The organism is Prevotella sp. S7 MS 2, from assembly GCF_000762865.1.
Lineage (GTDB): Bacteria > Bacteroidota > Bacteroidia > Bacteroidales > Bacteroidaceae > Prevotella.
The window spans coordinates 1-57671 of record NZ_JRPT01000020.1; the positions used below are offsets into that span (position 1 = coordinate 1).

At 42.6% G+C, this 57671-nt stretch carries 39 protein-coding genes and 2 tRNA genes (1 of these 41 running past the window's edge); 23 read left to right on the forward strand and 18 right to left on the reverse strand.

Features of this window, described 5'->3' with window-relative positions:
• Positions 1 to 250 precede the first annotated feature (250 nt).
• Both HMPREF0671_RS04600 and HMPREF0671_RS04605 read left to right on the forward strand, forming a co-directional pair.
• The gene (locus HMPREF0671_RS04600; RefSeq protein WP_036897245.1) at positions 251 to 865 is read left to right on the forward strand and encodes a TetR/AcrR family transcriptional regulator; all 615 of its coding nucleotides are present in this window, start codon (positions 251 to 253) and stop codon (positions 863 to 865) included.
• Between the two features lie 165 nt (positions 866 to 1030).
• Complete coding sequence (locus HMPREF0671_RS04605; protein WP_369793922.1) at positions 1031 to 1891, forward strand: class I SAM-dependent methyltransferase; 861 nt, start codon at positions 1031 to 1033, stop codon at positions 1889 to 1891.
• Positions 1892 to 2128: 237 nt separating this feature from the next.
• Here the strand turns inward: HMPREF0671_RS04605 and HMPREF0671_RS04610 are convergent, their stop codons facing one another.
• The 7 genes from HMPREF0671_RS04610 to HMPREF0671_RS04645 all read right to left on the reverse strand — a co-directional run bounded on the left by HMPREF0671_RS04610 (position 2129) and on the right by HMPREF0671_RS04645 (position 9561).
• The gene (locus HMPREF0671_RS04610) at positions 2129 to 2371 is read right to left on the reverse strand and encodes an RNA polymerase sigma factor (RefSeq protein ID WP_052052842.1); all 243 of its coding nucleotides are present in this window, start codon (positions 2369 to 2371) and stop codon (positions 2129 to 2131) included.
• A 385-nt stretch (positions 2372 to 2756) separates the two neighbouring features.
• Entirely contained in the window at positions 2757 to 3695 is a 939-nt protein-coding gene (locus HMPREF0671_RS04620; RefSeq protein WP_036897251.1) for a cation diffusion facilitator family transporter, read from the reverse strand.
• A 38-nt stretch (positions 3696 to 3733) separates the two neighbouring features.
• Entirely contained in the window at positions 3734 to 4987 is a 1254-nt protein-coding gene (locus HMPREF0671_RS04625; RefSeq protein ID WP_036897254.1) for an ABC transporter permease, read from the reverse strand.
• Positions 4988 to 4992: 5 nt separating this feature from the next.
• The gene (locus HMPREF0671_RS04630; RefSeq protein WP_036897258.1) at positions 4993 to 6162 is read right to left on the reverse strand and encodes an ABC transporter permease; all 1170 of its coding nucleotides are present in this window, start codon (positions 6160 to 6162) and stop codon (positions 4993 to 4995) included.
• Positions 6163 to 6203: 41 nt separating this feature from the next.
• Positions 6204 to 7190, reverse strand: coding sequence for an HlyD family secretion protein (locus HMPREF0671_RS04635; RefSeq protein ID WP_036897261.1), 987 nt, complete (start codon positions 7188 to 7190; stop codon positions 6204 to 6206).
• 14 nt (positions 7191 to 7204) lie between these two features.
• On the reverse strand, positions 7205 to 8692 hold the full coding sequence (locus tag HMPREF0671_RS04640; RefSeq protein ID WP_036897264.1) for a TolC family protein: 1488 nt from the start codon (positions 8690 to 8692) through the stop codon (positions 7205 to 7207).
• On the reverse strand, positions 8692 to 9561 hold the full coding sequence (locus tag HMPREF0671_RS04645) for a hypothetical protein (protein WP_036897265.1): 870 nt from the start codon (positions 9559 to 9561) through the stop codon (positions 8692 to 8694). Before HMPREF0671_RS04645 ends, HMPREF0671_RS04640 begins: the two co-directional genes overlap by 1 nt.
• Before the next feature lie 238 nt (positions 9562 to 9799).
• Between HMPREF0671_RS04645 and HMPREF0671_RS04650 the strand changes: the two genes are divergently transcribed.
• From HMPREF0671_RS04650 to HMPREF0671_RS04675, 6 genes are all read left to right on the forward strand, one after another.
• Entirely contained in the window at positions 9800 to 10021 is a 222-nt protein-coding gene (locus HMPREF0671_RS04650) for a DUF4492 domain-containing protein (protein ID WP_036897268.1), read from the forward strand.
• Positions 10022 to 10049: 28 nt separating this feature from the next.
• Positions 10050 to 11627 carry a cytochrome ubiquinol oxidase subunit I gene (locus HMPREF0671_RS04655; RefSeq protein WP_036897272.1) on the forward strand — a complete coding sequence of 526 codons (1578 nt, stop codon included), beginning with the start codon at positions 10050 to 10052 and terminating at the stop codon, positions 11625 to 11627.
• Positions 11628 to 11638: 11 nt separating this feature from the next.
• Positions 11639 to 12781, forward strand: a complete 1143-nt coding sequence (locus HMPREF0671_RS04660) for a cytochrome d ubiquinol oxidase subunit II (RefSeq protein WP_036897274.1) — start codon at positions 11639 to 11641, stop codon at positions 12779 to 12781.
• A 141-nt stretch (positions 12782 to 12922) separates the two neighbouring features.
• Positions 12923 to 13606 (forward strand): peptidylprolyl isomerase, encoded by a 684-nt coding sequence (locus HMPREF0671_RS04665; RefSeq protein ID WP_036897376.1) that lies wholly within the window; start codon positions 12923 to 12925, stop codon positions 13604 to 13606.
• Between the two features lie 550 nt (positions 13607 to 14156).
• The gene (locus tag HMPREF0671_RS04670; protein ID WP_036897276.1) at positions 14157 to 15257 is read left to right on the forward strand and encodes a metallophosphoesterase; all 1101 of its coding nucleotides are present in this window, start codon (positions 14157 to 14159) and stop codon (positions 15255 to 15257) included.
• A 108-nt stretch (positions 15258 to 15365) separates the two neighbouring features.
• On the forward strand, positions 15366 to 15842 hold the full coding sequence (locus tag HMPREF0671_RS04675) for a MarR family winged helix-turn-helix transcriptional regulator (protein WP_036897279.1): 477 nt from the start codon (positions 15366 to 15368) through the stop codon (positions 15840 to 15842).
• 258 nt (positions 15843 to 16100) lie between these two features.
• Here HMPREF0671_RS04675 and HMPREF0671_RS04680 read toward each other — a convergent pair whose 3' ends face one another.
• From HMPREF0671_RS04680 to HMPREF0671_RS04700, 5 genes are all read right to left on the reverse strand, one after another.
• Complete coding sequence (locus tag HMPREF0671_RS04680; RefSeq protein ID WP_036897282.1) at positions 16101 to 17198, reverse strand: Mrp/NBP35 family ATP-binding protein; 1098 nt, start codon at positions 17196 to 17198, stop codon at positions 16101 to 16103.
• Positions 17199 to 17215: 17 nt separating this feature from the next.
• Positions 17216 to 17986, reverse strand: coding sequence for a tRNA (guanosine(46)-N7)-methyltransferase TrmB (gene trmB, locus HMPREF0671_RS04685; protein ID WP_036897286.1), 771 nt, complete (start codon positions 17984 to 17986; stop codon positions 17216 to 17218).
• Between the two features lie 103 nt (positions 17987 to 18089).
• On the reverse strand, positions 18090 to 18722 hold the full coding sequence (locus HMPREF0671_RS04690; protein WP_036897289.1) for a DUF975 family protein: 633 nt from the start codon (positions 18720 to 18722) through the stop codon (positions 18090 to 18092).
• A gap of 74 nt (positions 18723 to 18796) precedes the next feature.
• Entirely contained in the window at positions 18797 to 19813 is a 1017-nt protein-coding gene (locus HMPREF0671_RS04695) for a branched-chain amino acid aminotransferase (protein WP_036897293.1), read from the reverse strand.
• A 465-nt stretch (positions 19814 to 20278) separates the two neighbouring features.
• Complete coding sequence (locus HMPREF0671_RS04700) at positions 20279 to 21067, reverse strand: hypothetical protein (protein WP_156958362.1); 789 nt, start codon at positions 21065 to 21067, stop codon at positions 20279 to 20281.
• A gap of 264 nt (positions 21068 to 21331) precedes the next feature.
• On the opposite strand from HMPREF0671_RS04700, the gene HMPREF0671_RS04705 reads away from it, so the two are divergent.
• Genes HMPREF0671_RS04705 through HMPREF0671_RS04715 form a run of 3 tightly spaced genes read left to right on the forward strand, consistent with a single transcriptional unit; the run spans position 21332 to position 28791 of the window.
• On the forward strand, positions 21332 to 26830 hold the full coding sequence (locus HMPREF0671_RS04705) for an alpha-2-macroglobulin family protein (protein WP_036897297.1): 5499 nt from the start codon (positions 21332 to 21334) through the stop codon (positions 26828 to 26830).
• Between the two features lie 12 nt (positions 26831 to 26842).
• Positions 26843 to 27910: a DUF1573 domain-containing protein gene (locus HMPREF0671_RS04710; protein WP_036897299.1), complete on the forward strand. Its 1068-nt coding sequence runs from the start codon at positions 26843 to 26845 to the stop codon at positions 27908 to 27910.
• 11 nt (positions 27911 to 27921) lie between these two features.
• Positions 27922 to 28791, forward strand: coding sequence for a 4-hydroxy-3-methylbut-2-enyl diphosphate reductase (locus HMPREF0671_RS04715; protein WP_036897300.1), 870 nt, complete (start codon positions 27922 to 27924; stop codon positions 28789 to 28791).
• 121 nt (positions 28792 to 28912) lie between these two features.
• Here the strand turns inward: HMPREF0671_RS04715 and HMPREF0671_RS04720 are convergent.
• Positions 28913 to 28983 (reverse strand) — tRNA-Gln (locus HMPREF0671_RS04720).
• A 296-nt stretch (positions 28984 to 29279) separates the two neighbouring features.
• Here HMPREF0671_RS04720 and HMPREF0671_RS04725 point away from each other — a divergent pair.
• The 10 genes from HMPREF0671_RS04725 to HMPREF0671_RS04770 all read left to right on the forward strand — a co-directional run bounded on the left by HMPREF0671_RS04725 (position 29280) and on the right by HMPREF0671_RS04770 (position 46810).
• Positions 29280 to 30500 (forward strand): DUF4861 domain-containing protein, encoded by a 1221-nt coding sequence (locus HMPREF0671_RS04725; protein WP_036897303.1) that lies wholly within the window; start codon positions 29280 to 29282, stop codon positions 30498 to 30500.
• 16 nt (positions 30501 to 30516) lie between these two features.
• Positions 30517 to 34500 carry a two-component regulator propeller domain-containing protein gene (locus HMPREF0671_RS04730; protein WP_036897306.1) on the forward strand — a complete coding sequence of 1328 codons (3984 nt, stop codon included), beginning with the start codon at positions 30517 to 30519 and terminating at the stop codon, positions 34498 to 34500.
• 210 nt (positions 34501 to 34710) lie between these two features.
• Positions 34711 to 37728 (forward strand): chondroitinase family polysaccharide lyase, encoded by a 3018-nt coding sequence (locus HMPREF0671_RS04735; protein WP_036897310.1) that lies wholly within the window; start codon positions 34711 to 34713, stop codon positions 37726 to 37728.
• 14 nt (positions 37729 to 37742) lie between these two features.
• A complete protein-coding gene (locus HMPREF0671_RS04740; protein ID WP_036897313.1) occupies positions 37743 to 38954 on the forward strand; it encodes a glycoside hydrolase family 88 protein in 1212 nt (403 codons plus the stop codon).
• Positions 38955 to 38971: 17 nt separating this feature from the next.
• A complete protein-coding gene (locus HMPREF0671_RS04745) occupies positions 38972 to 40783 on the forward strand; it encodes a DUF4955 domain-containing protein (protein ID WP_036897315.1) in 1812 nt (603 codons plus the stop codon).
• Positions 40784 to 40833: 50 nt separating this feature from the next.
• Complete coding sequence (locus tag HMPREF0671_RS04750; RefSeq protein ID WP_036897317.1) at positions 40834 to 42780, forward strand: heparinase II/III family protein; 1947 nt, start codon at positions 40834 to 40836, stop codon at positions 42778 to 42780.
• 61 nt (positions 42781 to 42841) lie between these two features.
• Positions 42842 to 43636, forward strand: coding sequence for a hypothetical protein (locus HMPREF0671_RS04755; RefSeq protein ID WP_156958363.1), 795 nt, complete (start codon positions 42842 to 42844; stop codon positions 43634 to 43636).
• An 18-nt stretch (positions 43637 to 43654) separates the two neighbouring features.
• Positions 43655 to 45040: a PTS galactitol transporter subunit IIC gene (locus HMPREF0671_RS04760; RefSeq protein WP_036897322.1), complete on the forward strand. Its 1386-nt coding sequence runs from the start codon at positions 43655 to 43657 to the stop codon at positions 45038 to 45040.
• A 14-nt stretch (positions 45041 to 45054) separates the two neighbouring features.
• A complete protein-coding gene (kduI, locus tag HMPREF0671_RS04765) occupies positions 45055 to 45966 on the forward strand; it encodes a 5-dehydro-4-deoxy-D-glucuronate isomerase (RefSeq protein WP_036897324.1) in 912 nt (303 codons plus the stop codon).
• Between the two features lie 40 nt (positions 45967 to 46006).
• Positions 46007 to 46810, forward strand: a complete 804-nt coding sequence (locus tag HMPREF0671_RS04770; protein WP_036897328.1) for a gluconate 5-dehydrogenase — start codon at positions 46007 to 46009, stop codon at positions 46808 to 46810.
• Positions 46811 to 47339: 529 nt separating this feature from the next.
• Here the strand turns inward: HMPREF0671_RS04770 and HMPREF0671_RS04775 are convergent.
• The 5 genes from HMPREF0671_RS04775 to HMPREF0671_RS04795 all read right to left on the reverse strand — a co-directional run bounded on the left by HMPREF0671_RS04775 (position 47340) and on the right by HMPREF0671_RS04795 (position 56282).
• On the reverse strand, positions 47340 to 48875 hold the full coding sequence (locus HMPREF0671_RS04775) for a sulfatase (RefSeq protein ID WP_036897330.1): 1536 nt from the start codon (positions 48873 to 48875) through the stop codon (positions 47340 to 47342).
• 8 nt (positions 48876 to 48883) lie between these two features.
• Positions 48884 to 50866 carry a glycoside hydrolase family 2 TIM barrel-domain containing protein gene (locus HMPREF0671_RS04780; RefSeq protein ID WP_232223166.1) on the reverse strand — a complete coding sequence of 661 codons (1983 nt, stop codon included), beginning with the start codon at positions 50864 to 50866 and terminating at the stop codon, positions 48884 to 48886.
• A gap of 150 nt (positions 50867 to 51016) precedes the next feature.
• Entirely contained in the window at positions 51017 to 52720 is a 1704-nt protein-coding gene (locus tag HMPREF0671_RS04785) for a RagB/SusD family nutrient uptake outer membrane protein (RefSeq protein WP_036897333.1), read from the reverse strand.
• Between the two features lie 14 nt (positions 52721 to 52734).
• Entirely contained in the window at positions 52735 to 55911 is a 3177-nt protein-coding gene (locus HMPREF0671_RS04790; protein WP_036897335.1) for a TonB-dependent receptor, read from the reverse strand.
• A gap of 283 nt (positions 55912 to 56194) precedes the next feature.
• Positions 56195 to 56282, reverse strand: a tRNA-Ser gene (locus HMPREF0671_RS04795).
• Between the two features lie 403 nt (positions 56283 to 56685).
• Between HMPREF0671_RS04795 and HMPREF0671_RS04800 the strand changes: the two genes are divergently transcribed.
• Both HMPREF0671_RS04800 and HMPREF0671_RS04805 read left to right on the forward strand, forming a co-directional pair.
• Positions 56686 to 57600 carry a DUF4468 domain-containing protein gene (locus tag HMPREF0671_RS04800; protein ID WP_036897338.1) on the forward strand — a complete coding sequence of 305 codons (915 nt, stop codon included), beginning with the start codon at positions 56686 to 56688 and terminating at the stop codon, positions 57598 to 57600.
• 12 nt (positions 57601 to 57612) lie between these two features.
• Positions 57613 to 57671 carry the 5' portion of a hypothetical protein gene (locus HMPREF0671_RS04805; RefSeq protein WP_036897341.1) on the forward strand. It continues 196 nt past the right edge of the window, so 59 of the gene's 255 nt are visible here — the first part of the coding sequence; the start codon lies at positions 57613 to 57615; its stop codon lies off the right edge, out of view.

Sequence of the window (57671 nt, forward strand, 5' to 3'; positions counted from 1 at the left end):
ATCCCGAACTCGCGTATTAATCACATCTAACTCTATAGGAAATAATTTTTAGAAGTTTTAGTGTCGTTATTATGCCAGCAAAAAGACTTATAATCAACCATTTTACACTGCAACACATGAAAAAGAGAGAAAAAAGAAACTTTTTAAAGAAAAAACCTCCGAAAAATTTGGTTACAATTATAAAATTTCAGATATTTGCGAACATTAAAAGATTAGTATCACCATTATAATAATTTAGAATCTATTATTTATGGGAAGCAAAACAAAAGATAAGACAGATTATATATTGCAAGAAGCATTTAAACTCTTCTTGTCAAAAGAATATGTAAATGTAACAACTGGAGATTTAGAAGAAGCCACAGGAATAACTCGTGGCTCTATTTATTATCGAACTAAAAATAAAGAAGGATTATATAAGGCTGTTATCGATAAGTTTATATTTGATTTCATATCTGATACGTTGAATGCGGATATTCCTGCTTCAGAGAAAACTCCATTCTGGACTTATATTGACTATGAATTGAATAATACAGAGAAACGAATGAGAGTGATGAAAGAAAACAGAATTGATAAAAACATCTCTGCGCAATATGTGAATTTATTGGCATCTGCATCTTTTCATTATAATGGATTTGTGGAAAAATATAATGAAATAGAGATACTAATTCATAATCAATGGAGGCATTACTATGATTTAGGTGTCAAATGTGGAGAGTTGAGTGGTAATGTGGAGTCTGAGCTGGCAATATCATTGTTCCGTTCCTTGTATTACGGAGACTCCTTTTTACTTGCTATTACGGGTGATGGATTGAGTATCCAAGAATTAAGAAGGAAATACATGTTAATCTATAATGCTGTAAAATAATGAGAGGAGTTTATATAACAAGAGTTTCTTCATTTTTGCCTAATAGGGTTGTAGAAAATGATAATATGGAACAATATTTAGGACTTATCAGTTTATCATAGAATAATAACGACATTTTACAAACCAATTCGGTAACGAGATTACTTTCGTACCGAATAAAAACACATGAGTTACTATGACAAAATTCTTGCAAAAAAACATTATAGTAACTCGTGTGTTTTTTTAATATTAAAAAAAATGCAAAAAAGACACAAAGATAGATTTCGTTACTTTCAAGAGTTGGCTTGTACAACCAAAGACTTCTATATAGAATTACTGCGTTCCTATATAAATATAGGAGTAGGAACAAAAGTCCTTGAAATAGGATGTGGGGAGGGAGGAAACCTGCTACCTTTTGCTCAAATAGGATGTTTGGTAACAGGTATAGACATATGCGGCTCACGCATAGAACAAGCTGTAGATTTTTTTAAGAGAGAAAATCAGAAAGGTACTTTTATATGTGAAAATTTTATGTTACTTAATAATTCAAAAGAGGGAATAGGAAAATTTGATATTATAATACTTAGGGATGTGATAGAGCATATAGAACCTCCTTGTAAGAAAGAATTTTTGTCTCATATAAAAGAGTTCATGACAGAAAAAAGTTTAGTTTTTGTATGCTTTCCTGCATGGCAAAATCCTTTTGGTGGACATCAACAAATCAGTACTGGCTTTGTTTCTAAAATTCCATTCATACATCTTCTTCCTAATCCTCTTTATAAAGCTTTCCTCACACTCAATGGAACTAATAGTGATACTATTCAGGAACTGTTTAGTATAAAACGCTCACAAGTGACTGTTGAAAGTTTTGAAAAACTTATAAAAACAATTGGTTTTCGGATAGTTAAACGGCAATTATGGCTTATCAATCCTCATTATAAGCAAAAATTTAATTTGACTCCACGACTTCTCTCGCCTGTTTTTTCGAAGATAAAATATTTACGAAACTTTTACACGACTTCTTGCACTTATGTGCTGAGAAAATAATTTTGGTTCATCAGGAATTTGGAGTGATAGATATAATCAACGTTGTCGTAGAAGATAACAAACCTCCATTATAACAGCTTTATATAAAAGGATTTAACGATGTCGCACAGCAGTTCGGCAACGCCGACTTTAGAAAAGCTTGAATTATGATTTTTTGTTTTTATAAAATGGCTTTTTATAGGCTTTTAGCGGAGGCTATTACTTCGTAACTATATGAATATAAGAGCTTATGGTTCATCACTCCAAATGTCGGATGAACCACAAATAACTTTCAAAATTTGCATCACAATCAATACTTTCATGATGATTCCAAACCTGCACAAACACATCTTGGGTAATATCTTGAGCTGCAGCTGCATCTTCCAACAAGTCGAATGCGAAATTATATACCCATCTATTATAATGATGGAATACCATTTCAAAATGCTTCAATTGACCATTTCGAAGTCCTAATAAAATGCTCTTATCTAATTGTGGCATATCAGACTTATGAGGTTATTTATAATTTGTATAGTAGAATCAGCCCTAAAACTGCTACAAGAAATGTATTAATATAGGTTAAATATTTCATTTTCAGTAATAACAAAGTTATAGTATAATTCCCCTAAAAAGAGTATACTTTCTACAAAAACACGAAAAGACATAAAAAATTTGATTATCCCATTCGAATATAAAAAATTAGTAAAAGGCATTTCCAATGAGATTATCGTTTTAAAAACGAATAGGGAGGGAGCTTTTTGCATATAGCAAGGTACTCATCAACTTATCTATTCCCGATCTGCAAGGTTGAGACAACATTGCTGTATCAACTGTTCAGTAATGCTGTTTGGGCGTTTCAGAATTACTGCAAAGCCACTGCAGTCAACTACTCCGACTTTACTTGATAATCAGATTGATATACATCTGTCTCTATATAGATGTATATCTTATAATGTGAGAAGCTCTTTCTTATCTCTTCCTCTATTCTATTAATGACACCGGCCGACTCTGCCCGATATGCATCTTGCATCTCTACTTTCGCCGCCACCAGTATATTTGTCGAACTTAAATGGATGGTTTTAAGACTGATGAGGTGTTTTATCTCTTCACGTTCAAAAGCTCTGTTCATCAACCGACGGTCATTAGAGGTCATAGACTCTCCAATGATGAGACCGTAAAATTCGCGGGCGAGGAACAAAGCAGCCAAACAAAGCATGAGTCCAATCAGTAATCCAGACAAAGCATCGAAGAATGCTAGACCGGTAACAGCCACCAATATCGTACCAAGCATGGCCAAGAGTAATCCCACAACAGCACATGCGTCTTCAGCAAAGATAATAAGGACCTCGCTATGTCGGCTCTCACGTAGAAAGCGGAATAGCGGTAAGTTCTCCGTGTTCAACTCGGCTATCTCTTTCAAAGCAACCCGTAAGCTAAAACATTCCACTATCAAACCAAATACCAAGATGCCCATTACCAACCAAGTATTTTCAACCGAATGTTCAGGATGGAATAGTTTCTCAGAGGCTTCCATGATACCTAAAGCACCACCGGCAAAGAATAACATCATGACTACCACTATACTAAAGAAATATTTGGCACGCGATTCACCAAAAGGATGATTCTCGCTGACCATTCCCTTGGCACGCTTGTCGCCTACCAGCAAAAGGATTTCATTGCCACAATCTACCACACTGTGGATAGACTCGTTCAACATGGCAGTAGAACCGGATAAAGCAAAACCTACAAACTTGGATATTGCAACAAGTATATTCGCAGCAAGGGCAGCCAACACACTTGCCATTCCATGAGATTTCTCTTTCATGAGATATGAATTTACAATTGAAAAAACAAAAAAGTAGCCTAATCCGCCACTTCAGAAGAATTGGATGAATCGACCATCATGGGCGACTCTGACGAGCTAGCTCGTGCCCTACGCATCTGATTGCGATAGACTATGCAAGTCAAAAAGAAATATACAAGCGTTTGAATCCATAGAGCGATGTACTCCGGATGAATATCAGAGAGACGCGCACCCATGCTACCCATACGTACAAATCCACGAATACCGAATGTCGAGGGGAACAACCAAGCTATGCCTTGCCATACTCCGGGTATGTCGTTTTGCGGCCATGAGACACCGGACATAAAGAGGAATGGTACCGATGTGAACACTACCAACAGCATAACATTCTCACGAAGGCGAACCAAACACGACATAGTCATGCCGAAGAAAATACACGATAACAGATAAGGTAGCATGAACATGGTGAGATCGTAGGCATATACTAACGAGATGAAGCCAAACAATCGTGGCACAATCAATGTGAGATAAGCTGCCAAGACCATATAAATCATAAAATAGCACATGAACTTACCCAACACAATACGGAATATTCCGGCATGATAACGGCTGATGGGGACTAATTCATGATTGCGATTTGTCTCACGCGCAGTACCGGCCGATAATCCTATTCCCAGCAAAAGCGTCTGCTGAATAATTAACATAAGGACACCCGGAATAATGAAATTACCATATCCACCGGTAGTATTGAAAATGGGAACTTCATCGAAATCAAGCGGTTTACTGCTCACCTCTTCGTCGCGCGAAGTAAAATTCTTGGATAGAGACAATTGTATCTTCGTATTCATTTGCGAAGCTACAGCCTGTGCCGACTGGTAGATGGCTTTATAAGTAAGCATCAGGCTCATGTCGCAATATACTCCGACATGCGTTTGTTCTTGTCGATAAAGTTTGTTCTGAAATTGCTTTGGAAAATAAATCACGCCATTTACTACTTGCTTACCCACCAAGTCTTTGGCCTCATCCAAGCTGTTACAATGATAAGCAACCTTGGTATCGGGCGTACCATCAAGCAAGCGAGTAAACTCACGACTAGCATGACTGTGCGAGAAGTCGACCACTGCTACCGGCACTTCGCGCACGACCTCGTTGTTATAAATCCAAGAATAGGCCAGCGGATAGAGCAAAGGCACGAGGATAAAGAAGATAAGTACTCCCTCATCGGTGACCGTCTGACGCAACTCACGCATGCAGATATAGCACATATCGCGTAATCCATGGCTTATTTTATATATCAAACTATCTTTTTCCATACTCTCTATGATACATAATCATAAGTCAACAGAACGATGTAGAGTCGACGAATTATAAATAAAGGCAGCCCAATGAATACCATCAAAGCCAATATATAAGGCCATGCTTCAAGCAACGGATAACCGTTGAAAATGCATAACTGATAAATAATATAATAATGTCGTAAAGGGAAAAGGTTTGCCAACATCTCCAAAGCCGGTGACATGGCAAAGGCTGGATAAGCTGCTCCAACCATGGAGAAACTCAATACAGCCCACAACGAACACACACTCATCGACATACGCATGGAGGGTATGAGGCCGAAAATAAAGATACCAAAACATTGGGAAGCCAAAACCATGAGCAGTCCTAGCAACAACATGGGGACAATACCACCGGGGTGTGGGAATCCATAGACACCGTAGACATAGCCCATATAGCCATATACGATGCCAAGAAAGATGAGTGTTTGGGGTAAGAACTTACCGCAAACAACAAGGAAAATGTTGTTATCGCCCATCTGCATAAGTTCTTTGGAACGATTAAACTTCAATTCCGTACCCAAAGAATAAGCCGTAATCAGGAAAATAAACACCATCAAGCAACCGGGAATGAGCATGTTACTCAGATAAACATTGTAACTTACCCATGGATTATTAATAGTATGGAGATCGACAGCGATGGGCTGGAGATAGGTACGAATCTCATTTCCGGTCTTACCGATGGCAGACAACTTTTTCATACCAACCGAGGCCGAACCTAATGTGGATATGGTCTTGAGGTCGCGAAACAACAATGCGCCTGCCGTCAACGACGTATTGCTATAATAAAAAGAAATTTTGGGTTGGCTACCTGTCATCAAACCATCGGTAGTACCATGTGGGATATACAGAAATGCGTATATCTGATTGCGCTGAATGGCCGTGCGTGCTTCGTTCACGTTTTCATAATGAGCCACCACCTGCGTACTCTGGAATGCATCCAACTTACGAACAAGTTGCCGAGTAGTCGATGTGCGGTCTAAATCAACTACACCTACAGGCATGTCTGTGGGTTGACCGGCACTCATCAACGACGTAAAAAAGACTACGACAATAATCGGGAACACCACCATACAAAACAGATAAATAGGGTTGTGAGACAAGATGCCACACTCGCGAAGGGCAATATGATATATCTGTTTAATGGTGTGCATTCTAAGAATGACTAGTTTTTTACGATAACCGAATAGATAAATTATTTCTTAACAATCAATGACATGCCGGGACGAAGCCCCTCAAAAGGCTTAATAGGACGCGCTTTGACTTCAAATGTCTTCATATCGTACTGTCCGTTCGACTTGGTTGCTTTCCAAACAGCATACGAACCTTCGTCTTTGATGTAGTAGACTTTCATCTTGAGGTCTCTGTTGAATGCTGGAGAATAGGCTGTAATGATATCACCAACCTTCATTCCATTCAACTGATCTTCACGTATATTGAATGTTCCCCACATGTCTTTCATCACCGAGATGCTCATAATGGGCGAACCAATTCCTACAAGTTCTCCCACTTTAGGATATACATCGCTCACCTCACCCTCTACTTGGGCAATCTGAACAGTCTCTTTTAACAGAGCCTTTACTACATTCACAGCTCCTTTAGCAGCCTGAACCTGCTTAGTAGCTGCTTGCTTTTCTTCGGCACGAGCTCCATTCTTAGCCATCTCATATTGGCTCTCAGCAGCCTTCACCTGCGCTTGTGCAGCCTTATAAGCGGCGAAAGCTTCGTCTCGTTTCTGTCCACTCAATACTCCTTCATCATATAAACGCTGTACACGAGTGTAGGATTTCTGAGCTATATCACTCGCTGCAAGAGCCTGTTGCCACAACTGATAAGCTCCTTGTATCTGTTCCTTGCGTGCCCCATTGTCCGCCATATCGCGCATGGCAGCCGCCGCTCCCTGTGTAGCCTCAGCTACTTGCTTCTGTGCATCGACTTCCGGAACCTCCAATAGTGCCAACGTGTCACCCACATGTACGTAGTCTCCCTCTTTTACACAGAGTTCTACCACTCGCCCGGGTAGCTTGCAGGATACTCGATATTCCGATACATCTACCTCACCTTGAATGATTTCTTCGGTTTTTCCTAACGTAAAGAAACCTATAAGAGCCACTATGATGACGGCAGCCGCAAATCCTATGACGGCTAACAGAATGTTATTATGTTGAGATTTTACTGACATGATATTCTATTCGATTATTGTAATATACCAAGAGCTTTCTTTAGATTAACGAGTGTAAGCTTGACATCGACCTCCGCATCAATCTTTTGACTCTGCGCTTGTTGCCATGCTGTCTGAGCAGCCATGACATCCGTCGACTCCATTACCCCTTCCTTGAATCCCAAATTGGCACAACGTAGATTTTCTTCTGCACTCTTTATATTCTTTCTAGCCATGTTTAGCTTCTTCTGTGCTTCCTTTACGCGGAATTGACTCTGTGCAACTTGCAATCCAATCTTATCGCGGGCATCACTTAATTCCAGTGTAGCCATATCGGTAGCTATACGCGATGCTCGCACTTTATAGCTGCCTTCAAACCAGTTCCAAACCGGTACTCGCACCATGACTCCCAACGTCCACATGCCTGAGAATTTATTTTCAAAGCCATTGAAGACATTTGGATTAGATATGAGATAACCACCGGTCAAGAGAACCTGCGGCAAATAAGCGGCACGAATCACCTTCGTAGCTTCCTTACTCAAATCTATTGAATTCTGAAGCATGCGTAATTCTGGACGAGATTGGTCGAGTTGTTCCTTCTCCATTGTCGGCGCAAACTCGTCAACACTCAAGCTTTCCTTGCCTTCATCGGCCAAAACGATTTCCTCATCCAATGGAATACCACAGAGTTGGCATAGCAACATCTTAGCCAAAGACAGCCCGTCTTCTACCTGCATCACCTGCATATCGGCTTCATTCTCACGAACATCGACCTTCAATCCATCAGCCTTGGTTGCTACCCCTGCCTTGATCATCTTGTGGACATCGGAATCAAGCTTTGAAACAAGCTCATGATAGCTCTTCGCCAATTTGTGCTTTTGACGGAGAGACACCACTGTCCAATAAGCCTGATCTATATTATATAAGGTAGATTGGGTGACAACATCAGTATTATTGAGTGCCAATTGCTCACTAATACGAGCCATATTGTTAGCCGCAACGATAGCTCCACCCATATAAAGAGGTTGACGAACCATCACCGCACCGGCAAAAATATTGTGCGTATTAGTTTCAAAAGCATCTCGAATACTGCTTCCCAACTGGTTTCCCATTTGCGCTAAAGCAGGCGACAGTTGCCCCAAGACACCAGAGAGCTGTTGAGCTACGGCCGGTGAAATAACACCTTGCTGCACCAATGTCGTTGCTAAGTTTGTGAGATTACCTCCTACCCCCGCAGTTACAGTAGTTCCTAAATTGCCCAAGGCAGACTTCTGGTCTTTATTCAATAGAGACACTTCGCGACTGGTATACTCATAACCACCTAGCGCATCCACCTTCGGTAGATACTTAGTACGCGCTGCTTTCTTGATATTCGCGGCCACCTGTTGCTTCAACTTCGAGACATTAAGCTGCTTATTGTTGCGCAATGCCAAGGCACGACAACTATCCAAGCTCAATATTCTCTGCGCTTCGGCCGGCGCAAGAATACCAACCCATAAAAATAAAGTTAGTAACTTCTTCATTATTTAAATGTAAAGTTCCTCGATCCTATCATATTTCCATCGGCAAAGATACTTACTGCATAAGTTCCACCTTCGAGTGCTTGAGACACATTCCAATAAAGAGTAATCGGCGTTTCCTGCCCACCATACTCTATAGTTTTTCTCATCGTACTCGTCAATGTCCGATTCTCATAGTTGAAGTTTCCACCTTCTCCAAGTGTAGAACCTGTTGGTGAGACGATTTTCACATATACAGTCTTCGTCCCACTAGCCGCAGTCACATTCTTGGCCAAGCTGAAATTCACCTGAATAACGGTACATTTGCTCACCTTATCAGTAGTCTTTCCACGACGGTTTTTCAATATCATGTTAATTCCTGTAGCATCCAGCTGTGCAGCAATAGCGACTTTCTCCGACAGCGAAGCCTTCTCGGTACTCAGTCCTTCTATCTGTCGTGTCGCTTCTTCGTACTGTCCTCTGATATGAGTATTCTCTGCTGTAAGGTTTTGATTCAGTCTATTCAGTGAATCTATCTCCATTACATAGCTCCGCAACACCTGTCTTACTGTGGCTAATTCGCGTTTCAAACGAGCAATCTCACGAGCATCAGAGCTCTTCACACTCTTCAACTCATCTAATAAGCGTTGGGTTTTCTCTTGCTCGGCGGTCAGTTGAGCCACAATAGAATCATTGGAAATCTGTGATTTCATCTCACTATACTGGTTGGCAAACTGTTGGTATTCGTTTTCCATTTCCTGTTTATCCAACTCAGCCAACTCCTGCATCTCCTTATTTTGCTGTTGTTGGTTGTGCAAATTAATACCCAAATACACGATACCTGCCACAAGCAACAAAGCTATAATAATCAAAGGATAGAATATCTTTTTCATTTTGAAATTCGATTTCAATTCAACAGTTATGCAAATTTAGAGTTTTTATCTTAACTTTCCAAGGATTCTAGCTATTCAATCCCATAATATATTAAAAATTAGCATTTTTATGGAAAAAAGACAACTACATTAAATTTTATTTTGTACTTTTACCGGCGAAAATTGTAATCATTACTATTTTACACATTCAAATGAGTCTGACAAGGCATTGTCTAACTATATTTTATACAAAAATATCATGAAAAGAGATAGTTTCTTATATAGAGTTTACGACCTATACTACGACGGTTTTCGCCACATGACGTTGGGGAAAACACTTTGGGCTGTCATCCTCATCAAACTATTTATCATGTTTGCCATTCTCAAGGTATTTTTCTTTCCCAACTTCCTAGGCAAGAAAGCACCCAAAGGTCAAAAGAGTCAATTCGTCTCTGAACAATTAATCAATAGAGCCAAATAGTTAATAACACAATATTTATATACAAAGTATGGTAAATCAACTTTTAGACATCTCTGCCGCAACCATCGATTGGTCACGAGCACAATTTGCCTTGACGGCAATTTATCACTGGTTATTTGTTCCATTAACATTGGGCTTGGCTGTCATCATGGGCATTGTCGAGACCTGTTATTATCGAACCAGAAAGCGTTTTTGGCGCGATGCGGCTCGCTTTTGGCAGAAGTTATTCGGTATCAACTTTGCCATGGGTGTTGCCACCGGTATCATTCTTGAGTTCGAATTCGGTACCAACTGGAGTAACTACTCTTGGTTCGTAGGCGACATCTTCGGCGCACCATTGGCCATCGAAGGTATCATCGCCTTCTTCATGGAATCGACTTTCGTTGCTGTGATGTTCTTCGGATGGAAGAAAGTGTCACCGGGATTCCATCTCGCATCGACATGGCTTACCGGTCTTGGAGCCACTATCTCCGCATGGTGGATACTGGTTGCCAACGCTTGGATGCAATATCCCATCGGACAAACTTTCAATCCCGACACCATGCGCTTCGAGATGAACTCGTTCATCGACGTAGCCTTGTCTCCATTTGCAGTCGATAAGTTTTGCCATACCGTCACTTCGTCATGGATTATCGGTGCAGCTTTCACCGTCGCAGTGAGTGCTTGGTACCTCTTAAAAAAACGTGAACAGAAGTTAGCCATCGAAAGTATCAAGATAGGTGCTTGTGTTGGACTCATAGCTTCGCTACTCGCTGCACTTACCGGAGATAGCAGTGCTTACCAAATCAGTAAGGTTCAACCCATGAAACTGGCTGCAATGGAAGCATTATATAATGGTGGAAACGACCAAAGTCTGACCGTAGCTGCATGGGTAAATCCATTCCAACAGCCCGATTACACGACTCTACAAGAACCGCCTCTCCGTATTGCCGTACCAAATGCTCTGTCTTTCATGGCTACACGCGACTTCCACGGCTTTGTTCCCGGTGTTAACGAGCTCATCAACGGCTATACGAAACCCGACGGAACACGCGAACCGTCTGTCAAAGAGAAAATTGCCAGAGGCAAAATGGCTATTGCAGCTTTACAACAATATCGTGCCGGCAAGAAAGACGAGGGTACTAAAAAACTTCTAGCCGACAACATGCGCTACTTCGGATATGGCTATGTGAAGTCAGCCGACCAAGTAGTACCATTCATTCCTATCAATTTCTGGGCATTCCGCATTATGGTTGGTTTGGGTAGTTTGTTCATCCTACTCTTCGCCGTAACCCTGTTCTTTGTCTATCGCAAGGACATCAGCAAAGCCAAATGGTTGCTATGGGCTACCGTCGCAACTCTCCCACTCGCTTACATTGCCAGCGAATCGGGATGGATTGTTGCCGAGATGGGACGCCAACCTTGGACTATTCAAGACATGCTTCCTACATGGGCCGCAGTCAGCGACATCAATTCGGGTAGCATAGCCCTCACTTTCTTCATCTTCCTTGGTCTCTTCACCACTATGTTGGCAGTAGAAATCAGCATTCTCATCAAAGAGATTAAGAAAGGACCTGAGCATAGTATCACTGCTACAGAAGAATCTGCAACATCAACAACTATCTAAACTGAACAATTATGGACTATAGCATATTACAACATTATTGGTGGTTCCTTGTTTCATTATTGGGAGCACTGCTCGTTTTTTTACTCTTTGTACAAGGGGCAAATTCGCTGATATTCAGCCTCGGCAAGACCCCTGAAGAGCGTCGTATGGTCATCAATTCTACCGGACGCAAGTGGGAACTCACTTTCACTACACTGGTAACATTCGGTGGAGGCTTCTTTGCTTCATTCCCATTGTTCTATAGCACCAGTTTCGGTGGCGCTTATTGGCTATGGATGATTATTCTCTTCACCTTTGTCATGCAGGCTGTCAGCTACGAATTCCAAAACAAACTGGGCAACTTGCTCGGTATTCGTACATTCCAATGGCTGCTTGTCATCAACGGTATCTTGGCTCCGCTATTGCTTGGTGGTGCTGTAGCAACCTTCTTCGATGGTAGCAATTTCATTGTCGACAAGATGAATATCACCCAAGAATTACAACCGGTCATCAGCCGTTGGGCTAATCTCAGCCACGGATTAGATGCATTGCTCGACCCATGGAATCTTATTCTTGGCTTTGCGGTCTTCTTCCTTGCTCGTATGCTAGGCACGCTTTATATTATTAATAATGTGAACGATGAGAACATTCGTACCAATGCTCGCAAGCAATTATTGTATGCCACCGTCCCCTTCCTCGTGTTTTTCCTATCGTTCTTAGGCCGCACACTGTGCAAAGACGGTTTTGCTTACGACCCTGCTACAGGCATCATTGCCATGGAACCTTATAAATATCTACACAACTTTGTGGACATGTGGTATCTCACCATTATCTTCTTAGTGGGCGTGGTATTGGTACTTGGCGGTGTCATCGTTACTCTTTTGAAAAAAGATTTTATTCGCGGTATTTGGCCAACCGGCATCGGTGTCGTACTCGTTGTACTGGTTCTTTTCCTCATGGCAGGTTGGAACAACACAGCTTACTATCCTTCTAATGTCGACCTACAGAGTTCGCTGACCATTGCCAATAGCAGCAGTAGTCCGTTCACACTCAAAACCATGTCTATCGTTTCACTCTTCATCCCATTTGTATTAGCTTATATCGTAGTGGCATGGAGAGCACTCGACAAGAAAGAAATCACAAAAGATGAGGTATCACAAGGTGACGCTTATTAATTGAGACACAAAAAGTGATGGAGTTAAAGGGGAATCAAGAAGTGATGCCATATGCTTTGTCAGGAAATGTTCTTTCCACATTTGGCTTCGCAACTTCAACTCCTTAACTCCATCACTCCTTTTAGTATTATTCATAAATATATGAAACGACTTATTTATGCAATAGTACTTCTATTGCTTCCCCTATCACTCATGGCGCAGAATGATACTCTACGCCATGAAGTGCTTTTAGAAACGACCAAGGGTAATATTCGCATCGTACTCTACAATGAAACTCCTATTCATCGCGACAACTTCTTGAAGCTTGTGAAAGGAGGCTACTACGACGGTAATTTATTCCATCGCGTCATCAACCGATTCATGATTCAAACGGGCGATTCCACATCGCGTCACGCTGAACCGGGAGCCGAATTAGGACTTTATTCACCCGACTACACCTTACCGGCAGAGATACATTACCCACAATTATATCATAAACGGGGAGCAGTGGCTGCTGCTCGTGAGGGAGACGACGTAAATCCCGAACACCGTTCATCAGCCAGTCAGTTCTACATTGTCTTCGGGCGACGTTACAACGAAGATATGATTGACCAAGTACAAGCACGCCTTGACCAATCCACTAAAGGAAAAATCATCATTCCGTCCGAACTCCGTGAGGCATATTTCCGCAAAGGTGGCACGCCCCATCTCGATGGACAATACACCGTATTCGGTGAAGTCGTGGAAGGACTCAACATCGTTGAAGAGATTCAAAACACAGAAACCGACAAGAACGACCGCCCCTTACAAGACATCGCCATCGTTCGTGCCACAGTAGTAAAGTAGAGATAGAGATACTATCTTAGCAGTGAAACCGCTGCAGTATTAATAGCCGATAGTTAGAGCAAAGCGTATAACTATCGGGATAAGGGACTACGTAAAGCCCAGAGTACCTATTGGTACTTTGGGCTTTACAGATTTATACCGGAGAACGGAAGCACATAAAAAGTTATAAGCATTTGCCTTAATCTCCCATTAACTCCTTACCTCCTGATAATCTAAAAAGATATGCTTTCCTTATTCCGCCATTTTCAAATCCCAACAACTCACAAACTTAATACTAAAGAACTTATTGTATTCTGCTGCAAGGGTTTCGCAGCAATGCTGCAGAAGCCAAACAAGATTGCTGCAAAAGCGAGGCAGCAAGCTTGCCAAGCCATTGCAGTGAGCGGAGAGTAAGAAGTGAGTTATGTGAAGAAGGTTATTTGAGTTAACAAGTAGACAAGATATGAGTTGACAAGTTTATAAAATAAGGTGTTAAAGCGAGTAGAAAACAAAAAGACAAAGAAAGTTTCGCTATTTAAGAAACTCCCCCTATCTTTACCACACAAAAGATATGAATAAAATGTGGGCTTTACTTTTCTTATTGCTTCCAATCATAGGATGCAGTTATGTGGGATGGCATGTGTGGATGATGCTGCCTTATAGTAATCTGCTAAAGAGTATCATCATCACCTGTATGATATTGTGCTTCTCCCTACTCTTTCTTAATATCCTCATAGGGCTGGATAAAATGCCACCGACCGTGGCACGCTTCATGTACGAAATAGGCACTTCGTCGCTCTTCGTACTCCTCTATCTGGTGATGATTTTTCTGGTACTCGACCTCGGACGAGCCGTCCATCTCGTCCCGGCATCATTCATTCAGAATAGCATACAAGGTTCGTTAACAGTACTAATCATCATGTCGGCAATTTTCATTTATGGCAATTTGAACTATTATCACAAGGTGCGTGTGCCTCTGAACGTCACTACCGAGAAGCCATTGCAGCGACCTTTGAAGATTGTATTAATGAGCGATCTACACTTGGGCTATCATAATACACGGACAGACTTAGCCAACTGGGTGAATAAGGTGAATTCCGAGCACGCCGACCTAGTCTTAATTGCCGGCGATATAGTCGACATCAGTGTCGAACCACTGCTCCGAGCCAACATGGCCGAGGAATTTCGCCGACTCCAAGCGCCCGTCTATGCGGCATTGGGCAACCACGATTACTATGCAGGCGAACTAAAGAGCGAGCAATTCTATCGCGATGCCAACATTCATTTGCTACAAGATAGCAGCATTGTCTTCAAAAACGAACTAACAATTATTGGTCGTGACGACCGTACCAACAAGCATAGAAAGGCGTTGAAAGCTCTTGTTGCCACAACCAACCAGTCTACCTACACCATCCTACTCGACCATCAGCCCTATCATTTAGAGGAAGCCGAACAGGCAGGAATAGATTTTCAATTCAGTGGACACACCCACTACGGGCAGGTTTGGCCTATCAGTTGGATAGAAGATATCATTTATGAAGATGCTTTCGGCCCATTGACAAAAGGTAAAACCAAATACTATGTAAGTAGCGGCATGGGCATTTGGGGAGGTAAATTTCGCATCGGAACGAGGTCGGAATATGTCGTTTTGACCTTAACATCGGTTAAATGATAAGAAAAAAACATCCTTATCGTCTTCGATACAAAAACAAATCTTTATCTTTGCATCCTAATTTCTCAATTGAAAAGAATAAATATAGCGAATAAAAAGATTTTGTTTATGGCATACGAACAATTAAAGTTAAAGAATCAGGTCTGCTTCAGACTCTATACAGCTAGTCGACTCATCATTCAAGCTTACGAACCATTCTTCAAACAATTAGGCATCACGTACACACAATATTTGGTATTGATGGTTCTTTGGGAACAGGATAACCAACCGGTAAATGACATTGCTAAGAAACTAGTATTAGAGACTAACACGGTAACTCCACTCATCCAGCGCATGGAAAAACTTGATTTGGTAGTCCGCAACGTCGGTCCGGTGGATCGTAGACAGAAGATAGTGTCTCTCACCAAGAAAGGAAAAACAATGCAAGATGAATGTAAGGATTTCCCCGGATGCCTTATCAATATCTTCAATAACTACGACATTAGCATGGACGAATTGATGAAATTAGGCGACCAGCTAGACCGATTCATCAATCCAATTCTCGACCATCGCAAAAGCGAATTGGCAGAGGAGAAGACTAAATAAAATAATTTTCTCAGGTAAATGTATATTTGGGAGTTAACAGAAGTTAGTAGGAGATAATGGAAGATAATAGACATTTGTCCGCCACCTCCTATTAACTCCCTTTTAATCCTGCTAACTTCACAGTGGAATATTATATTTGGGAGTTAACAGAAGTTAGTAGGAGATAATGGAAGATAATAGCCATTTGTCCGCAACCTCCTATTAACTTCCTTTTAACTCCTGCTAACTCCCAACTTGAGCATACATGCGAAACTCGCATCAATCTACTTTTACAATCTTCGTGGGTGCCTGCTCTTTATTGCGACGATTGGTTACTGTCACCACAGCTTGAGCCAAATTGATAAATGCTTGTCCCGTCATGGTATCGATATTACAAGCAGCTGGCTTCCCCGCGTCGCCACTCTCGCAGATACTTTGTACGATAGGAATCTGCGCCAACAGTGGACATTGCATCTCTTCGGCGAGATTCTTACATCCATCTTTGCCAAATATATAATATTTGTTTTGCGGTAATTCGGCCGGCGTGAACCATGCCATGTTCTCCACCAAACCCAAGATTGGCACATTCACTTTGTCATTGCGATACATATCGATGCCTTTACGCGCATCGGCCAACGCTACCTTCTGAGGCGAACTGACTATCACTGCACCGGTAATAGACAGTGTTTGCAGTAGCGTAAGATGTATATCGCTGGTCCCCGGTGGCGTATCGAGGATAAAATAGTCTAGTTCTCCCCAGTCGGCATCAGCTATCAACTGCTTCAAAGCCGACGTCGCCATACCGCCACGCCATAGCGTTGCCGTATCAGGATCGATGAAAAAGCCGATACTCAACAGCTTCACGCCATACTTCTCAATGGGTTCTATGAGCGTACGACCGTCTTTCTGAACCGAATACGGACGCGCATCTTCAACACCAAACATCTTAGGTACCGACGGACCGAAGATGTCGGCATCGAGCAAACCAACTTTATAGCCGAGTCGAGCAAGCGAAATGGCAAGGTTAGATGACACCGTACTCTTGCCCACCCCGCCTTTACCAGAACTCACAGCAACAATATTCTTAACTTGAGGGAGCAATTTTCCCACCTCCGGACGGGCTGCGTTCTTAAACTCAGTCTTGATTGTTACCTCCACATCCTTATCTACATGATAGTGTATAGCAGCTTCGGCAGCTTTCACTGTAGACTTTAAGAAAGGGTCGGTTTCGCGTGGAAACACGAGTGTAAATTCGACTTTCATGCCGTTGATGCGCACATCATCGGCCAACATTTCACTTTCTATCAGATTCTTTTTGGTTCCGGGATAAACCACGGTAGCCAATGCATCTGTTATTAATTTAGGATATAATGTCATCATTCTAATGTTTTTGTTTACTTTGCCATATCTTTGCTACTGCGCTTCGTGCGATGATAGCTACGATACTCATCGAGCGGAATCTCTATATCTGGCTCAACGAGTGGGACTGTATGGGGCAAATGGAATTGGAGATAACGGATATTAAGTCCTCGCTCTATCCACATCGACTCGTAATAAGTCTGTATCGTAAGGATAGGCTGACCCACCAAATAAGCAGGAGTATCATGGTATAAGTCTTCCGTACATACTTCTACGGGCAGTTGATTGCGCTCCACCATATACTTGGTATAAGTAAAGAGGAAGTTGGAATCGGTCTTTAAGTGAATCAATCCTCCATCTACGAGGAAACGACGGTATCGCTCCATAAAGAAGGTAGAGGTCAATCGCTTGTGTGGATTCTTCATTTGAGGGTCAGAAAAAGTAAGCCATATCTCTTGCACTTCGTCTTGGTCGAAGAATCGATCAATGATTTCGATGCTGGTACGGAGAAATGCAACATTAGGCAATTGCTGTTCGAGAGCTAGCTTTGCACCTGTCCACATGCGCGAACCTTTAATGTCTACACCGATGAAATTGACGTTCGGAAAGAGTTTACCCAGTCCTACGGTATACTCACCTTTGCCACACCCCAACTCCAAGACGATAGGATTGTCGTTGTGGAAATACTCTTCGCGCCAATGACCTTTCATGGTAAACGGCACATTATCGACCACTGAGAATGGATATTCAAAGACGTTAGCCATCTCCTTCATCTCTGCAAACTTTGCTAATTTCCCTTTTCCCATTTGTAATATCCTCTTTTTATTTAGGACACAAAGGTACAATAATTATTTTGAGAGTGCAAAGAAGCCCCCTCAAACCAAACAACAAAAAGACAGTTCTAGCTATTTAATCGCTGATACTTGCTCCATCTTCCTTTACGGCATCTTCATAAAAATGAGCCATAGCCGTCTGCACATAAGGGAATAAAAATATAAATCCCAAACCAAGTGTTATAAAAGAAAGTATCAACCATCCTATAAATGAGAGAAGAAGTAGAAACAATGCCATCTTTCTACCATCCATCAAGCGCATACTTTCTTTGATAGCCTGCTCTCCATTCATTTCCGGATGGTCTAGAAGTACGAATTCCGTCAAAGCGTAAGAAAAAGACTTGTAGATTCCCGGTACTATCAAAAGCAAGGTCCATAAGAATATGTATACATTCTTTAATACGATAGCAAGGAGTATACGCCCATAATCAGAAAAGCCATCAAATAGATTTTTTACACCTAAATTTTCACCTCTTAGCATTCTCAAGAAGAACACATTGAATGCCCACGATATAGGGATTAATATCAATGCAGCAAAAATATTGCTAGTAAGCTTTGACAATTTACCACCAAACGAAAATGCAATCTGTATCCCACCTTGAAACAGCAAAGAGATGAGCAAGACAACAATCGTTACAATAACAGCTTTTCCCCAATTGTTTTCGAGCGAAGCCAAGGCTCGATTGCGATAATTACTGAGTGAATCCATGAATTTAATTATTAATTAGTATAACAAAGAATGGCATGCCAAGCTCTGCTCAACATGCCTTTAAATCTATTTCTTTATTCAATGACCACGGTCGTCCAACCGTGCTTATCCTCCACCGTACCATACTGGATACCGCGAAGTGTATCGTAAAGTTTCTTAGACCACGGTCCCGGTTGGTCACCGAAGTTATATACTTTACCTGTATCGAGATCATCAAGATGCGATATTGGCGAGATGACAGCAGCCGTTCCACAAGCTCCAGCTTCCTCAAATGTATCGAGTTCCTCTTCCGGAATAGGACGCCTTTCCACCTTTAATCCCAAGTCTTCTGCTATCTGCATCAAGCTCTTATTGGTGATGGAAGGCAGTATCGAAGTCGATTTTGGAGTGACATATGTATTGTTCTTGATTCCAAAGAAATTGGCTGCACCACACTCATCCACATATTTCTTCTCCTTAGAGTCTAGGTAAAATTCGCTGGCATAGCCTTTTTGATGTGCTATCTGGTTGGCTTTCAATGACGCAGCATAGTTTCCACCTACTTTATAAATACCTGTACCCAGAGGCGCAGCACGGTCATAATCACGAATAATCACGTATGGATTGCTGGCAAAACCACCCTTGAAATAAGGCCCTACAGGCGTTACAAATATCAAGAACATATATTCGTCGGCAGGATGTACACCCACTTGTGCACTCGTACCAATGAGCAATGGGCGAATATAAAGCGTTGCCCCACTCTCGTAGGTAGGTATATACTCTTGATTAAGACGTACAACCTTCTTCACCATTTCTTCAAAAAGCTCGGTCGGAACCTCCGGCATCATGATACCACGACAAGTACTTTGCAAGCGAGCGGCATTCTCTTCCATGCGGAAAACACGCACTTTACCATCGGGACAACGATAGGCTTTCAAGCCCTCGAAAGCTTCTTGACCATAATGTAAACAGGTGGCAGCCATGTGAAGTTTCAGATATTCATCGGAGCAAACTTCCACTTCACCCCACTTGCCGTTACGATAATTGCAGCGGACATTGTAGTCTGTTGGTATATAACCAAAAGACAGATTAGACCAATCCAAATCTTTCATAATGTCAACGAATTTAATATATTATGTTATAATTTTCCACAAAAGTAACAAAATTATCTTTCATTCGCAACAATACATCCTCCTTTTTTCTACAATATCGATACTTATGAGGCATAGAAAAGGGGACTTTCATCATCAAGTAACGACATATATGGCTGCAATCTTACCAAATAGTCTATTCAGCTACTCAACAATTAACTCACTGCAGGGCTTCGCCAGCAATGTTGCAAAGCCCATTCAGCCATACTGACTAGCCTAGGCAGCGATGCTGGCGAGCCGGTGCAGCAAGATAAGTCCATAAGTTGTTGAGTTAATAAGTAATTGAATAAGCCTTTAAGTTCATCAGTTTACTAGCTTTTCCTTATCTCTTTTTCCCCCTCATTCCCCTTTTGGGGAAAGAAGGGATGGGACTTTTCCTCTTAAAAGAGAAGCTTCTTGGGGATGAGATTTCAGAGATTGAAGCTATTAATCCGCTGCATTGTAGTCGAACGTCAAGCTAGTTGGCGACGTCTTACCGATGAAAACTTTCTTCCACACATAGTTTATCCTTCCATCTTTCTCGCGAAGTACCGCAACTTCCGTACTGTCGTTGATGGCAAAAGGAATCGTATACCGGGCATTGGCCTGAGTGGCTTCGTAGCTCTTATCGGGTTTATATAAGAATTGACGTTTGCCATTCTTGTCTTTCACATAGAATCCCGCGGACGGCCTTACAGTGATTCTAAATTTGTTTTGGGTATCGTCTTTCGCACTGAATCCAGTCAGAGTCACGTCTATCTTACGATATTCTGGAACCAAACACGCTAATTGCTCTACAGGATCCGGACGTTCTCCATACAACTCTATACTATATTTCTCGTCTTCCGGTATCAGGTACTTATCTTTTGGGAGACAACTTACATCGGCTGTCAATTGATAAAAGGACTCACTTCTCTTCTTAAGAAGTGAGTCTTCATCAGCTCTTACATAGATTTTCAGCCGATAATTACCATTTTGATCGGTCTTGGTTTCACCCTTTTTACGAGTCTTGCTATATAGATAATATCTATCGATGAAGTAAGCTTGCAGCTTAACGTCTTTGATACCGATACCTTCTGAATTGACTATACGCCCGTTGAAGACCACCGCATTCTTCTCATCAGGAAAACCATTGTCTTCCTCTTCCTCGTGACAAGCAGTCAATAACAGACTGCAAACGAGCATTACTAGCAAATTAAAGAGTTTTTTGTGTAAGTTTTTTTTTACCGATTCCATGTCTCATTGGTTAGTTAGTGTTTTGATATTATCATATTCTTTCGTATGTTGCAAAAGTATAAAATCTGTCTGATATTTTGTCGTTCTATTCATGAAATAAAATATAATATAGCAGTTTTTCACATAGTAAAAGGCTCTTTTCTTTTGCTTCGCTACAGATTTCTTGTATCTTTGCATAATATATTATACACTTCTGAATAAAATATTATTCGGTTTCCACATTCAATCAAGACTTATTGGGAATCGATTTTTAAGCATCACGATATGAAGAAATATTTGTTAGCTCTCATCACGATGATTACTTTATTTCCCTTTGTAGGAATGTCAGAGAGTTATGTGTCGCTTTGGAAGAAAGTGGCTGCGGCTGAAAAGAAGGATTTACCCAAGACGCAAATCTCGATACTCAATGTAATTGTGGATAAAGCTACGGCTGCCGGAGACTACGGACAACTCATCAAGGCACAGTTGAAAATGGCTGATGCCGAGACATCTATATCGCCCGATTCCCTAAAGAAACACATCGTACTGCTAGAAACAAAGCAAAAGAAAGCAGAAAGGAAGAATCAGGTGCTAGCCGATGTCTATGCCTCGGTGCTGGGACATATCTATAAAAACTATGAAACACAGGAAGAACATGAGCGTATCAGCAAAGAGTATTACGAGAAATCTATGCGCCATCCGGACTTGTTGGCTCATCAATTGGCGAAAAACTACGAACCGCTCGTGGTAAAAGGTTACGATAGCAACATCTTCTATGAAGATCTATTACATGTCATTGGCATGGAAGCTGAGGCTTATCAACAGCTACACGATTATTATAAAGCGCATGGAAACAGGGCCGCAGCGTGTATCTGTGCCTATCTCATCACCCAAAAAGACCGTCGGGAAGACGTGGCATTAGCACGTAAATCGCACTATCTACAAACCCTCGACTCTCTTATCCACGAATACCATGACCTACCCATGGCCGGCGAAGTGGCTATTGAGCGCTATAATTTCATGGATAAGGCAATAGACACATCGGTAGAAGAGAAAATCAACTACATCAACTATGCACTCAGCCGTTGGGGAACTTGGCCACGTATGAATATATTACGCAATGCCAAAACACGTCTCACCCTACCCTGCTTCTTGGTAGATATGGGAAAAGGAGTTCAGATACCCGATAAGAAACGTACGGTTGCCATCCGCAGTATCACCAATGTACAGCAGTTGAGGATGACGGTAACGCGATTGGATTATACCGGCTATGTAGAGTTGGAGGCTGATGACGAAGACGATTATACCGAATTGCGTAAGCATCTACAGCTAGATACACAGAAGACTATTACTCATAGATACATCGGACTGCCTGCTTATAAGGTGACAAGCGACTCTATGACGATAGAGGGACTAACAAAAGGCGTGTACTTGATAGAGTTTACAACTGACAATACTAACATCGCTGTCGAGCGTGCCTTACTCCATGTGAGCGATATACATGTGATGTCCGAGGTATTACCCAACCATCAAATCAGGCTTGCCGTGGTAAGTGCTACTACCGGTCAACCAATTCCGGGGGCAAAGGTGAAACTAGTTACTCATCCGGATTTCGAAGAAAAGACTGATATACAAACGGTTGTTTGCAACGAGAAGGGAGAGGCAGTGGTCTCTTATTCGAAGCGCATGCCCGACTGGATTCACGCTTATACCGATGAAGACAAGTACTGTCCGGAGACAGAATTTAACGGTTACTTCAACTATACCAATCATAAGGGAACAAGCGAGACGGCTCAATTGCTCACCGACAGAAAGATTTATCGTCCCGGGCAAACGGTGCATGTGGCCGCAATCGTGTATAACAACATCGCTCATACAGAGACAAAGGCTATCGACGACAAACAAGTGACACTCTCTTTGTACGATGCCAATAGCAAGAAAGTGGCTTCGCGCGACGTGAAGACCGATGCCTTCGGTACCGCCTCGACCGAATTTACGTTGCCATCTACAGGTTTGACCGGGCGATTCTCGGTGCGTGCAAACGTAGATTATGCCTATACAGATTTCTCGGTAGAAGAATATAAGCGCCCCACATTTGAAGTTTCATTCGATAAGGTAAAACAAGTTTACCACAGCGGAGACACGGTGAGTGTACAAGGGAAGGCACATACGTATGCAGGAATATCCGTACAAGGAGCTCAAGTGGCATACTCTGTGGTACGTCGTTCGGCTTTCAGGTGGTATCGGTCAGAACGTTCAGATCAGACTATCAAGAGCGATACTACTGTAACAACGGACGATGGAACTTTCAAAATAGAGGTTCCGATGCAGTTGCCTGAAGAAGGCGACACAAACACACCACGCTATTACTCGTACGAAATACAGGCGAAGGTAACCGACCTGAACGGTGAAAGCCATACGGGCGAGACACGTTTGCCACTCAGTAATCGCACGTCGATATTCACAAATAATCTCCCACAGAAGATAGAAAGCGACAGTTTAAAAGCCATTACTTTCAGTTACTTGAATATATCGGGCGAACCTGTGGCTGGGAAAGTATACTTCAAGATTGATGACATGTCGATGTCGGGGCAGGCTAACGAGCCTATCAGCGATTCACGTATGACGAAATTGAAGTCGGGTTTGCACGTGTTGAAGGCTATATGTAATGAAGACACATTGGAACAAAAGTTCGTGGTCTTCTCTGTGAAAGACAGGAACCCCGTTATACCTACTCACGATTGGTTCTATCAGAGTGCCAATACATTCCCTAAAGATGGTAAACCGGTATATGTGCAGATAGGGTCGAGCGATCCCGACCAATATATATTGTACACCATGTTGAGTGATGAGAAAGTGTTGGAAAGTGGCGTTATCAAGCAAAGTGAGGCGCTGAACACACGCGCCTTCCGCTATCAAAAGGAATGGGGAGATGGCATTTTACTTACTTACGCATGGGTGAAAGACGGTCAATGCTATACACATAGAGCAGAAATTTGCCGAGCTTTACCCGACAACCGCTTACAGGTGGAGTGGAAAACATTCCGTAACCGTTTGATTCCGGGGCAAAATGAGGAATGGACATTGACCATCAAGCACCCTGATGGCAAGGCTGCAAATGCACAATTAATGGCAACGATGTACGACAAAAGCCTTGACCAAATACGTAAAAACAAGTGGAATTTCTCACCATTACTGTATCTGAACCTGCCTAACACACGTTGGCAGACAATCGATTTCAACGACATATCGATGTATGGGGAGCTACCCATGCGGGCATTACCGGAGAAAGAGCTCAACTTCTCGCACTTCGATAATGGGTTGTTTAATTTAGATTATGGCTTTAGGGCAACCATGCCTTACTACGCTTTTGCCGCAACAAAAACACGATCGGTGACGGTCGGCTCTGCCATGACAAAGGCAGAAAGGTTGATGAATAGCAAAGATGCATTTGAAGGTCAGGTTGCCGGAATTCAAATCCTTGAGACGCCAAAGGCTCAGGAAGAGGAAAAAACCGCGAAGACTACGACTCAACTACGCGAGAACCTCAACGAAACAGCTTTTTTCTATCCTGCTTTAACGGCCGATAAGAACGGAAATATAAACGTAAAATTCACCCTTCCGGAGAGCGTAACCATGTGGAAGTTCATAGGATTAGCACACGATTCCGATATTAAATATGGCATATTGGAGGACGAGGCGGTAGCTCAAAAGACCGTAATGGTACAACCTAACATGCCAAGATTTTTGCGTCAAGGCGATAAGGGAGAAATCAATGCACGTCTGTCTAATACTTCTGATAAGGCTGTAAAGGGCAAAGCGACGCTGCAAATTATCGATCCAGAGACGGAGAAAGTGCTTACCGAAGTGGTAAAAGACTTCAATGTGGAGGCTAAAAAGACAGCTAACGTTAACTTCACCGTAACTCCTAAGAATTTCATGGAAGGTCGAGGCCTCAACTCTTCATTGTTGATTTGCCGTACAATGGTAGAAGGTCGTGGCTTCAGCGATGGCGAACAGCACTACCTACTCATCATGCCTGAGCAGGAAATAGTGACCAATACGTACGCTTTCTCACAAATAGGAGCAGGTGTAAAAAACGTGGATTTGACGAAATTAGCACCTATCGACAAGGATGTGAAGTTGACTATAGAGTATACCAACAATCCAGAATGGTTGATGATACAGGCATTACCCACCGTCAGCAACACACGTGACGACGACGCTATCAGTTTAGCGGCTGCCTATTATGCCAATAGTTTAGCAACACATATTGTATATTCAGACTCTGCTATCAGCCGCGTCATCAAGCAATGGAAGATAGAAAACAACAGCCAACAGAAGAGTAAGTTGATGCAGAATGAAGAATTAAAGACGCTGGCATTGGATGAAACGCCATGGTTGACAGATGCTAAGAACGAGACGGAGCAACAACAGTTGCTTGCTGACTACTTGGATGAGTCGCAATTGGAGAAACGCCAGACCATCGTATTGAAAAAATTAAGCGGTCTGCAGAACCCCGATGGCTCATGGAGTTGGTGGCCCGGCATGCGAGGGAGTCGTTATGTGACGGCCGAAGTGACCAAGATGCTGGCTCGTCTCTGCACTGTGACACTCGACCAAGAGGCTTTTAGGCTTATCACAAAGTCTATTACGTATTTGGATAAAAAGATCCAAGAAGAATACGACTATATGATGGCGGAACGAAAACGCGGTGTTAAGATAGATGAGCCGAGCGAAATGACAATAGAGACACTCTATATCAAGTCGCTGTTGAAAAACCTTGGACGCCAAGGAGGAGAAGCACAAGCTTACATGTTGAAGCAGATTGCCGCCTCATCGGCCGATTATACCATCTATGGAAAGGCCAACACAGCCGTCATTTTGGCTCGAAACGGATATAAGAAACAGGCAGAGACCAATCTCAAGAGCCTGAATGAATACAGTGTTTATAAGGAAGAAATGGGACGATATTACGACTCTAGAAATGCTTGCTACAGCTGGTTCGACTACAAGATTCCTACAGAGGTAGCTGCCATAGAAGCTTTCCATTTGCTTCATCCCACTGAAAAGCAGACTATCAACGACATGCAACGCTGGCTCTTGCAATGCAAACGTACCCAAAGTTGGGACACTCCTATCAATGCTGTTAATGCTATTTACGCATTTACACTTGGCTCTAATCCTGCCAAAGGGCTATCCGCATTCAAGATAGACGCTACACCTGCCACACTCTCCATTGATGGTACAGCGCTCGAAGCAAAGCCTTCGACTGCAACCGGATATGTGAAAATGATGAAAGAGGGCAAAACGATGAAGACATTCACGGTTGAAAAGCAGGTCGAAGGCACTAGTTGGGGTGCACTATACGCCCAGTTTACCCAAAACACAATAGACATCCAAGCTGCAAGTATGGGTATTCAGGTGAAACGAGAAATCGTTGCTCCCCGGTCTACCCCATTGAAAGTAGGCGACAAGATAAAGATTCGTATCACGATAATTGCCGATCGTGACTATGACTTTGTACAAGTACAAGATAAGCGTGCCGCCTGCCTAGAGCCTGTCAAACAACTTAGTGGCTATCGTTGGGGCTATTATTGTGCCCCACGCGACAATACTACGAACTATTATTTTGACCAATTGGCTAAAGGCACACACATCGTAGAAACCGAATACTACATCGACCGTGCCGGCGAATACCAAACGGGGCTGTGCACTGTACAATGTGCTTATGCTCCCGAATATAGCGGACGAGCTACGGCCAAATCCCTACATATTAAATAAGAAAACAAGCGAATGAATAAAAAAACAATGATAACAGCGTTGTTCATGATGGCCTCTTTAGGTCTTCAGGCACAACAGATTACCGCTGATCGTAATGAGTTGAACATGGGACAGGTGCTCTTTCGTACTCCCTCAACAGTGGAATTCAAACTAAAGAATACAGGAACGACAGAATTACGAATAGAAAAAGTACTGTCGGATTGTGGTTGTACACAAGTAAAATTCCCAATCAACGGCATCGCACCTGGTGCAGCATTCAGTGTAAAAGCTACTTACGATGCCAAGCAACTGGGACATTTCCAAAAACAGATTGGTATCTATGCAGCTGGTGGAACGACTCCTACCATGCTCACCTTAAAGGGTGTCGTGGTGGCACAATTGACCTCTTTTGCCGGAACATATCCCATTGAACTCGGCCAATTGCACACCGACATTGGCGATATAGAGTTCGACGACGTGAATAGAGGGGATACCCCGATTCAGAAGATACATATTTATAATAGCACCGATCGCACGGCTGAGCCGGTCATGATGCATTTACCGAACTATCTGAAAGCCGAGGTTGCTCCATCGCGCATTGCTCCGGGACATACTGGAGTGGCTACCGTGACACTCAATTCACGCTTGGTGCGCGATTTAGGACTTAATCAGACAACTATTTACCTAGGCTTTATGCCCGGTGATAAGGTGTCTGAAAACAAAGCAATATCTGTTTCTACAGTGTTATTGCCTGACTTTAACCAACTAAATTCGGTCTTCAAGAAAGGCAATCCAGTCTTCTCAGCCTCTGCCACAACACTTAATTTGGGTAGTTTCCAAGGACGGAAGCGTTTGAAAGGAGTCATCGAAATTGAGAATAAGGGAAAAGCTGTACTCGACATTCGGCAGTTACAAATGTTCACCGCCGGCATAGAAGTGGCGCTGAACAAAACCAAGATTGCTCCCGGAGAGAAGACGAAACTCAAGATTACAGGCGTGGCCGACCTGTTACGAAAGGTTCGTACCAAACCACGCGTATTGATGATAACCAACGACCCAAAACATTCGAAGGTGATTATCAATATTGATTACAAACTATAGAAAGAAGTTACATGTTGCAAATAGAAATAGATAATGGCAGTGGATTCTGTTTTGGAGTCACCACAGCCATCCAAAAAGCCGAAGAAGAGCTGGCTTCCGGCAAGACGCTTTACTGTCTTGGCGATATTGTACACAATGGGATGGAAGTGGAACGCTTGCACGAGCGCGGCCTCATTACAATTGATCACGACCAGTTGCGCAACCTTCATGATGTAAAAGTGCTACTCCGTGCCCACGGAGAACCGCCCGAAACCTATGAGATAGCACGGCGTAACAACATCGAAATCATAGATGCTACCTGTCCCGTGGTACTACAATTACAGCGCCGAATCAAGAAACAACACGATAACAACGAAGACAATGCGCAGACTGTTATCTTTGGAAAAAATGGTCATGCCGAAGTTTTGGGACTTGTAGGACAAACCCATGACAAGGCCATTGTGATAGAGAAGTTTGAAGATGTGAAAAAGTTGGACTTCTCACGCGACATCTATCTGTACTCACAAACAACAAAGAGTCTCGACGAATTTCACCGAATCATCGACTACCTACAGACTCACATGCAAGATGGAGCAACCTTTAAGAGCTTCGACACCATCTGCCGACAGGTGGCCAATCGCATGCCCAACATCGCCACATTTGCCACACGCCACGATGTTATCCTCTTTGTCAGTGGGCGAAAGAGCTCCAACGGCAAAGTATTATTCAAGCAATGCCAGAATATCAATCCCAACAGCCATCAAATAGAACGAGCCGAAGAGATTGAAATGAGTTGGTTTGAAGGTATCAAAACTGTCGGTATATGTGGTGCAACAAGCACACCGAAGTGGCTGATGGAAGAATGTAGGGACTATATTCTACGACACTTAGAAACGAAATAAACACAAAAGAGCGAGATATAGCCTATCAAACTATATCTCGCTCTTTCCTCATTTGTCGATATTATGTATAAAAGAAAAGAGGTTAACTCGTTGTATTGACAACTTGTTAACCTCTTTCTTGTTGGGATACTCGGACTCGAACCAAGAATGACAGGACCAGAATCTGTAGTGTTACCATTACACCATATCCCAATTTATTCGCAACTCAAAAGTCCATTTCCGAATTGCGATGCAAAGGTATGCGTTTTTTTTGAATCCGCAAAATTTTCATTCAACTTTTTCATTCAGTTTGTTTGGGGTAGAGTCAAACGCAGAGTCAACCAGCATCATATTCACCAACGAACTAACATATCGCAAATCTACTCATAGAAGCACTTTGTTAAACAAATACAAAAAAGCTTGTAAAAAAGAGATATTTACGTATTTTTGTAGTTCAAAAAAGCCCTGACACAACTGCAATTCATTTAAAATAGTAAACACAATATATCATGAAAAAACTAAAAATCGCCAGCATCATATCAGCTTTTTACTTGTTACCATTGGCTGGACATGCTCAAAAAGTAACCGTTACCGTCACAAACGAATTACCTACACAACGACAAGAGCTCGTGGAAGTATCTTACGACAGCATCGTCAAGCACATCACTCCCGGACAATACGAGTCTATCATCGTAAAAAATGCATTTGGACAGCAGATAACATACCAAATTACACATGACAGGAAACTCCTTTTTGATGTAGAAATCTTGCCTCTTGGCAAAGCCATATTCACGGTTGAGAAAGGTATTCCCCACCCCATGAAAGCATGGGTATATGGGAAATTCTACCGCGAGCGAGTAGATGACATTACATGGGAAAACGATAGAGGTATCTATCGCGTATACGGACCGGCACTACAAAAGACCGGCGAACGCGCTTTCGGTATTGATGTTTGGACGAAAAATACATCTGAGCTTGTCGTCAAAGACCGCTACACGCAGGCCTTAGACGGTACGACCCGCCAACAAAAACTCCTCAGAGAGGGGAAAAAGGAACAAGCCGAGGCTATCAGATTGGCTACAACGTTCCACTTAGACCAAGGAAACGGTATGGATTGTTACAATGTTGGTCCGACATTAGGATGTGGCACCCCGGCTCTTATGAGCAAAGGCGAACTCATCTTCCCCTATTGTTTCAAAGACTACGATATACTAGACAACGGTCCATTGCGCTTTACACTGGCTCTCACATACGAGACCAAGAAGATCGGTGACAACGACCAAGTGACCGAACATCGCATCATCAGCCTTGACAAGGGCTCAAACTATAATAAGATGACAGTGTGGTACGACGGTCTACAAAAGCCTATGGACATGGCAGCTGGCATTGTAGTGCACTCTACCGACAAACGCGACATGATGTTAGGTAAAGACTACCTACTATATGTAGACCCTACGGATGCACCGGAGAAGCATAACTTCCAGATCTATACAGGCATCCTGTTCCCTCAAAGTGCCCAAACAAAGTATCTCCCCAAGACCAATAGCGACAAAGGATATGAAGGCCATGTAGTAGGTATCGTGAAGAAATTGCAGAACAATGCACGTTATACCTACTATTTCGGTAGTGCATGGAGTAACTACGATGTCCGTACACAAACCGAATGGCAACTCAGAAGTGAGGAATATATGGCCGCTTTAAAGAGCCCACTCAAGGTTGTCATTCAATAATTACGCAGTTCACTACATGAAAAGACTCTCTCTCCTATTCCTATCAATACTCCTGTTAGCAACATCGCTATCAGCTCAAAACATCACTTTCAAGCATTTGATGCCTGAGAACGGTTTGTCGCAAGTATCTGTAAATAGTGTCTGTGTAGACTCATTGGGCATGATATGGATTGCAACACGCGAGGGATTGAATTACTATAATGGTAAGACCATCACCGTATATCGCAAAAAGAAAGGGGAGCCACATTCGCTTTTTTGTAACACCGTAAGCCGGGTTATATCCGACGGACACAGAAGACTATATCTGCAATGTACCGAAGGACTGGCCATGATGGACATTTCTACCCGACGATTTAAGACCATCAATCACGCACCTGTAAGTGCTATCAAATTCAACAAACAATTATATGTAGGCATAGAGAATACCGTCTATACCTATGATCATGATCTCCAGCATACTATATTTACCGTTCTTCCCGATAATACCACCATCAGCAACATCGGATTCGACGGCCAAGGCAATATGCTGATTGGCACAAAAAACAGAGGGGTATACCGCAGAACAAAGCGTGGAAAGCTAGAACACATCATCCAAAGGGGAAGTATCATTGATATTTATACCGACAAAGAACGTGAGACGTGGATTGGTAGTTGGGCCGACGGCATGTATCGGATAAGCGCTGACGGGCGCATCAGAAATATAAGAGCAGAAGACCATACCGGCTTGCAGAGCAATTTTGTACGTACATTCTGCCAAGATAACTTAGGATATGTATGGATTGGTACATTCAGGGGACTACAGCGATTTGATAAAGGCAATGGTACTTTCCTACTCTATAATGCCGATGACAAGGCCGGGAGCCTGACAAATGCTTCTATTTGGAGTATAGCCAAAGACTCACAAGGTACACTATGGATGGGTACATACTTCGGTGGAGTGAACTATTTCAACCCGGAATATGAAATATACAACTACTTCAGAGAGGGCAAAAGCCCTGCTGACGGACTAAGTAGTCCTATCGTAGGAAGTATGACAGAAGATGACCAAAACCACATATGGATATGTACGGAAGGTGGCGGTCTTAACATGTACGATCGAAATACCGGAAAGATAAAATGGTTCTCGCTACCTTCTACCCCCAATAACATTGCACATAATAACCTCAAATCCATATACTACGACAGAAAAAGACAATGCCTGTGGACAGGAACACACTTGGGCGGTCTTAACAGAATGGACTTGAATTCAGGCAAAATAACCAACTATAGTCGCCGAGAGGGTGACTCTCACTCCCTACCCTCTAACATCGTAAGAGACATCGTGCCCTATGGCAACAAGCTGATACTCGCCACACAGAATGGAGTTTGCCTCTTTACGCCGGAGACTGGCAAGTGTACACCACTGCTGAAACGAAATAAATTCAGTAAGCATATATCGGTTATACCGTGTATTACCATTGATAAGAAGCAGCAACTTTGGATAGGAACAGAACGAGACGGTGTGTTCTGCTATGACATGAGGAAGCAAATGTTGTATTGGTATCGACACAATGAGCATAATCAACATTCGCTCAGTAGCAACAATATCAATAAAATCTACACCGACCGACAGGGAAACGTGTGGATATGCACATCAGGTACAGGTATAGACAGATACATTCCGCAGACCAACAACTTTGAAAATTATGATTCTAATAAAAACGGATTGGCAAGTGATTGTGTCTATTCCATCTGCGAATCGTCGGTATCCACCAACAAGATGTTGGTCATTACCAATCAAGGTTACTCCGAACTCAATCTCAAAGAAAAACATTTCCAAAACTTCGGAAGAGATAACGGATTCCCCTTATCGGCCGTCAATGAGCGTGCACTCTATGTAAATAGAGACGGCCAGGTATTCTTGGGTGGTGTCAATGGTATGCTATTCTTCAACGAGAAGCTGTTGCACAATATTTCAAAAAAATACAATATAGAATTTGGCAAACTCTTCGTCAATGGCAAAGAGGTGAGCCCTCAAGACGAAACAGGATTGTTAGAGCATGCATTGGAATACACTTCTAAACTTATACTGAAGAATAATGTGAAAATGTTCGCTATCGAGATAGCCAATTCAAACCACATAGAAGACAACCGTGCACAGCTAGTCTATCAGCTAGAAGGTTACTCTAAGACATGGAATGAACTGCATGAGGGACAATCGGTAGTAAGCTTCACCAACTTGAATCCGGGCAGCTATACCTTAATCTGTAAATCGTCGAGACCGGAGATACAAGCGGCAAAACTTGAGATTCGTATTCTACCGCCATGGTATAAGACATGGTGGGCCTATTTGGCATATTCATTTATTCTCTTTTTTATCATCTGGTATCTCACCAGCAACTATCTAGAACGTGTCAAGCTATACGCCTCTTTGAAGTACGAACGTAAACGAGCGTCGGACATAGAAGAGATGAATCAGTCAAAACTGCGATTCTTTACGAACATCTCACACGAGATACGAAACCCGCTTACGGTCATTATCGGGTTGTCGGAAAGTATGCTTGGTATGGACACGTTCAGTCCTAGAGTGTATTCAAAACTCCTCAGCATACACAAAAGTAGCATGCAACTAAGAGACTTTATCACGGAATTGCTCGACTTCAGAAAGCAGGAACAAGGCAAGATGGTGATACATCCCGTGGAATTGGACTTAACCTCACTTATTTACGAGACCTTCCTCATCTATCGGGAATATGGCGTAGCCAAGGGTATCGAAGTGAGATTGCAATGCGATGCGGAACATATTATTGCTAAGCTCGACTTGCTACAAATGAAAAAAGTAATCAACAATCTGTTGGCCAACGCCATCAAGCACACTCCACAAGGCGGAGAGGTGTCGATAGCACTATCTGCCAACGAAACAACTTTCACCCTATCTGTGAATAATCCGGGCAATCCTATTCCTACCGAACAAATAGAAAAGATATTCGACCGTTTCTATCAGGTAGAACAATTGGAATTATCATCACGCGAACTAGGCACCGGTATCGGACTGGCACTTGTCAAAGGTATCGTAGAATTGCATCAAGGAAAGATACATGTAACAAGTGACGAAGCCAACGGTACCTCTTTTATCATAGAAATTCCAAAAGGAGAGGTTACCGGACAACAGCAATTAATGGTTCAGACACTCCCTGTAGAGACCACCATGATAGCCGATAAGGAAGTAGAGCAAATCGTAGAAAAGCCCGAAGAGACTGCCACTATCCTTATTGTTGAAGACAACGAAACTCTCCTCACAATGCTTCTAGACTTATTCCGTCCTTATTATAAAGTGGTGACGGCACAAGATGGCGAACAAGGATTAGTCGCAGTCAAAGAGACGATGCCTGATATTGTATTGACAGATTTGGTCATGCCCAAAATGCTGGGTACCGAACTTTGTCGCTCTATCAAGCGTAATCCGGAGATATGCCATATCCCTGTGGTGCTGTTAACGGCTCGTACATCTGTCGACAACCAAGTAGAGAGCCTCAAGATAGGCGCCGATGACTATATCACTAAACCTTTCGTAGCTAGTATCTTATTGGCGCGATGCAATAATCTCATCAATAATCGTAGAATGTTACAGCAACGCTTCTCTAAATCAGCAGAACAACAGCCCGATATGCTAGCCACCAACGAAATAGATAAGCAGCTATTAGAGCGTGCACTCAAGTTGATAGAGGAAAACTACACCGATCCAAGTTTCAATGTAGACAAATTTGCACGCGAGATTGGTATGTCGAGAACAGCCTTATTCAACAAGTGGAAAAGCCTTACCTCAGACACTCCGATGAGTTTCATACAGTCTTACCGCCTGAAGAAAGCCGCCCACATGTTGAAGACAAGATCCAACCTTTCCATTGCAGAAGTAAGCGATAAAAACGGCTTTTCATCTGCTCGTTATTTCTGTAAATGCTTCAAAGACTTCTACCACATTATGCCTTCGAAGTATAGAACAGAAGATACTGATAATTAGGCAATTGTATTAATTTTGAGTCTTTTTGTACTTTTTCGTCACAGATATTTTTTGATACGCGCGAATAAAGAAGTAAATTTGCGATAACCATAATAACTTCACGCATAGATTCTAGCCAATATATAGGCTATGTCTTAAAAATATTAAAACCTAATACGAGGATTGGTAACCTACCACTATCAAATAATCGTATCAAAATATCATTCTGTTATGATTCGGAGTCTAATTATCTTGTTGGCATTCATTATCAATTCCACCCCGTCTATGGCAAAGGATGTGGAGGTGAGACAATTATTGTCGTTTGAGAACAAGAAAGACTTAAGTGATATTCAAACCTCAAAATCAAAGGTCGAAATTTCATCTAACCACTTCAAGCATGGTGCTAACTCCATGCACTGGAAGTTTAAAGCGAATGGTGTACTGAGCCTCTCAAAGAATATCGAGTTTCAACCTAAGGACGTAACCGGCAAAGACACCTACCTCTCGGCATTCATTGTATGGGTTTATAATGAGAAACCACAGAATACACTGATTCGCTTTTCATTTCTGAAAGATGGTAAGTCATGTTGTTCTTTTCCTATGAACATCAATTTTAAGGGATGGCGTGGTGTATGGGTATGCTACGAACGCGATATGGAAGGAACTCCTCAAATAGGGATGAACGAACTACGTGTAGAAGCTCCAAAGACTGCCGGCGACTTATATTTCGATCACATGATATTGGCAACCAAGGTAGATGCTCGTCAGCAAACTGCCGACATACAAGTACCTTTTGTCAATAAGGATACGAAAAACCATTGGTTACAGATATACAATAACTCTCTCAAAAAGCCTCAAACATCATTTTCAACACTCACCTCATCGCAAGTGAATGACATTAGAATGATGGAAAAACGTTTCTTGGATATTATCTACAGTCCCGGAAAACTATCTTCCAAGTCTATGGAGCATATGCGGAAACAATATGAGAAATACCACATTGAACGCAGAAACGGTCATATAGTAGGTACACCTATCTACTTTGTACGCCACTCGGAAGCCTACGAGCGCTTGCTCCCCCAATGGGATAAAAACCTATTCATCAAAGCCGGAGTAGAGATGGGAAACTATTTCAAGTTGATGAATCAGATTGCAACAGCTTACCATCATGCCACTTCAGCAGAACAAAAAGACGAATTAAAAGGCATGTTCCTCAATATGTACGACCATATTACTGACCAAGGAGTTGTGTATGGTAGTTGTTGGGGAAACATCCATCATTATGGTTACAGCCTACGACAAATGTTCCCGGCCTATTATCTCATGAGAGGTGTACTCAGAGAAAGTGGCCGTTCGCATGAAGCCGAGCAAACCTTGCTATGGTATGCACAGACCAATTCGCTCTATGACATACCTACAGCCCCCGGTTCGGACATGGATACATTTAATACAGAAGCCATTGGTTGCATGGCAAGCATACTGATGATGGAAGACTGTCCGGAGAAAGTAGGGCGTCTACAGGCCTTCAGTAGTTGGTTGAGCAATGGTTGTCTGCCGGCAGACGGATTAAGAGATGCGTTTAAAGTAGATGGAAGTGCCTATCACCACTGCCACCATTATCCCGCATACGCTATCGGTGGATTGAGTGGAATTACTCAAATGGCCTACATATTGAAACAAACCTCGTTCAAAATGGGGGCAGAAGCACATCGCACCGTATGCCAAGCCCTACTGGCCATGCGATTCTATTGCAATAAGCGTCACTTTCCTTTAACCATGTCTGGTCGCCATCCTGACGGATTGGGAGAGTTGATTCCGGAACACTATGCCCTTATGGCAATGGTTGGAAATCCTGAGAACGACGAAAAAATAGACACGACTATGGCTGCTGCCTATCTGAGATTAACTCAGCCCAAAAAATCATATTTAGAAAAGCAAATATGGAAAACACTTCAAGCTAAAGGCTTCAAAGCAGAACAAGCTCCACAAGGCAACTGGTCGATGCCATACGCTTGTGCTTCCATCCATCGCAGAGGAGAATGGGCGGCTGTAGCTGTAGGCCATTCAAGATACCTTTGGGCAGCCGAACATTACAACAAAGAGAATCTTTATGGACGCTATTTGGCGCATGGAAGCCTACAACTATTGACAAGTAAAGAAGGCGATGTGACTCCAACAACAAGTGGTTGGCAAGAAGCGGGATTCGACTGGGCGCATATTCCCGGAACTACGACTACTATCTTACCACTAGACTTATTGAAAGCCAAAATATACAATGTAGATAGATTCTCAGGCTTAGAAGAGATGTTACTATCCGACCAAAGCTTCGCAGGCGGACTCTCACAACAAGGGCGAAATGGTAACTTTGGGATGATACTACATGAGAATGAGAAGTATAATGGTACATTGTGGGCTCATAAATCTTTCCACTTTATTGACGGAATGATAGTCTGTGTAGGGTCAAATATCAAGAATAAGGTTGCGGAATATCCAACAGAGACCACTATATTTCAGCAAGTGGCAACTACAGCTGCCCAACATGACTATTGGAATCAAGTCTCTACAGCAGGCCATACTTATCTTGATGCTTTGTCAACAGGCTACTATTGCCCCAACAGTGTAAGCCTACGAAAGAATTTTCCACAGCTATCACGCACAGAAGATACAGACGAGGAGACGAAAGGCGACTGGGTATCACTCGTTATTGAGCATGGCATGGCACCACAGAATGCACAATACCAATATGTGATATTGCCAAACACGACACCCCAAAAGCTAGAGACCTTTGCCAAAGCGCCCACTTATGAGATGCTGAAGCAAGATAGTATTGCCCATATTGTTCGTTCTAAAGCACAGCATACAGACTCATATGTCATTTGGAAAGCGACTACGACCCCACTTCCGGGAGACTTGGTTCGCAGTGTTGACACCCCATGTTTGCTCATGACCAACACTCAAAAGCCTAGTCAACTGACCCTTACCATCGCACAACCCGACTTGGCTTTATATCGTGGCAAGAGCGATGAGCAATATGATGAACATGGAAAATGGATAGAACGTAGTGTCTATTCGCGTTCATGGCCAAAAAACAAAAGCCAAATAGTGCCTGTAACACTAACCATCAATGGAAAATGGGCACTTCAAAAACCTTTGAACAAAGTTAAAACAACGATACAGCAAAACACTACAACGATTCTTATTGAAACGCAAGATGGTGCAAGCTATGATTTAGAATTCATCAAACAATAAATAGTTAATCAACCATGCAAAAATTACTATCACTTGGACTAACAGTCTTCTTTTCCCTCTCTGTCTTCTCAAGAGAGGCAAATAACACGTGGATTAAAAAAGACATTCAATTTGCCGACAAGCAATATGGACTCATGGTAGACAACATTTCAAAGGTTCAACCACTCGCTCTACCAAAGACATATAATTACTCTAAGCAGCAAGTCGTGTATATTCCTACCGACGATTGGTGCTCCGGATTCCCAGCAGGATGTATGTGGTATCTGTACAATCTTACCAACAAAACAAGTTGGAAGAACCACGCAGAACAGTATACACTCATCCTTGACTCCATCAAATATCTGACATGGCACCACGATGTGGGCTTCATGATCGGGTCAAGTTATCTCAATGGCTATCGCCTCGGAGGCCATAAGGAATATAAAGATGTCATAGTACAAACAGCAAAGTCGCTTTGTACTAGATTCAGACCTAAAGCCGGCGTCATTCAATCATGGAATACAGACCGCGGATGGCAGTCACAACGCGGTTGGAAATGCCCTGTCATCATCGACAACATGATGAATTTGGAACTCCTATTCGAAGCTACCAAACTATCTGGAGACTCTACTTTTTGGAATATTGCCGTATCTCACGCCAATACAACATTGAAAAATCACTTCCGTAAGAATGCGAGTTGCTACCATGTCGTTGACTATGATGATGCTACGGGAAAGGTGCGTCGTCGTGTAACCGCACAAGGATATGCCGACGAATCAGCATGGGCTCGCGGACAGGCATGGGCCATTTATGGTTTCACCGTTTGCTATCGATACACCAAAGACAGTCGTTATCTCGACTTGGCAGAGCGTACACTCAACTTCGTTCTGCACGATAAGCACATGCCGAAAGACTTGATTCCATACTGGGATTATAATGCTCCGGAGATTCCTAACGAACCGAGAGATGTCTCTGCAGCCGCTTGTATAGCTTCAGCTCTTTACGAGATGGAGCAATATGCACCTAACAAAGGGTATGCCAAGATTGCCGATAAGATGATGAAAAGCCTTTCTACACCGGCTTATCGCTCTGCCATAGGAGCAAATGGATGCTTCTTACTGATGCATTCTGTTGGTAGTATACCTCATAACAACGAAATCGATGTGCCTTTGAACTATGCTGATTACTACTTCTTGGAAGCATTAAGCAGAAAAGTAGAAGCTACAAGCAATAACATGAAGCATTAACTTATAATCTATTCAATATGCATTACCATTCATTGAAACACCATATATCTATCTTTATCGGATTAGGGCTGTCGCTTAGTGCTTATGCACAAGACGACAATCACTATTGGACTGAATTCAAAGCCAATCCTACAAGTAGTGCTATCTTGGACTATTCTTATGCTGGCTATAAACGTGGAGAGAAAGTTCCTCCTACAATTGCAGAACTCAAAGCCCAAGGATATACAGAATATGACGTCACCAAAGAGGGATTAATACCCGATGATGGGAAGTCGGATCGCACAGCTTTTGAAGCACTTATCAAGAAACTTGGGAAAAAAAATCTAGCTAAAGTTATCATCTACTTTCCTAAAGGACATTATATACTGCATGATAAAGATGATAACTTTAAGAAAGTTGGTAAGATGCATTCCAAACCTATTATAATAAATATGGGCGGTTTTGTTATCCGAGGAGATGGTAAGGATCAAACTTTCATTGAGATGAAAGATCCAAATTTACCTGAAAACGAAAAAGTCATGTATAGTTCTAAAATGATGTTGCAGGTAAAAAACAATGGTAAAAAAGATAATGACATTATTAAATACGGTGATGTTATAGCTGATTCAAAGAAAGGGTCACATTCGATTACTCTAGACGATGTAAGTCAAATAAAGCCTAATCAATGGGTCTGGCTCAAACTTGTGAATAATAATGATGATGTCATTGATGAGGAATTACATCCCTGCCAGCGTGAGCCTTCAATGAAAAACCTTATCGATATAGGTGTTCAAGTAAATGAATACCATGTTGTTGAATCTGTCAACGGCAATGTTGTAACGTTCAAAGAACCCATTATGCACGAGGTAAAAGAAAATTGGGGATGGATATTACAAGAATATCCACATTATGAAGAAGTGGGTATTGAGGATCTTACATTCATTGGACATGCTCGTGATAAGTTTAAACATCATGGCTCTTGGGAGGACGATGGAGCCTATAAACCCCTTAATTTGATGCGCTTGACAGATTCTTGGGTAAGACGAGTTAGATTTGAGAGTGTCAGCGAAGCACTCACTTTTGAACAATGTGCCAATACAAGTGCTTACGAGATTGAGATTTCCGGTAATCGTGGACACTCTGCGGTACGCGCACAAAACAGTACACGTGCATTCATAGGAAACGTATATGACCACTCTGATGGTTATTATGTAGAGCAAGATTATCAGACGCATTACGATGGTTTAGGTCAATATCATGCATGCGGCGTATCTAAACAAAGCATTGGATGTGTAATTTGGAACTGCGATTGGGGTAAAGATGCTTGCTTTGAAAGCCATGCCACACAGCCTCGCGCTACCCTTATTGATGTATGTAAAGGTGGATTTATGCCTAGAAGAATGGGAGGAGATAAGAACCAATTGCCTAATCACTTAGACGATTTAGTGATTTGGAACTTTGAATCAAAGGAAACTCAGACCAAGGATTTCAGTATCTTTAATTGGTGGAATAAAGGTAACGTATGGGTCAAAGTGATGCCTCCAATGGTCGTTGGATTCCATGGACATCTTATCACCTTTGCTGAAGACCAAATGAAATGTAACGAAAGCTATGGCACAGCTGTTAATCCTCGCTCGCTATACTTAGCTCAATTGGAGCGCCGTCTAGGTAAAGACAACGTATGGATGAAACAAATCACCACTGGTATAGAGACACCTCAAATATTCAGACCAACCGAAGAGTTGAATAAAGGTATCTACACACTGAAGGGAGAAAAACTGAATGTAGATGCCAAACAACTACCACAGGGTATCTATATCATCAATGGAAAGAAGACCTTAATTCACTAATAATCGTGTAGCATTACATAAATACATGATTCTAACAATCAAGAACTGACATGAAAAATATTATTAAATATTCGCTTCTTACCTTGATGCTACTCTGTAGTATATCAAGCAAAGCTTATACAGAAAGGAATTTGCTAGAGCGTCAAATCTCTAAAGAAGCATTGAAAGAAGCACTTGTAATGAACCAAAAGTGGGTTCCTTATCCAACTTATAGTGATAGAGCAGGATGGGATAAACTCTTCGGTGCATCCAAAGAGGCTGCCATCAAGCGCGGCAAACGCTATCTCAATTATGAATGGAGAGTTATAAAGGCAACCGATTACCTAGAATACAGCAAGACAGGCAACCGTAGCTCTATGCAAGAACCAAACACTAGCAATAACTCAGCTATCTCCGCTTTGATGATAGCAGAACTTGCTGAGGGCAAAGGTCGCTTCATACCCCAACTCATCAATGGTGTATACTTCACCTGCGAACGGGCTTCGTGGGTACTTTCAGCCCATTTGAGCAGTCTACAAAAGTCACATTCTCCTCTTCCATCCATCGATGAAGAAATTATAGACCTTGGTAGCGGCGAGGTAGGAGCCATGATGTCGTGGATTTATCACTTCTTCCACAGCGAGTTTGATAAGGTGGATAAGACGATAGCACCACGCTTGAAGTATGAGATTATACAACGCCAATTGCTTCCATTCATCCACAATAACGACTTATGGTGGATGGCTCGTAATTATAAGAAAGGAAGCCTACTCAACAATTGGACCCCTTGGTGCAACTTCAATGTGCTCCAAAGCTACATGTTAATAGAAAACGACCGTGACAAACTGGCCAATGCTGTATACTTAACAATAGAGTCTGTAGACAAATTTCTCAACTATATCAAACAAGACGGAGCCTGTGAAGAAGGCCCATCTTATTGGGGGCATGCTTCCGGAAAGTTCTTTGATTACATCGAACTACTCCGTATGAGTACCGGTGGAAAGCTAGATGTGACGCACGAACCAATGGTGCGTAACATGGGCGAGTATATCGTTCGAAGCTACGTAGGTAATAATTATGTCGTCAACTTTGCCGATGCATCAGCCAAAGCCGACTTAGCTTACATTCCAACAGTCTTCCGCTATGGTAAAGGTGTAGGCAGCCAGCTCATGGAAAAGTTCGCAGCTTACCTTGATAAGAAGAGCACAAAGACCGAAGAACAAGGTCGCTACCTTTCTTCTGGCACCGATGTTTACCGCATGTTGGCTACACTTTCCATCAAGGAAGAGTTGAAAGCTACTGAGGGAACACTCAACCATCCAGCCTATACGTGGTATCCCGAAACCGAATTTTGCTACCTAACAAACAAGAACAAGATGTTCCTTGCCATGAAAGGTGGCTTTAACAACGAGAGTCATAACCACAATGATGTAGGTACATTCTCTTTCTATATCAACTCTACTCCAATTTTTATTGACGCCGGAGTGGGTACCTATACCAAACAGACTTTCAGTAGCGAGCGTTATAACATATGGACTATGCAGAGCAACTACCATAATCTCCCATTGATTAATGGTGTTCCTCAACATGATGGCACTCAATACAAAGCAACAAACACAGTCTTCAATGCCAAACAAATGCAGTTCAATATAGATATTGCTAAAGCTTATCCAGCTACAGCAGGCGTTAAAACTTGGAACCGCACGTATAAACTTCTGAAGGATAAAGTAATCATCACCGATGCTTTTGAGCTGTCAAATGCAACCGTAGCTAATGAAATCAACTTCATGACATGGGGACAGGTAAACATTTCTAAAGCCGGTATCGTAAGTGTTTCTGTCAAAGGACAAAAGGCTTTTCTGCATTATGATGCCAATATTTTCAGCCCATCAATAGAGACCGTTACCCTTACCGACAAGCGACTCTCTAATGTTTGGGGCAACGAAATATTTAGAGTGACACTCAAAGCAAAAACGGTTACGAATAAAGGAAAATATAATTTCACCATTACTCAATAATAAATCATACCTTATTGATACAATGAATGACAATTATACAAATCTTTAATATATCTATCTTATGAAAAAAATCTACCTGTTAACACTAACATTGTTATCCATCTGTATGACCAGCATGGCTCAACAGAAATGGGATTTTCTCACATTATCAGCAAATGATGAAGCGAACCTCACTGCAGATTGGTCATTTTCCGATCCCTATTATTATAACACAAGCACTAGTGGAAAAGGCATATACGTAGGCCGCTATTCAAAAAAGGGTAAAGACTATAGTCCATTCTTCAATGTAGCAGATTCTGCAGCCAAATATTCTAGCACTGTCGAAGCTAACGGTGTAGAACTCGAAATGACTAAAGGATTGAAATTTGGATTTGCAAATGAGGGTAGTAGACGCTTCCAAGGAAATAATAACAAAGCTTTCCGTATTTACAAAGGGAAAAAAGGCTACGGCATTTACCCACAAATGGCAGGTGCATTCTTCGTTATTCCAAACGTCGCAGTGGGCGATACTGTCATCGTCGTAAGCCGTCCCGGTGGTAAAGATGGTCGTGGACTAACATCAGAAAACCTTACGATTTTAAGTGGTTTTGAATCTACTATAGAACCTAATAATGTCCTCAACAAGGGTGTTTCCAAAGTTAATGGTAACGTTTTAATTGGCTCTATAGGAAAGACCAGTATTTTGTTGAGCGTTGAAGTCAAGAAACCTACAACCGACATCAGCCAATTACGCACTTCCGTAATTGGTCGACCGGAAAATATCTACAATCTAAATGGACAGTTTGTTGGAACAGATTTAAATAAACTTCCTCAAGGTGTATATATACAATACGGCAAGAAAGTCATTAAAAAATAATTATTAAGTATCATCAATATGATTCTCGAACAAATTTCCAGCTACATCATCAGCCTTGGCGCAAGCGTCATGATGCCTATTCTTTTCACGATTATAGGCATCTGTATCGGTTTGCGTCCGGGAAAATCTCTACAATCCGGCCTCTATGTGGGAGTCGGATTTGTTGGTCTTGGTATCGTTACCGGACTGCTCACCAGTAATTTCGACGTTCCATTGAAATCGATTGCCAGTATCTACAACCTCCAGTTAGGTGTCTTCGATATGGGTTGGCCGGCAGCAGCCAGCGTGGCTTACAACACCGCAGTGGGAGCTCTCGTCATCCCTGTATGCCTAGGCGTTAATCTCTTAATGCTACTCACTAAGACCACCCGTACCGTTAATATCGACCTTTGGAACTATTGGCACTTTGCATTTATTGGTGCTGTGGTCTACTTTGTCATGGGCGAGAGCTTGTTGTGGGGCTACTTTGCCGCCATCATCTGCTATATCATCACCATGGTTATGGCAGATTTGACAGCCAATAACTTCCAAAAGTATTATGGCAATCTCGATGGTATCTCCATCCCACAACCTTTCTGTCAGAGTTTTGTACCCTTTGCATTGGTTATCAACAAACTCTTAGACAAGATACCGGGATTCAGCCGCCTCGACATTGATGCCGAGGGATTGAAGAAGAAGTTTGGTGTGTTGGGAGAACCACTTGTACTCGGAGTCATCGTCGGAGTACTCATCGGCTACCTCGCACAATCCGATGTAAAAGGCATCCTCACACTAGGTATCATCATGGGAGCGGTAATGGAGTTGATTCCACGCATCACTCGCTTGTTCATAGATGGTCTCTTACCTATCTCTGAGAAAACCAAAACGCTCGTAGAAAAGAAGTTCAACGGCAGACAAGTAAATATCGGTATGAGTCCGGCATTGGTCATCGGACATCCCACAACCCTCGTTGTAAGCTTGCTCCTCATCCCTACCGTACTCTTCCTCGCAGTCATTTTACCCGGCAATCAATTCCTTCCCTTGGCGTCATTAGCCGGTATGTTCTACTTATTCCCAATGGTTCTACCTATTACTAAAGGTAATGTTGTCAAAACATTCATCATTGGTTTGGTGGCACTCACCGTCGGTCTATACTTCGTTACCGACATGGCACCCGACTTCACCATCGCAGCCAATGCCGTATATGCTGCCACACAAGATGCCGCAGCCAAAATTCCAGAAGGCTTTGCAGGCGGTGCTCTCGACTTCGCTTCTTCGCTATTTGGCTGGTGTATCTACAAACTTACATGCCATACAGCCTATATCGGGGCAGCAATATTAGTTATTATTGCTGTCGTTTTGATGTTTATCAACAGACGTAGAATCCTACAAGAAGAGAAAGAATCAGTCAGTAAATCCAATTAATCAATTATAAAATTATGAAGAAAACATTCCTATTACTCTCGTTCGCTTTCATGGCTATCACCCTGATGGCGCAAAATAGCTATACCCACTATGAGGTAAGATATGCCAATCATCCAGAAGATGCCAAGCATTATGATACTCAACGCCTACGCAAGGAGTTCCTTATACAAAAGGTTTTTGCTCCCGGCGAGGTGAACTGGGTGTACTCTATGTACGACAGATTCCTTATTGGTGGAGCTGAGCCCACTGCTACTCCACTGAAACTAGAATCTATCGCCCCACTCCGCACGCAACACTTCCTCGACAATCGCGAAATGGGTATCATCAATATTGGTGGCGAAGGTACCGTCACAGTCGACGGAAAGGCCTATCAGCTAGGCTTCAAAGAGGCACTATATATCGGTCGTGGCGCTCAAGAAATAACCCTCACTTCTAAGAATGCAGCCTCTCCGGCTAAGTTCTATATCAACAGTGCACCTGCCCACACAGCTTATCCCGTGCGTAAAGTGACGTTGAAAGAAGCCAAGATTATCAAAGCCGGTTCTTTGGCCGGTTCAAACGACCGTGTCATCAATCAATTAATTATCGACGGTGTAGCCGGAGTTCGCACCTGCCAGTTGCAGATGGGACTCACAGAATTGAAGACCGGATCAGTTTGGAACACCATGCCTGCCCACACACACTTGCGCCGTATGGAGACCTACTTGTATTTCCAAGTACCTCAAGACCAAATGATTTGCCATCTCATGGGTGAACCACAGGAAACACGTCCTATGTGGCTGAGCAACGAACAGGCCGTTATTTCTCCGCAATGGAGTATCCACTGTGCTGCCGGAACAAGTAATTACAGCTTCATCTGGGGTATGGCTGGTGAGAATCTTGACTATGGCGACATGCAGGTAATCAAGACGAACGACCTGAAATAAATGTTTTATCAGAATTTGAAACCTAACAATCAATCGTTATATGGACACATTTTCAAAAAACTTCTCCCTTGAGGGGAAAGTAGCTTTGATTACAGGAGCAGCCTACGGAATAGGATTTGCCATTGCTGAAGCATATTATAAGGCAGGAGCTAAGATCGCTTTCAACTGCCGCAGTCAAGAACATCTAGACCGTGCATTGGCCGATTATGCAGCCAAAGGCATCGAAGTAAAAGGATATATCGCCGACGTGACCGACGAAAAGCAGGTACGTGAACTCGTAGCAAACGTTGAACATGAGCTAGGAACCATCGATATATTGGTCAACAATGCCGGTATCATCAAGCGCATCCCTATGGAAGAGATGTCGGTAGAAGACTTCCGACAAGTGGTAGACATCGATCTCAATGCTCCATTCATCGTGAGTAAAGCCGTCATTCCGGGCATGAAGAAGAAAGGTGCAGGCAAGATTATCAATATTTGTTCAATGATGAGCGAGCTTGGACGAGAGACCGTATCGGCTTACGCAGCTGCCAAAGGCGGATTAAAGATGCTTACCCGCAATATCTGTTCGGAGTTCGGAGAGCACAATATCCAATGCAACGGTATCGGTCCGGGCTATATCGCCACCCAACAGACAGCACCTTTGCGCGAACGCCAAGCTGATGGAAGCCGTCATCCTTTTGATAGTTTTATCATCAGTAAGACTCCGGCTGCACGCTGGGGAACTCCCGAAGACCTCATGGGTCCCGCTGTCTTCCTTGCATCCAACGCCAGCGACTTCGTCAATGGACACATTTTGTATGTAGACGGTGGCATCCTCGCTTACATCGGTAAGCAACCATAAAATTGTCATCAACGTTTTTTTAAGATTAGGTATACAATTGAGAGGGCTGATTCTATGTGATATAGAGTCAGCCCTTATTATTTTCCGGTCTCCTAAGACAATGGTATCAAAAAGCCCGATTGCCATCTAATATCTCTTTTCCTCGCTTTTTCCTGTTGGCTATACACTCCGCCTCAACCATCGACTCATCATCATGTATCAAGAATACGATTGCTTGTGAATCCGACATGTGTATCCCTACAATCAAGATCTGTCCGAAGGACAACCCATACATAGCCGGTGGTTAAAGCGATAGCATAAACCTCCGGAAAAAGGACAAAATACATGTCTGAGTCTGAAAGACTCCCCATATCAAGATGATACCATATATTAAATATAGACACGGGCAGTCTTATCAGATTGGAACTTTGACTCACAAACAAGCCGGAGACTATCTTCGCTTTCGCTCAACAGTCTCCGGCTATGAATGGGTAGCCCTCCGGGCTATTGTTACTACAATTTGATTCTACAAACGCAATTTCTATAATCCCTATTTATTCTTGAGTTTCTTCACGATTCCTTTGGAATACCAAGGATCATCCACCTCTTTCAATAACTGCGTCATGCGCTTAAACAACTTCTTATAAACAGCTTTATGCGCATTTACATCCAAATTATGCTGCTGATAAGGGTCGTTTTGGTCGTCGAAGAACAATGTTTGTTTCACTCTGTACTTCTTATCTATAAAGATAGCCAGCGTATATTGCGCCGTCTTGATACCTCGTGCCGATGGGAAATAGTCTATTGTCTTGCCCGCAGCATCTTTCTCCCCATTCACATTTTGGATATAGAGAGCTGCATCCGGACGCTTAGCTTTCAAGTTCTCATGACTGAGCAGATCCGAATAATCGCGCCCTTGAACCGTTGATGGAATATCTTTTCCAAGTCCGGCTAAACCCAATACTGTGGGCATAATATCTGGAGAAGACATCAACAATGGGTCTACACGTGGAGTGAGATGTCCCGGATAACGCACGATAAACGGAATGTTCATCGCCTCTGTATACGGTGAATTCTTGGGGTCGTCGGTATTCTGACTACACATGGTCTCTCCGTGGTCTGATGAGAAGATGACAATAGTATTCTTATCAAGCCCAGCTTCCTTCAACGCATCGAGTATCATACCGAACGCACGGTCTACGCCCGACACCGAAGCAAAGTAATATGCTGCCGATTTTACCTTATCCATATGTAGATTTGCATTCGGTCGAATGAGCAAACTATCTATCGGTTTGTTGGCATAGAGTGCATAGTCTTCGGGCATACAGTCGTCCATTGAGCGATAAGGACTGTGAGGCGGGTTCATCGCAACCATCATAAAGAAAGGTTTCTTCGTGTCTCTTACATTGGCTTGATTGCGAATATAGGCTGCAGCCACCTTGGCTTCGTGTATCGGTGACCACTCATGTGGCTCATGTTTCACGCCTTTATTATCCCAATAATGGGGATTCTTATGCTGGTCAAACGTTCCGTAAGAATACCAATAGTTGAATCCGTGGCGGCGCTCTACGGGCGTAAAGGCATCCCACACAGGGTTCGCATCTTGTACATACTGGCCGGGACGATCTGGATCATTCCTCTCCGGACGATCGGTATGCAGCTTTCCGATATAGGCACAATCGTATCCATTGCTACTGAACACGTCGCCTATACAGGTCGTCGACTCGCGAATATAACTATTCGGACGGTCGGAATTGCAATTGAGCGATACACCACTGCGATTTGGATACATGCCCGTTAAAAGACTACCACGGTGCGGACTACTCAAAGGGAAATTGCTTTGAGCCGATGTGAGTACCACCGATTCTCGCGCAAAACGGTCGATATGCGGTGTATGCGTGGGGTCGGCTTTGAAGTTAACATTGTCTCTAAAGCCTTCTTGCGACCAGAAGTTCAGCGCACAATTACGTAATTGGTCGGGAAATACATAGATTACATTGGGGCGATTGTCGGTCTGTGCGGCCGCACACAAAGTGTATGGTGCAAGCATCAGACCACATAATATTTTGTTTGTCTTATTCTTCATTGATAGGTTTATTTATTTAAAATCCATTCACAAGTATCAGATAGTTTTATCTTCTTATCTGCTCCAACAGCCTGAAGCGTATTTTGTCCATCTTGTAATGACACCTGGAACCGGCATACATTCATGGAATCAGGACGCTGTGTAGCCACTTTCTTGCCATTGAGCGACAATGTTACCACCTTGCAATTAGAGAAAACGAGAACCTCGGTTTGGCGATGAGTGCGCTCTTTGGCACGCTTTCCGGCTATATAAACCATTGGTTCGGGATTCCAATTCGCTTTATAGAAAAAGTAAGCATCTTTCTTCGTCTTGCGATCGTGGGTTACCAATCCTTTATCATTGATACCTATGCGGTCGCCTTCGGTACGATGTGCCGCTCCGAAGTCAAACATATTCCACACAAACGTACCCCATACAAATGGACGATGAGAGAGAATATCCCAGTTAGCCATGTGGTAATAAGTCTGCCAATTCTCCGGATGCCACATACTCGTAGGTATCGGTTGCTTCAACGAATCTTGCTGTTGACGGATGCTTGCACCTGCTCCATACTCACTAATACCGATACATAATTTCGGATAGGTGGCATGCATCTTGTCCAAATAAGTGGCTAGTGACTTAGGAGTTGAACCATACCAGCCATCATAACGATTCCACGACATGACATCGGTGATGAAATTCATGTCACCATCTTGATTGCTCGCACAGGTAGTAGGACGTGTATGGTCTTCTTGATGAGCCAAAATATTCAACTCTTTCACATACTCCACGGGGTTGTCACCAAAATATTTCAACTCGTTGAACAGTCCCCATACAAAGATACTAGGATGATTATAGTTCTGTCGAATCAACTCACGCAACTGCTGTTTTCCGTTATCTCGAAAAGCTTTGGTATCTACAAAGCCCTTATCGGCATATCCTCCGGGACCTACAAAGGGTATCTCTGCCCATGCCAAAATGCCGGTCTTATCCATCATATCATAGGTATAAGTAGACTGTGGATAATGAGCTAAGCGCACAGCATTGACACCCATCTCTCGCATAAGAGCCACATCTTCTTCTATATGCTGAGGAGTCAAGGCATTGCCAACAACCGCTCTTTCCTGATGACGGCATACACCATGTAAAGGCAAATGTCTGCCATTGAGGAAGAATCCTTGGTTAGCATCAAAATAATAACTGCGAATGCCTAATGGTTGTTCTACTTCATCTATCTTTCGCTGACCATCCCATAGCGAAATATTGACCCGATACATAAATGGATTGGAGCAACCATTCCATAGTCGAGGCTTATTGATAGTAAAAGGAATATCGAGTGTTTGCAAGTCGGTTTTGGCTGCAATATCCACCGATTTTGTTTCCTTCAAAATCTCTTTCAAACCATCAGAGACGGTCAAGCGCACTTGAGCCTTGCTGATTTCAGCGCTTGAATTGGAGAGAACTACGCGTGCATTGACATGAGCCGAGGCTGCACTGACATGCTCTTGCTGGAGATATACACCCGGCGAGGCATGGTCTAGAGGCGAGATACAAGTCTTCTCGGTCAACAACAACGACACTCCACGATAGATACCACCATAGAAGTTGAAGTCGCCCACCAGTGGCATCACACTCAAATCTTCAGCATTGTTCACACGAACGAGGACTGTATTATCCTTTCCATAGTCAACCTTATCGGTCAACTCGAAGATAAAGGCCGTATAACCACCGCGATGTTCGCCCAAGAACTTGCCATTAATAAAGACGTGAGCCACACTGTTTGCTCCTTCAAAACGGATGAACAAGCGCTTGCCACTCCACTCTTGAGGAATAAAAAACTTCTTGGTATAGTTGCCGATACCACGTTTATAGTCGGGCTTACCACTCAAAGCATCTGTGGCATTCCACGTATGTGGGAGATCAACCAGTGTTCCACTCCCCTTTTGTACCTGATGAGAGAAGCGGAATTGCCACTTTTCGTTTAAGGATTGATAACTACGTTGCGCCTGCATCGGAACAGAATAGCACAACAATACACCAAACAATACAATGCTGCAAAAGCTCTGCAGGGCTGCTGCAAAGCCTTCGCTACGATGCTGCAAGGCCTTGGCAGCCATGCTGCCTCGGCTTTGCAATAAAGTTCTATCATCTATATTCATATCTTACCAATCGGGATTCTGCGTCAAAGCAGAGTTCTTTTCTCTCTCAGGTCCGGGAATAGGCCAGAGATAATCTCTCGATTTTACAGAACGGGTATAACGATATTTTCCTGTAATGTCGCTTTCTTTACGACCGTCGAGTTCTTCAAGTGTCTTCCAACGCTTCATATCGCTGAAACTCAAACCTTCTCCTGCGAACTCAACGGCACGCTCATGACGAATACGCTTGAAGACTTCTTCCTTCGTAGTAGCTTTCAAATAGTCAGGACCACTATTGATTCCAGGCATCTTAACACTAGGACGATTACGTACTTCATTGATAAGTTTCACGGCCTCATCCTGCTGTCCGAGTTCATTCAGGCACTCAGCCTGCATCAACAAAACATCGGCATAACGAATCAATGGGAAGTTGATAGGTGTATGTTGACGGTTGTTGATAGCACCACCCATATTACCTTCGGGTACGAACTTACGCCAAAGATATGTCTCATAATTCTGATTTGGACGGATATAACCATTACCGCTGTTAATACCGGTAGCTATGATAAATTCGCAATCTTCGGGTGCATTGGCATACCAACCAGCATAGCGCGTATAAGGTAAGATAACTGTTGCCATCATACGTGGATCACGCTGCTTATACATCTCAAGCAATTTATCCTTGGCTGCCGGGTATTTTACAACCTTACCATCCTTCAGAGTTGCGCGGAATGTAGCAATTTTCACCTTATTATCTTTCGTGATTCCGGGGAATAACTTCTCCATATCAAAAGGCTCACCAGTCTTATATTCGTACGAATCTACGAAATACGGAGAAACCATCACATTATTCCAGCAGCTTCCGAAGGTTTCACGAGAACCCATATAGAATGCCATCGGCATACCATGATCGGTACCAACTCCACCCATATTCTGAACTGCAAATATCATCTCAGAGCTTTCGTCACCACCCGGTTTGAACAATCCTGCATAGTCATCGTACAATGCATAGAGTTTACTATCGATGACTTTCTTGAAGTTTTCGGATGCTTTGGTATAGTTTTTTGCATAAAGATACACCTTACCCATCAAAGCAACAGCCGCATATTTAGTTGCGCGTCCCATGTCAGATTTGCCCCACTTCTCCGGTAAACCGTTTGAAGCTTCGGTTAAGTCATCCAATATAAACTTACGAACTTCGTCCATCGAGTTACGTGGCTTCTTCATATCGCTGTAGCTATCGGTAATAACGAGCGTCTCATCATAGATAGGCACTTCACCAAAGAAGTCCATCAAGGTGAAATAATACAATGCACGCATGAACTTAGCTTCCGCCTTATACTGCTTCTTCAAGTCGTCTGACATGTTAGCCTTGTCCACATTCTGCAACACATTGTTTGCTCTTGCAACACCTTCGTACAGATATGTCCACTTATTGAGAATCCAATTGTTGTTCACATCATACCTACCGGTTTGGAAATTCTGGTAAGCATACACACCATACCCCATAGATATACCACCCAAACCATCCATAGCAAAGTGCATTCCGAACGCATGGTCGTTTTGCATGTTGCTATATACGGCCATCATAGCCTCTTTTGTCTGCTCTTCATTCTGGTAGAATTGAGAAGCATTCATTTGGTCTGCCGGTACACGTCCGAGGTCATAGCATCCCGACAACGTTAGGATAAGGGGCAGACCTAGTATAATAGAATAAATCTTTTTCATGTTCTTAGAATTTATTAGAATGATAAGTTGATACCAAGTACAGCCTGCTTCATAGAAGGATAAGCCATTCCGCTGACTTCAGGATCGAATCCTCTGTAGTTGGTGAAAGTAAAGAAGTTCTCTAAACTGCCATAAAAGCGCAGACGTTCGAGACCGATCTTTCTGGTCAACTTCTGATTAATGGTATAACCCAACTGGATATTGCGAATCTTAACGAAGCTCTTATCCTCAAGGAAGAAGTCGCTTGTCTGGATATTACGACGGTCTTGGTACTCCAAAAGACGTGGGTATGTGGCATCAGTACGGCCTTCTGTCCAACGTCCCTTAACAACATCACTGTTCAACTGATAGCCGATACGTACACTAGGAGTATTGTAAGCATCGTGTTGCCAGAATACTTTTGCACCCATAGCTCCCTGAATCAAGGCAGAGAAATCGAATCCCTTCCAAGATGCATTCAAATTAAGACCGAAGAGGAACTTGGGATTTGGACCATCGCTGACGATTTCTTTATCTTGGTTATCGATAATTCCATCACCATTAACATCCTTATAAAGGAGGTCTCCCTTTTGGGGTGTACCGAATGCAGCAAACGGATTTTTCTTTTTACCATTTTCGTCTACCGGTGCATTATCTATCATCTGCTGTACCAACTTCATGTCTTCATCGGTCTGTAACAGACGGTCTACACGCAACAAATACTGTGAATTAATGCTGTGACCTTCCCAAATTAGGTTGGCACCGTTGATAGATTGACCACCTTTATCAGTACCCTTAAATTTATCAACATTGTTGGTGACATAGGTAAGGTTACCTGTGATACCGTATGTGAAATCATTAATATGGTCTTGCCAACCCAATGTTAACTCTAAACCCTTATTGGTAACGATGGCACTATTGGTCTTTGGAAGAGACGTAATACCATGTACGTTGGGTGCAGGTAGATTAATCAAGATGTCGGTTGTGCGCTTATTAAAGTAGTCAATAGTACCGGTAAGACGGTTATTGAAGAAACCAAAGTCCAAACCAATGTCGAATACCTTTGTCGTTTCCCATGTCAATAGCGGATTAGCAAGTGCCTTCATGGCCATACCGGTAACCATTGAATTACCTAATACATAGTTGTAACCACCGGCATTACTTGTATAAAGCGACTGAGAATCGTAGTTTCCGACAGCGTTATTACCCAAAGAACCGTATGAAACACGGAGCTTCAAGTTGCTCAAATAAGTGCTGGAAGCAGCTTCCATAAACTTTTCTTGATCAATACGCCATGCAGCAGAAGCTGAGGGGAAGTATCCCCAACGCTTGTTAGACTGGAATCGAGAAGAACCATCGGCACGAAGATTAAACTCAAAAAGATACTTATCTTGCCAGTTTAAATTCAAACGACTGAAGTAAGAGCGCATCGCCCACTCGGTCTTATTACCTCCGGCGCTGGCTTGACCGGTCGCTCCATCGAGTGCATCCATGCTCAAATCAATCAAATCTTGCTTTGAAACATTGAAGTGTTTACTTCTATATAGCTCTTGGCTGGCACCCAACATCACATTGAAAGACAGTTGGTTCTTGAACAACTTATTCTCATAACGCAACACAGCATCATTGAAATAGCGCTCTGTTTTACCGTCATAATTATAATAAGAATATCTAGACTTAGTGGTAGCAGTAACCTTTTCGGTTTGGAAATTCCAACTCTCTAACAATACAGGCTTGCGCGAAATTTCTTGGTCTACTAGCTCGTATGAATAGCTCAATGCAAGAGACAAGCCCGTCATCGGTTTCAAGGTAGCAGTGAAACGAGGGTGGAAATTATTCTTACGATTGTTTCCTGCCCACTTGAAAGCGCGTACCAAAGGGTTATTATTAGCACTCTGAGCAGCGTCTTGCTCATTGTTCATGGCACCAAAACGACCATCGGGAGCACGGAAAACCATACCCGGTGTGGTGGCTGATGTATACTTAAAGACGTTATCAACCTCATTATTACCCGGTTCCATATCCGATACATAACCGTTAATATGCATACCGATATTCAACCATTTAGTCACGTCGGCATCCAAGTTCAGACGTCCGCTGTACTTCTTAAAGCCCGCATTGTACATGACACCCGGATTATTCAGATAGCCAAATGAGCCATAGAAACGAATTTTCTCAGAACCTCCGGATACAGAAATGGCATGATTGGTAGAAGCAGCTGTCTTAAACGTCTCATCAATCCAGTTGGTATTAGGATACTTCAATGGATCCTTACCACCATCATTGCGCCAAGCATCAATCACGTCTTGGGTAAATGGTTCAGACTTTTTACTGTTCTTATAACCTTCATTGATGATTCCCATGTAGTCGGCATAGTTTGATACAGGGGTCAATGTCTTACGAATTGACTCAAAAGACACATAGCCATTGTAGTCAACAGTAAGTTTACCGCGCTTACCAGACTTCGTAGTAATAAGGATAACACCATTAGCTGCACGCGAACCATAGATGGCAGAAGAAGCTGCATCTTTCAATACTGATACCGATTCTATATCCTGTGGATTCACAGTATTGATACCGGCTTCGGTTCCATCAATAATAATAAGAGGTGCAGAACTATTCAACGTACCCTGACCACGAACCAAAATAGAAGCGTTGTCGTTACCCGGCTGGTTGTTGTTTGACATCACCGACACACCGGCAGCGACTCCGGCCAAAGCTTGAGAAACATTCGTGATAGGACGACTCTTAGCCATTTCGGCTACATTGACAGCAGAAACAGAACCTGTCATGTTCACTTTCTTCTGCGTACCATAACCTACTACCACTACCTCATTCAAGGTTTGACGGTCTTCTTCCAATACAATATTAATACTCTCACGTCCACCTACCTTCACTTCCTTGGTGAGATAGCCTACACTGGATACCACCAATACGGCATTAGGAGATGATACACGAATAGAGAATTTACCATCTAAATCAGAGATTACGCCATTGGATGTTCCCTTTTCTAGAATTGTCGCCCCAATCATTGGGCCGGAAGCATCTGTCAAAGTTCCCTTAACCGTAACGGTCTTCTGCATAGGAGACTGAATAACAGCAGTATTGAAGGTGGGAATAGCCCCCCCTGCAAACATTGTAACAGACGGAAAGGCCATTACAGAACCAAGGCACAATCGTCGTAAAAATGAATTGGTCATGAATAAATCCATAGACTATAAATTATTTAGGTTAGTGTTATTTCATCGATAATTATGGTTGCAAATATATAAAATATGCAGAAAATGAAAGTCCAAAATCGTACAAACAATGTACAAAATCGTATTTTTCCTATTCATTATACGATAATTCCCAGCACGAAGAATAGCCGTCATCGTTGACAACCATAAGGAAACCAAACGACGAATCTTATGAATATCAAATAATTCTATAATAAGAAAAAGGCTGAAAGAGGACTGATAATTACATAATGGATTAATTATCATACTTGAACTGCGGAGAGAATAGGATTCGAACCTACGAAACCCTTTAGGGGTTTACACGCTTTCCAGGCGTGCCTCTTCAACCACTCGAGCACCTCTCCTTGTATTATAAAGCGGTGCAAAAGTATTACTTTTTTAGCGATTTCCGGCATATAACGAGCTAAAAAGTAGATAGTAACATTAGGTTTGAGAGTTTTTAACATAAATAAGTACTCTAATTCACACCTATAACTTATCACTTCTCACTCCTAACTCACCACTCTCCACCCAAGAACTCGTCTACTTGTTTACTCGTTAACTTATCTACTATCAAACTGCAGGGGCAAGGCAGTATTCCTGCCACAGCCAAACAGCGATACTGCATAGGCAGAACAGCAAGACTGCCGAGGCTCTGCACCAAAGCGTTAATAATGGTTAAGTTAGTCTATTCCATTTTCTTTATATCCCCATCTCTCATCTTTTTTACTAACTTTGCCTATTATTACTAGTTTAAAACATCAGCTAATGAAAAAGATTTTCACTGCCATCATGTTGTGTTTGTCACTAGGCATGCAAGCGCAAACCGTCGTAGAAAATGCTAAACAGCAACTAGAAGAAGCCAAAAAGGCTCAAAAAATAGCTAAACAAGCCATCAAAGAAGCTAAGAAAGCAGCTAAGCTGCAAAAGAAATTGGCTAAAATAAAAGCAGAAACAGGAGAGTCTACACCTACAAAAACAATACCGGCTACCCCATTAACACCGGCTCAAAAGACTGTAATACCGGCTACAAAAATAGAAAAACCAGTTACACAGCCAACCGATGAGGGCACAATGAAGAAAACTACCAGTGATGTCAAGAGAGGGTGGATAGTACCTACAGCTCCTACCAAAGCCGTAGATAAGAAGAAAGAAACAGCTGTTGCTGCACAGCAAGCAGAAGCACAAAGCTATCTGACAGGCGCAGTTCCTGAAGTAGATGGCAAGGTGGTGTTTGAGACAGAACTTGAAGCAAACGGTAAAAGTGCCAAGGAAATCTATCAATTGCTATACGAAAGAATGCAAGAATTGATGACAGAAGATGGCCAAATAGACAGTCGTATGGCTCTTGTCAATGAAGATGAGAATGTGATTGCAGGCAAATTCAAGGAATGGATGGTCTTCAGCAACAACTTCCTTTCGGTAGACAGAACCGAATTCAACTACATATTGGTTGCCAAATGCGAAGATGGACGCGCCCACATCTCAATGGAACGCATGAACTATTCGTATGAGGCCGACCGCCCGACAGGTTTCAAATCGTCGGCCGAAGACTTGATTACAGACAAGAAGTGTCTAAACAAGGCCGGTACAAAGCTTGTCAAACTGACCGGAAAGTTCAGAAGAGGCACCATAGACCGCAAGAATGAGATTTTCACAGTATTAGCAGGAGCATTAAGATAAAAAGAGACAAGTATGACACAGGATAATAAGGAACACACGACAGAAGAGCAAATAGCTGTCAGACCCAAGCA

Bases quoted from the DNA above. Each gene is read 5' to 3' on its own strand.
- HMPREF0671_RS04785 (WP_036897333.1), bottom strand. From the start codon at position 52,720: ATGAAAAAGATTTATTCTATTATACTAGGTCTGCCCCTTATCCTAACG.
- HMPREF0671_RS04655 (WP_036897272.1), top strand. From the start codon at position 10,050: ATGGTAAATCAACTTTTAGACATCTCTGCCGCAACCATCGATTGGTCA.
- HMPREF0671_RS04770 (WP_036897328.1), top strand. From the start codon at position 46,007: ATGGACACATTTTCAAAAAACTTCTCCCTTGAGGGGAAAGTAGCTTTG.
- HMPREF0671_RS04750 (WP_036897317.1), top strand. From the start codon at position 40,834: ATGAAAAATATTATTAAATATTCGCTTCTTACCTTGATGCTACTCTGT.
- HMPREF0671_RS04695 (WP_036897293.1), bottom strand. From the start codon at position 19,813: ATGAAAGATTTGGATTGGTCTAATCTGTCTTTTGGTTATATACCAACA.
- trmB (WP_036897286.1), bottom strand. From the start codon at position 17,986: ATGGGAAAAGGGAAATTAGCAAAGTTTGCAGAGATGAAGGAGATGGCT.
- HMPREF0671_RS04660 (WP_036897274.1), top strand. From the start codon at position 11,639: ATGGACTATAGCATATTACAACATTATTGGTGGTTCCTTGTTTCATTA.
- HMPREF0671_RS04775 (WP_036897330.1), bottom strand. From the start codon at position 48,875: ATGAAGAATAAGACAAACAAAATATTATGTGGTCTGATGCTTGCACCA.
- HMPREF0671_RS04705 (WP_036897297.1), top strand. From the start codon at position 21,332: ATGAAGAAATATTTGTTAGCTCTCATCACGATGATTACTTTATTTCCC.
- HMPREF0671_RS04710 (WP_036897299.1), top strand. From the start codon at position 26,843: ATGAATAAAAAAACAATGATAACAGCGTTGTTCATGATGGCCTCTTTA.
- HMPREF0671_RS04625 (WP_036897254.1), bottom strand. From the start codon at position 4,987: ATGGAAAAAGATAGTTTGATATATAAAATAAGCCATGGATTACGCGAT.
- HMPREF0671_RS04670 (WP_036897276.1), top strand. From the start codon at position 14,157: ATGAATAAAATGTGGGCTTTACTTTTCTTATTGCTTCCAATCATAGGA.
- HMPREF0671_RS04640 (WP_036897264.1), bottom strand. From the start codon at position 8,692: ATGAAGAAGTTACTAACTTTATTTTTATGGGTTGGTATTCTTGCGCCG.
- HMPREF0671_RS04620 (WP_036897251.1), bottom strand. From the start codon at position 3,695: ATGAAAGAGAAATCTCATGGAATGGCAAGTGTGTTGGCTGCCCTTGCT.
- HMPREF0671_RS04645 (WP_036897265.1), bottom strand. From the start codon at position 9,561: ATGAAAAAGATATTCTATCCTTTGATTATTATAGCTTTGTTGCTTGTG.
- HMPREF0671_RS04730 (WP_036897306.1), top strand. From the start codon at position 30,517: ATGAAAAGACTCTCTCTCCTATTCCTATCAATACTCCTGTTAGCAACA.
- HMPREF0671_RS04745 (WP_036897315.1), top strand. From the start codon at position 38,972: ATGCATTACCATTCATTGAAACACCATATATCTATCTTTATCGGATTA.
- HMPREF0671_RS04635 (WP_036897261.1), bottom strand. From the start codon at position 7,190: ATGTCAGTAAAATCTCAACATAATAACATTCTGTTAGCCGTCATAGGA.
- HMPREF0671_RS04790 (WP_036897335.1), bottom strand. From the start codon at position 55,911: ATGGATTTATTCATGACCAATTCATTTTTACGACGATTGTGCCTTGGT.
- HMPREF0671_RS04735 (WP_036897310.1), top strand. From the start codon at position 34,711: ATGATTCGGAGTCTAATTATCTTGTTGGCATTCATTATCAATTCCACC.
- kduI (WP_036897324.1), top strand. From the start codon at position 45,055: ATGAAGAAAACATTCCTATTACTCTCGTTCGCTTTCATGGCTATCACC.
- HMPREF0671_RS04740 (WP_036897313.1), top strand. From the start codon at position 37,743: ATGCAAAAATTACTATCACTTGGACTAACAGTCTTCTTTTCCCTCTCT.
- HMPREF0671_RS04610 (WP_052052842.1), bottom strand. From the start codon at position 2,371: ATGCCACAATTAGATAAGAGCATTTTATTAGGACTTCGAAATGGTCAA.
- HMPREF0671_RS04800 (WP_036897338.1), top strand. From the start codon at position 56,686: ATGAAAAAGATTTTCACTGCCATCATGTTGTGTTTGTCACTAGGCATG.
- HMPREF0671_RS04700 (WP_156958362.1), bottom strand. From the start codon at position 21,067: ATGGAATCGGTAAAAAAAAACTTACACAAAAAACTCTTTAATTTGCTA.
- HMPREF0671_RS04600 (WP_036897245.1), top strand. From the start codon at position 251: ATGGGAAGCAAAACAAAAGATAAGACAGATTATATATTGCAAGAAGCA.
- HMPREF0671_RS04665 (WP_036897376.1), top strand. From the start codon at position 12,923: ATGAAACGACTTATTTATGCAATAGTACTTCTATTGCTTCCCCTATCA.
- HMPREF0671_RS04680 (WP_036897282.1), bottom strand. From the start codon at position 17,198: ATGACATTATATCCTAAATTAATAACAGATGCATTGGCTACCGTGGTT.
- HMPREF0671_RS04715 (WP_036897300.1), top strand. From the start codon at position 27,922: ATGTTGCAAATAGAAATAGATAATGGCAGTGGATTCTGTTTTGGAGTC.
- HMPREF0671_RS04630 (WP_036897258.1), bottom strand. From the start codon at position 6,162: ATGCACACCATTAAACAGATATATCATATTGCCCTTCGCGAGTGTGGC.
- HMPREF0671_RS04760 (WP_036897322.1), top strand. From the start codon at position 43,655: ATGATTCTCGAACAAATTTCCAGCTACATCATCAGCCTTGGCGCAAGC.
- HMPREF0671_RS04725 (WP_036897303.1), top strand. From the start codon at position 29,280: ATGAAAAAACTAAAAATCGCCAGCATCATATCAGCTTTTTACTTGTTA.
- HMPREF0671_RS04675 (WP_036897279.1), top strand. From the start codon at position 15,366: ATGGCATACGAACAATTAAAGTTAAAGAATCAGGTCTGCTTCAGACTC.
- HMPREF0671_RS04605 (WP_369793922.1), top strand. From the start codon at position 1,031: ATGAGTTACTATGACAAAATTCTTGCAAAAAAACATTATAGTAACTCG.
- HMPREF0671_RS04650 (WP_036897268.1), top strand. From the start codon at position 9,800: ATGAAAAGAGATAGTTTCTTATATAGAGTTTACGACCTATACTACGAC.
- HMPREF0671_RS04690 (WP_036897289.1), bottom strand. From the start codon at position 18,722: ATGGATTCACTCAGTAATTATCGCAATCGAGCCTTGGCTTCGCTCGAA.
- HMPREF0671_RS04755 (WP_156958363.1), top strand. From the start codon at position 42,842: ATGAAAAAAATCTACCTGTTAACACTAACATTGTTATCCATCTGTATG.
- HMPREF0671_RS04780 (WP_232223166.1), bottom strand. From the start codon at position 50,866: ATGCAGGCGCAACGTAGTTATCAATCCTTAAACGAAAAGTGGCAATTC.